We start from the raw sequence: 56,562 nt of genomic DNA, 5'->3' as shown, positions 1-56,562 counted from the left end.
AGGTTATTGGTTTTATGTAAAGATCTCTGTGACCCATGATAGTTGACATTTCGATTTGCTACAAATCTATAAGTCAGAAACATCTTATTATAACTTTATGAATTAAATGGGGTTTAAAGTGCTTTCGCGAAGGGCGTAATTTTTAGGACAATGCCTATATTGGCAAGCTTGAATCATATAAGCGGTATTCAGAGAGAGGTTTTATGGCAAAAACGTCGCGTTCGATAATGATAGCGAAAGGGCTGCAGCGAGTGCTGAACGTGGGCCTTCTGCTGTTGGCGGCAATTCTGGTGGTGTTTCTGGTCAAGGAAACCATCCATCTGGCGAAGGTGTTATTTATCAACAGCGAAGAGTCGTCTTCTTACCTGTTGATTGAAGGCATCGTGATTTATTTTCTGTACTTTGAATTTATCGCCTTGATCGTCAAGTATTTTGAGTCGGGTTATCATTTCCCGCTGCGCTATTTTATTTATATCGGCATTACCGCGATTATTCGTTTGATTATCGTGGATCACAAAAATCCCATCGACACCCTGATCTACGCGGCGGCGATATTGGTGCTGGTGGTGACGCTCTATCTGGCCAACACCGATCGCCTGAAACGGGAGTAGCGATAAAAATGGCGGCCAAAGGCCGCCAAAGACACAGGATATCATTACCCGTCGTCTTTCAAGCGACAGCGTTGTTGACTGCACTCGCTAACCCCAGTTACTTACTGAAGTAAGCGCCTGGGCTTAGCGAGCTGGTCGCCTGGCTGTAACTTGAAATCCATAGGGTAAAAGATAAGGAAAAACATCAAACGCACTGCAGTGGCACAAATTACCCCTTCACGCCGCCGGCCGTCAGGCCGCCCACCAACCAGCGCTGCGCCAGCAGGAACACGGCGGTAATCGGTATCGCCGACAGCACCGCGGCGGCGGCGAAATCGCCCCACAGGTAGTTCTGCGGGTTGAGATATTGCTGCATGCCCACCGCCAGCGTGTAGCTGTTTACATCGCGCAGCAGCAGCGACGCCACCGGCACCTCGGTGATGGCGGCGATAAACGACAGAATGAACACCACCGCCAGAATCGGCACCGACAGCGGCAGGAGCACCAGCCGGAACGCCTGCCACGCCGTGGCGCCGTCCAGCGCCGCCGCCTCTTCCACCGAATTGTCGATGGTTTCGAAATAGCCCTTGATGGTCCAGACATGCAGCGCGATGCCGCCCATATAGGCGAAGATCACGCCGCCGTGGGTGTTGAGGCCGATAAACGGAATGTACTGGCCCAGGCGATCGAACAAGGCGTACAGCGCCACCAGCGACAGCACCGCTGGAAACATCTGGAAGATCAGCATGCTTTTCAGCAGCGTGCTCTTGCCGCGAAAACGCATGCGGGCGAAGGCGTAGGCGCAGGTGGTGGACAGCGTCACGATGCCGATGGCGGTGATCGCCGCGATCTTGACTGAGTTCCACAGCCACAGCAGCACCGGGAACGGCGGCGGCGTCACGCTGCCGTCGGCGTGGGTGACGCTGAAGCCGAGCGCCAGCCGCCAGTGATCCCAGGAGAGGGTTTCCGGTATCAGGCTGCCGGTGGCGAAGTTGCCGGCGCGCAGCGAGATGGCCACCACCATTAGCAGCGGGAACATGATCAGGGCGATAAAGCACAGCATCAAAATGTGGGTCATCCACAGGCGCAGGCGCTGGGATTTGGGTTGAACCATGGCCATCGTTATTCTCCCTAATCGAAGTTCATCTTGCTGGCTTTCAAATTCAGGATCGCCAGCGCGCCCACCAACAGGAAGATCAGCGTGGCGATGGCGGCCGCCAGCCCGAAGTCTTGCCCGCCGCCGCCTTCGAAGGCGATGCGGTAGGTGTAGCTGACCAGCAGATCGGTATAGCCGGCCGGCGTGGTGGTGCCGATCATGTCCGGGCCGCCGTTGGTCAGCAGCTGGATCAGCACGAAGTTGTTAAAGTTGAAGGCGAAGCTGGCGATCATCAGCGGCGTCAGCGGCTTGATCAGCAGCGGGAAGGTGATGCGGAAGAAGTTTTGCCACGGGTTGGCGCCGTCCATCGCCGAGGCCTCGTACAGATCGTCCGGGATGGCCTTCAGCAGCCCCATGCACAGGATCATCATGTACGGGTAGCCGAGCCAGGTGTTGACGATCAGGATCATGCTCTTGGCGGTGAGCGGATCGCTGAACCAGGCCGGTTTGATGCCGAACAGGTGGCTGAGCATCATGTTGATCTCGCCGAAGCTCTGGTTGAACAAGCCTTTGAAGATCAGGATCGAGATGAACGACGGTACCGCATAGGGCAGGATCAGCAGCACGCGGTAGATAGCCTTGCCTTTCAGCGCCTCCCACTGCACCACGCAGGCCAGCACCATGCCGACCGCCACGGTGAGGATCACCGTCATCACCGAGAACACGAGGGTCCAGATGAAGATCGACACGAACGGTTTTTTGATGCCCTCGTCCTGCAGCACCCGCAGGAAGTTTTTCCAGCCGGTGGTGACGGTATAGCCTGGGCTCAGGGTTTCCTGCGCCCAGCCGCCGTCGGCGTTGATCGCCTGATAGAAGCCGATGTCGCCGTTCGGCCGGTAGCGCACCTGAGTCTGGTTATTGGTCAGCGTGCTGCCGTCTTGGTCCAGCGCATACAGCGGACGGGTGCCGGAGAACTGGCGCAGGGAGCTCATGCGCAATTCATCGCCGTCCGGCAGCTGCGCCACCAGTTGGCTCAGCGCCTGCCGGTTCTGGGTGATCACCCGCAGCGTGGCGGGTTCGCCCTGCGGCGCGGCGCTCTGGGCCGTCAATTTCAGGGGGTGCGGCGGCGTCGCGTCGAGGCGGAAAGGCTCGGAAATCAGCGGCTGTTCACTGTCCGGCGAGGTCAGCTGCAGGCGCCACTGCTGGTTTTCCGCCGGGTAGAGGCCGAAGGTGAACGTTTTGCCGCTTTGGAACTGACGCTGCATCAATACCGATTGCGCGCGCTCAAACGTCAGCTGGTTGGTGCTGCTGTAGTTGGTAAAGGCGATGGCGATGGTGCAGATCAGCGGGAACAGGACGAACAATCCCATGCCGGCGACGCCGGGATACACATAGCGCCAGGCGTAGGCGCGGCGGTTGGCGAAGACGTAAAGCCCGGCGCTGACCAGGATCAGCGTCAGGATAGCGAACAGGTATTCACCCTGTGCATACATCAACACAATCAGGTAGCAGGTCACCAGGCTGAACAGGCCGACCACCAGCCATTTTAGCGCGTCGCTTTGCCACCACTTCGATTTTTTACGCGCGGGCGTCCCGGCGTGAGCGAATTGCATAGGGCGTTCCTTTCTGTGAAGCAACGGCGGGGCGCCACGGCGCCCCGCACGACGACATTACTTGGTGATACGGGTCTGCACATCGTCCAACGCGGCTTTCACCGTTTGGCGGCCGCTGACGGCGTTGAGCACCGCGCTGCGTTCGGCGTACCAGAAGGCGCTCATCTGCGGGATGTTTGGCATGATTTCCCCGTTTTGCGAGTTCTGCATGGTGGCCGCTATCTTCGGATCTTTGGCCAGCGCTTCCTGATAGGACTTCAGCGCCACCGCGCCCAGCGGTTTGTCTTTGTTGACGTCCGCCAGCCCTTCGTTGGTCAGCAGATAGTTCTCGAGGAACTCGGTCGCCAGTTCTTTATTCGGGCTGGCGGCGTTGATACCTGCGGTCAGCACGCCGACGAACGGTTTGGACGGTTTGCCTTTGAAGGTCGGTAGCAGCGTCACGCCGTAGTTGATTTTGCTCTGCTCGATGTTGTTCCAGGCCCACGGGCCGTTGATGGTCATCGCGGTCTGGCCTTTGTTGAACGCGGCTTCGGCGATCGAGTAATCGGTATCGGCGTTGATGTGTTTGTTTTTCACCAGATCGACGATGAACTGCAGGCCGGCCTGCGAACCGGCGTTGGCGACGCCGACATCCTTGATGTTGTATTTGCCGTTCTCATACTTGAAGGCATAACCGCCGTCGGCGGCGATGATAGGCCAGGTGAAGTAGGGTTCCTGCAGGTTCCACATGATGGCGCTTTTGCCGCTGGCGCGCAGCTGTTTGTCCAGCGCCGGGATCTCTTCCCAGGTCTTCGGCGGCTGTTTGACCAGGTCTTTATTGTAAATCAGCGACAGCGCTTCGACGGCGATCGGGTAGCCGATCAGCTTGCCGTCATAGCGCACGGCGTCCCAGGTGAACGGGAACAGCTTGTCCTGGAAGGCTTTGGACGGGTGGACTTCGGCCAGCAGGCCGGACTGCGCATAGCCGCCGAAGCGATCGTGGGCCCAGAGGATGATGTCCGGGCCGTCGCCGGTGGCGGCCACCTGCGGATATTTCTCTTCCAGCTTGTCGGGATGCTCGACGGTGACTTTGATGCCGGTGTCTTTTTCGAATTTCTTGCCGACTTCGGCCAGGCCGTTATAGCCCTTGTCGCCGTTGATCCAGATAACCAGTTTGCCTTCCTCTATCTTGGCGAAGGCGGAAGAAGAGAGCACCAGAGTAGCCAGTGCCGAGAGCGCCAGCGTACGGGCGAGGGTAATGCTGCGAGTCATAATCCAGTCCTTCTTTTTGTGGGCACATAAATCAAGGAGAGACGTTTCGCGATCATAGTGGGTCACAACGCGACATATTCTCATCCTCCCCCCCTCTACGCCCCTGAGATGAGGAGTGTGATCCAGTTAACGTTGCGCTCTATTCTGTGGCGTCAGGCACAAAATAGGGGGGCGATTTTTGCCGGCTTGATCACAGATTTGCCTTAAGCGCGGAACTTCTCATCGCCGCGGTCGTTCTCTCATCCTCCCGTCTCCTCCCCCATGAAAAATCCTGTTACGGATGATTACCCTTTCCGGCGACTCCCGCACTATCGGCCCATCGATTTTCAACGCCACGCGCAGCAGGGATACCGGATTTATGTCGTCAATGCCTATCGCCACTCAGCCCACCCTGTACCGGATCCATCCGGCCAGTTTCCGTGACGGAAACGGGGACGGCGTGGGCGACGCGCACGGCATGCTGGCGGCGCTGCCGTACCTGAAAGCGCTGTCGATCGACGGCCTGTTGCTGCCGCAGACGCTGGCGCTGGAGGCCGAAACGGCGGTGACGGGCGAAGGGCTGACGCTGTGGTACGCCGACGAAGCCCATCGCGTTCGTCATGCCGCCGACGTGCAGCGGTTCGTCCACGGCGCGCTGGCGCTCGACGTGATGCCGTTCAGCGCGGAAAAGCTGGTGGCGGTGCTGCATGCCCGCCGCGCCACGTTGGCGGACAGCCTGTGGAGCACCGGCGACGCCGATCAGCCTCGGGTGGTCAGCCGCTGGGGGCAGGGCGACCTGCGTTCCGCCGCCGCCTTTTTGACGCTGCTGGCGATGTTGCCGGCGCCGATCTGCCTGTACCAGGGCGAGGAGCTGGGGCTGCCGCACGCCGCCGGCCTGCAGGATCCGCGCGGCGCGCAAACGCCGATGCCGTGGCATGAAGCCCCCGAACAGGTCACCGCCGGGGAGATCAGCTGGTATCAGCAGGTGGCGATCGAACACCGCGCGTTGGCCATCAGTCGCCAACAGCACGACAGCCACTCCACCTTGCGTTACTGCCAGACGCTGCTGGCCCTGCGCCGTTTGCCGCTTTTCCAGCGCGGCGAACTGAGCGCGGTCAGCCAGCGCGATGGCGTGGTGCGCTTACTTATTACCCATCAGGATCAATGCCTTGAAGCGCTGATAAACCTGCAGCCTTATACTCAGGCGGCCGCGCCGTCTGAGGCGACCTTGCCGTTGGCATGGCAGCACGGCGCGCAGCAAGAGGGTCATCAATGGGTTTTGGCGGGCTTTGCCTCCGCCATTTTCACACGACATGTTAACTGCGAAAGCAGGGGAGTAACGCATGGCTAGCGTGACACTGCGCAGCGTTTATAAGGCCTTCGGTGAGGCCGTGATTTCCAAAGACGTCAATCTGACCATCGAAGACGGCGAGTTTGTGGTGTTTGTCGGGCCGTCGGGCTGCGGCAAATCGACGCTGCTGCGCATGATCGCCGGGCTGGAGGACATCACCTCCGGCGACCTGCTGATCGGCGAGAAACGCATGAATGAAGTGCCGCCTTCCGAGCGCGGCATCGGCATGGTGTTCCAGTCTTACGCGCTGTATCCGCACCTGTCGGTGGCGGACAACATGTCGTTCGGCCTGAAGCTGGCCGGCGCCAAGAAAGCGGAAATCAATCAACGGGTGAACCAGGTTTCCGAGGTGCTGCAGTTGGCGCACCTGCTCGATCGGCGGCCGAAGGCGCTGTCCGGCGGGCAGCGTCAGCGCGTGGCGATCGGCCGCACGCTGGTGGCCGAGCCGGACGTGTTCCTACTCGACGAGCCGCTGTCCAACCTCGACGCCGCGCTGCGGGTGCAGATGCGCATTGAGATCTCCCGTCTGCACAAGCGCCTGCAGCGCACCATGATTTACGTCACCCATGATCAGGTCGAAGCGATGACGCTGGCCGACAAGATCGTGGTGCTCGACGCCGGTCGCGTGGCGCAGGTCGGCAAGCCGCTGGAGCTGTATCACTACCCGGCCAACCGCTTCGTCGCCGGGTTTATCGGCTCACCGAAGATGAACTTCCTGCCGGTCAAGGTCACCGCGGCGGAGCCGCGACAGGTGCAGGTCGAACTGCCCAACCGCCAGCTGGTCTGGCTGCCGGTGGAAGGCGCGGGCGTCCAACCCGGCGCCAACCTGTCATTGGGCATTCGCCCTGAACATCTGCTGCCCGGCGAAGCCTCTGAAGTGCGGCTTACCGGCGACGTGCAGGTGGTGGAGCAGCTCGGCAACGAGACGCAAATCCATATCCAAATCCCGGCCATCCGTCAAAACCTGGTGTACCGCCAGAATGACGTGGTGCTGGTAGAAGAAGGTGCCACATTCGCCATCGGCCTGCCGCCTCACCGCTGCCACCTGTTCCGTGAAGACGGTACGGCATGTAAACGGCTGCACCAGGAGCCGGGCGTTTAAAGCATCAAAGTCGGTATAACAGGAGAATAATGATGACTACTCTGCGCAAACTTCCTCTGGCACTGGCTGTCGCCGCCGGTGTTCTCTCTACTCAGGCGCTGGCCGTGGATTTCCACGGTTACGCCCGTTCCGGCATCGGTTGGACCGGCAGCGGCGGTGAGCAACAGTGCTTCAAGGCCACCGGCGCCGCGAGCAAATACCGTCTCGGCAACGAGTGCGAAACCTACGCCGAACTGAAACTGGGGCAGGAAGTGTGGAAAGAGGGCGACAAGAGCTTCTATTTCGACACCAACCTGGCCTACTCGGTCTCGCAGCGTTCTGACTGGGAAGACGTGACCCCGGGCTTCCGCGAAGTGAACGTGCAGGGTAAAAACCTGATCGAGTGGCTGCCGGGCTCCACGCTGTGGGCCGGTAAGCGTTTCTATCAGCGTCATGACGTTCACATGATCGACTTCTACTACTGGGATATCTCCGGCCCGGGCGCCGGTCTGGAAAACATCGATCTGGGCTTCGGCAAGCTGTCCGCCGCCGTGACCCGCAACTCGGAATCCGGCGGCTCTTACGGCTACCTGGATAACGAATGGAAACAGCGTCCGACCGTCAACGATACCTTCGACGTGCGCTTGGCCGGGCTGGAGCTGAACCCGGGCGGCACCCTGGAGCTGGGCGTGGACTACGGCCGAGCCAATGCGCAGGATAACTACCGCCTGGCCGACGGCGCCAGCAAAGACGGCTGGATGTTCACCGCCGAACACACGCAAAGCATCCTGAACGGTTACAACAAGTTCGTGCTGCAGTACGCCACCGACTCGATGACCTCGCAGAACAACGGCCGAAACGAAGGCGCCACCATCGATAACAACGGCAAGATGATCCGCGTGTTGGATCACGGCGCCATCGACTTCAACGATCAGTGGGCGCTGATGTACGTCGCCATGTTCCAGGACATTGACCGCGACAACAACAACGGCACCACCTGGTACACCGTGGGCGTGCGTCCGATGTACAAATGGACGCCGATCATGAGCACCCTGCTGGAAGCCGGCTACGACAACGTCAAATCTCAGCGCACCGGCGATCGCAACGGCCAGTATAAAGTGACCCTGGCGCAGCAATGGCAGGCGGGCAACAGCATTTGGTCGCGTCCGGCCATCCGCCTGTTCGCCACCTACGCCAAGTGGGACGAGAAGTGGGGCTACGCCACCGGCGATGACACCGGGTATAACGCCGGCACCGCTTACAACGACACCAGCATGCATACCTTCAGCCGCGGCAAGGATGACGAAGTCACCTTCGGCGCCCAGATGGAAATTTGGTGGTAACGACAGGACGGGGAGGGCCGCCGGCTCTCCCCCAACCGCATTCGCCGCGGCCCGATCTCTTGCCTGATCCGCCGCGGTGCTGAAAGAGGATATAACGATGAAAAAGAATCTGCTGTCACTCTGCCTGTCGCTGGCGCTGACCGTCGGCGCGCCTTTGGCGGCCAACGCCGATACGCCGGCCAACGTTTCCGTCGCCCCGGCCATCAGCGCCGCCACGCTGCAAAGCCTGCCGTGGCAGCCGCTGCAACCGCCGGTGTCGCAAGAAGTGAAGCTCGACGCCGTTAGCCCGCAGCTCAATCAGGGCGACATTCAGGGCGCGATCGCCGCCTATACGCTGCCGGCCGATCGCGGTTCGCTGGAAGTGACGCTGAGCAGCCTCGCCAAGAACAATTCGCTGTACGCGCCGAGCGTGCTGGTGCTGGACGAGCATCTACGCCCGGCGGCGTATTACCCGAGCAGCTATTTCCCTTACCAGCCGCCGGGGGCGATGTCCTCCGATCGCCTCGAAGGCACGTTGAAACTGACGCCGGCGCTCGGTCAAAAACAGATTTACCTGCTGGTGTACACCACCCGTCAGGATTTGGCGAAAACCACGCAGCTGACTAACCCGGCCAAGGCCTACGCACAGGGCGTGGGCAACGCAGTGCCGGATATCCCGGATCCGATCGCCGGCCACGCGACGACCGGCACGCTGAAGCTCAAGGTGACCGCGGAACAGGGCACCGGCAACGTGATGATCGGCATGCTGCAGCCTGCGCCGACCGTGGCGCCGGTGGTGGTGGGATCAACCGCACCGGCCACCGTGGCGGCGCCTGCACCGACGCCGGAGAAACCGGCGGAGCCGATGCTCAACGATACCGAAAGTTACTTCAATAACGGCATCAAGCAGGCGGTGAAGGCGGGCGATATCGACAAGGCGCTGAAACTGATGAATGAGGCCGAGAAACTGGGCTCGACCACTGCGCGTAAAACGTTTATCAGCAGCGTAAAAGGCAAGGGGTAACACCCGACGCTGCCGATGCTGGCTCGATGATTGGTGCGCCTTGGCGCACCTTTTTTCATCCGCGGGCCAGCGTTGCGCCGATCAATGCCAGCAGACGGGCGTTATCGACCTGCTGCATGATGCGCACCGGCTTGCCCTGCGGCGGCGGCATGCCGACCGTCAGGCGCAGGCTGTCCGGCCGCCAACGGCGTGAGCTGCCGCGCGTCAGCGCCCCTTCCAGCGCCACATCCACATGGAACATTTCGGTCGTGACCAGCTGCGGTGCCAGCAGCCAGGCGATCACCAGCGCATCATGGATCCAGCAGCCCGGCAGGCGCCGCGTATGGCGCGAATAATCGATCCACGGCTGCGTGGTGGCGCGCAAATAGCGGCACAGCGGCGTATCCGGCTGCGTCAACGCGGCCAGATCCGCCTGGGTCAGCATGGTCTGGGTGGTGACGTCCAGCGGCGCCAGCGTGATAGCGGCACCGCTGTTCAGTACCAGCCGCGCGGCTTCCGGATCCAGGCCGAAATTGGTGTCCTTGATGTATCCCTCGACGTTGAACACGCCGCCCATGATCACGATCTCTTTCACCGCCTGCGCCATCTGCGGGTACAGCTGCATGGCGTGCGCAACGTTGGTCAGCGGGCCGATCGCCGCCAGCGTTATCTCGCCGGGATGGCGGCAGATCAGCTCGCCGATGGCGATGGCGGCGTCCGGTGCGGGCGCGTGGGCGAGTGAGGGCGCAGGCAAGTCGCGCCACAGCGCCGCCAGCTTGGGATCGGCGATCGGCCTGTCCAGATGCGCGCGCCATGGCTCCGGCGGCTCGCTCAGGGCGCGCGCCGCGCCGAGGGCGACCGGCACCTGGTAGCCGCTTTGCGCCAGCAGCTCGCTGGCGACGGCGAAGCCCACTTCGCGCGGGGTGTTGCCGGCCACGATGCTGATCAGTTCCAGCTGCAGTTGCGGTTTGGCCGCCAGCGCCAGGGCCAGCGCCAGGCCGTCGTCGACGTTGGCACCGGGAACGCCGTTGCCGGGATCGCAATCAATGATCAAACGCATAGAAGGTGTCCTGAAAAACCGCTAACAGCCGCACGAGCGGCGGATGCGCAGTTGAAAAGCGAATTCATGCAGCTCGGCGGGCGCGGCGCCGGCGGCCAGCATGGCGATGGCCCGCTTGGCCATGGCGTCGATAGGCTGCTCGACCGCGCTGAGCGGCGGCACGCTGAATTCGGATTGCTGCGTGCCGTTAAAACAGATCAGCGCCAGATCGTCCGGCGCGCGCAACCCATGCTCCGCCAGCGCCGACAGGCAGCCGAGCGCCTGCTGCTCGTTGGAGGTGAAAACGGCGCGCGGGCGCGGGCCTTGCACCATGCGCTGGGTGGCCTGGTAGCCGCCCTGGCGGGTGTAAGGCGCCTCGAAAATCCACTCGTCGCGCGGCGCAATGCCCGCCTCCAGCAGCGCATCGCGCCAACCGTTCAGGCGATCCTGCGCGTTGAGCATGGTTAGCGGACCGATAAAAATGCCGATGTCGCGATAGCCGTGCTGCAGCAGATGGCGGGTCGCCTGGCAGGCGGCGTCGCGCTCGTCGACGCGGATGGCGCAGACGCCGGCCTGGCTGTCGATAGTGTCTATCATCACGCAGGGCGTGCCGGAGGCGCGGATCAGCTCGAACCACGGATGGCGATCGACGCTGGTGTACAGCAGGCCGTCGACCTGGCGACGCAGCAGGTTATTGATCAGCTCATACTCGCGCTGCCGGTCATCGCCGGCGTCGCCCAGCAGCAGCACGCGGCCGCGGCTGAAGGCCTCCTGCTGCAGCGCCCGCGCCAGCGTGGCGAAGAACGGGTTGGAAATATCCGGCACCACCAGCCCGTAGGTTTGCGTGCTGCCGGAGGCCAATGCCCGCGCGATGTCGTTCGGCCGGTAGCCGGTCTGCTCGATCGCCGCCAGCACGCGCAGCCGGGGGGCTTCCGCCACCGGGCGCGGGCCGTTGTTGATCACATAGCTGACCACGGCGACGGAGGTGCCCGCTACGCGGGCCACGTCGGCGCGGGTAACGCGTCGCGCGGAGTGATTATCCAAATTGAGGTCCTGTTCGCCTTCTCGCTACGCGGCATCCTGCGGCAGGTTGAGATCGCGGCCGCGGGTTTCGGGAGCAAAGAAGGTGGTGATTAAGCCGATGGCCGCCATTACAACAAAATAGCAGGCGACAGGCCACCAGTGACCGAAACCGGACAGCAGCGCGGTGGCGATCAGCGGCGCGGTGCCGCCCGAGAGGATCGAACCGAGCTCTTTGGCGAACGCCATCTTGGAGTAGCGATTCTTCACGCCGAACAGTTCGACGCCGTAGGCCGCCTGAACGCCGAAGATCCCCAGCGACGCGATGCACATGCCGACCACGATCACCGAGATGACGATAGCCGGTTCACGGCTGTCGAGCAGCCAGAACGCCGGGAAGGCGTACAGCACCAGCAGCAGGCAGAACCAGCGGTAGGTGATGCGGCGGCCGAAGCGATCGGACAGCCAGCCGGCCAGCGGGATCACCAGAAAACCGCACAGCGAGGCGATCAACACCGCCAGCGCCGGCACCGATTTATCGACCATCAGCACCTTGGCGACGTAGCCGACGATAAAGCCCTGGCACAGGTAGGAAGGGCCGTTTTCGCCGATGCGCAGGCCGAGCATCACCCAGAACGCTTTGGTACGTTGCAGGTAGCTGCGCGTATCCGGCGCGGCCTGGGCGGCGTCCAGCATGCGCTGGTGGTTTTGCTGCAGCTCGCGTTCGAACACCGGCGTTTCCCGCACGTGACGGCGCAGGTACAGCGCCACCCCGGCGATCAGAATGCTGGCGAGGAACGGAATGCGCCAGCCCCAGCTCATCAGATCTTCCTTGTCCAGCTGCAGCACCAGCAGCCATACCAGCGACGCCAGCAGGGTGCCGCTGTTGGAGCCGATGGCGATGATCGACGCCACCAGCCCGCGCCGCTTGGCCGGCGCGTATTCCGCCAGCATCACCGCGCCGCCGGACAGCTCCGCACCGGCGCCGAACCCCTGCGCGAAGCGCAGGATCACCAGGCAGGCGGGCGCCCAGACGCCGATTTGCGCATAGGACGGGATCAGGCCGATCAGCGTGGTGGAGAGGCCCATCAGCGCCACGGTGGTGATCAGCACCACGCGGCGGCCTTTGCGGTCGCCGATCCAGCCGAACACCAGCGCGCCGATCGGCCGCGCGACGAAGCCGACGGAGTAGGTGGCGAAACTGGCCAGCAGCGCCACCAGCGGCGTGGCTTCCGGGAAGAACACGTCGCCGAACACCATGCCGGCCGCCAGGCCGTACAGCGCGAAGTCGACGTATTCCATGGCGGTGCCGAGCCAGCAGGAGAAGGTGGCGCGCCAAAATTGGCTGCGCCCCTCTTTGGTCGCCAGGCGTTCATCGGCCGCCAGCGCGGCGTCGGCGGTCTGTGAAGGGGCAAGCGTTGTTTCGCTCATGGCAGTGCTATCCTCTTTTGTTCTGCGCCTGGAGGGGCGCGGTTAAAGATGGTTTCCCTGGTGCCGGCAACAAAGGTGTGCCGACAAATCATGTCGGACGCATGGCGATTCAACGCTGCTGTATCAGGGTATCTACGCGCGTAGATAACACAACGCGAGGAAGCTGAAACTTTGCGGGCGATCACAGAATCGTCAGCGCGCCGGGAAATGAAGATAGAGAATGCGGATGGCAAAAAGATGACAGAACCCCGGTTTTTCCGGCCGATAGGCCTGCCGTTTTCGCCACGAATCAGCCTGCCGCTTTCGCATTTCTGCGCTACAATGGGGGCCTGTTAACAGTTTGTATCGTCTGGCGCGCCGTACCGGCTGCGGTTCAGGCGAGGAGTAAAGCAATGTCTGGCATCAGGGATTCCATCCTGCCGCCGCTGGAGTGGTTATCCGAACAGGATCCTCCGGCGCCCGCCGCCGTCAGCGACTGGCTGATGGAGTTAGGCTCCATGACCCGCCGATTTGAACGCCATTGCGCCCAGGTGCGCGTTGAACCGCAGCGCGAATGCTTCGTCACGCGCGAGGCGCTGGGCGACGAGGCGAACCACCTGCCCGACAGCCCGCGCTACTGGCTGCGCGAAGTGGTGCTGCTGGGCGACGACCAGCCCTGGCTGCTGGGGCGCACGGTGATCCCGGAACATACGCTGACCGGCCCCGATCAGGCGTTGGTGGATCTGGGGACGCTGCCGCTCGGGCGCTATCTGTTCAGCAGCGGCGATCTGACCCGCGACTATATCCATATCGGCCGGCAGGACGCGCTGTGGGCGCGTCGTTCACGGCTGCGGCTGGCGGGCAAGCCGCTGCTGCTGACCGAACTGTTTTTACCGGCTTCGCCGCTGTATTCAGCGGTTCCCGCATAAGAGAGGAGAGCAAGACGTTGGAGGGAAGCGTGACTCAAAGTAAATGGCGGGCTTACAGCCATTTGATGCGCATTGATAAACCGATCGGCACGCTGTTGCTGCTGTGGCCGACGCTGTGGGCGCTGTGGCTGGCCGGGAAAGGCGTGCCGCCGCTGTCGATTCTGGTGGTGTTCGTGCTCGGCGTGTTCCTGATGCGCGCCGCCGGCTGCGTGGTGAATGATTACGCAGATCGCGCGGTGGACGGCTACGTAAAGCGCACCGCCGGGCGGCCGATGCCGAGCGGCCGGGTGAGCGCGAAAGAGGCCAAGGTGCTGTTCGTGGTGCTGGTGCTGATCTCGTTCTGCCTGGTGTTGACGCTGAATGCGATGACCATCTGGCTGTCGCTGGCGGCGCTGGCGCTGGCCTGGGTATATCCTTTTATGAAGCGGGTGACCAACCTGCCGCAGTTCGTGCTGGGCGCCGCGTTCGGCTGGGGCATTCCGATGGGCTATGCGGCGGTCAGCGAATCGCTGCCGCTCAGCTGCTGGCTGCTGCTGCTGGCGAACATCTGCTGGACGGTGGCCTATGACACGCTGTATGCGATGGTCGATCGCGACGATGATCTGAAAATAGGCATCAAGTCCACCGCTATCCTGTTCGGGCGTTATGACAAGCTGATCGTCGGGCTGTTGCAGTTCGCGACGCTGCTGCTGCTGGTGTGGGTCGGTTATCTGGCGCAGCTCGGCGGGGCGTTTTACTGGTCGCTGTTGCTGGCGGGCGCGCTGTTCATTCACCAGCAGAAGCAGATCGCCGGGCGCGAGCGCGAGGCCTGTTTCAAGGCCTTCCTGCAGAACAATTATGTCGGGCTGGTGGTGTTTATCGGCATCGCGCTCAGCTATCTGCCGGCGTAACGGTTTCCTGCAGCAAGAAAAAAGGCACCCCTCGGGGTGCCTTTTGTGTTTCCGCGCCGGGCGAAATCACTCGTCTTTCTCTTCTTGCGCATTGGTTTGCGGCAGAGCGTTGGTCTCTTCCGGCATGTTGACGCTTTCGATGGTCAGCTTGATTTCCGGCGTGATCAGATCGCTCAGCATGTTGTACACCTCGAGGGTGTGCTCGCGGATCGCATCGCCGCTGTCGTTGATGTAGCCTTCTTCGCGCAGCGTCGCCACCAGGGTGGAGAATACCGCCTTGTCGAAGAACTCCGGCGCGTTGATGCCGTGCAGCACCGACAGACGCTGTGCCATGATGCGGCTCTCTTTCTCCAGCGCGCCGCGGTTGATGCTCGGGTTGGCGCTGAGGATCGACATAGTGATGGCGTAGCGTTGCAGGGTTTCGCGCACCCCGGCGGCCAGCAGCTGCAGCGGGCGAATGCGCGCCGGGTTCAGCACCAGCTCGTCGCCTTTGTCGCAGATCAGCTGTTGGCGGATCAGCTCGTCGATCATCGGCCGCAGCACGTCCGGCAGCTGCTCCTTGTCGTTATGCAGGAACAGCTCGGCTTTCAGCATCGGGTAAATCATGCCAATCTGGCGCAGCAGTTCGGCGCGCGATACCCGGCGATGATGCATGACGATGCTGGCGATCAGCGACGGCAACACCAGCAGGTGGTGGATGTTGTTGCGGTAATAGGTCATCAGCACCGCCTGCTCGCGCGGCAGAATGATGATGTCGCCGATGTTGTCCTTTTCCACCTCGAACTTGTTCATGTTCAGCGCGTGATCCAGCAGCTCGTCCGGCGTCTGCGTCGGTACGGTGACGTCATGCGCGTAAGGCGCGTTGCGCATCAGCTGCAGGTAGCACTCGAGCTGCTCGAGCAATTGTTCGCGGGTCAGCGAACGCTGGCGCGAGGCCAGCAGCGCGGTGGAACACAGGTTCATGGCGTTGGCCGCGGCGGCATTGTTGATGCGCACCATGATCTGGCCGGCGAGATCGTTGACCGTCGGCGTCAACCAGCTTGGGCGCTGAGCTTCGATCGGATCGATCGACTCGCGCCACTGCGGCACGTGCTGGTTGAGGTAAGCGGTCAACGGCAGCGGTTCGCCGAAGTTGACGTAACCCTGGCCCAGATTGCGCAGTTTGCGCAGGCCGCGCAGCATCTGCAACAGGCTCTCTTTTTCCTTGGTGGCGCCGCGCAGCTCTTTGGCGTAGGTGCCCACTTCCATCACATGCTCGTAGCCGATGTAGATCGGCACCAGCGTGATCGGACGGGCGCCGCCGCGCAGCATCGCCTGGATGGTCATCGACAGGGTGCCGGTTTTCGGTTCCAGCAGACGCCCGGTGCGGGAGCGGCCGCCTTCCACGAAGTATTCCACCGAGTAACCGCGGGTGAACAGCTCGCCGAGGTATTCGCGGAACACCGTCGAGTAAAGCTTGTTGCCCTTGAAGGTGCGGCGGATGAAGAACGCGCCCAGGCGACGGAAGATCGGGCCGGCCGGCCAGAAGTTGAGGTTGATGCCCGCGGCGATGTGCGGCGGCACCAGTCCCTGGTGATACAGCACGTAGGACAGCAGCAGATAGTCCATGTGGCTGCGGTGGCAGGGCACGTAGACGATCTCGTGGCCGTCCTGCGCCAGCTGGCGCACGCGCTCGGCGTTGGTGACGTTGATGCCCTGATACAACCGGTTCCAGGTCCAGCTCAGCACGCGATCGGACAGACGCACGGTTTCGTAGGAGAAGTCGGCGGCGATCTCTTCCATCAACGCGATGGCGTTCTGCTGGGCCTTCTCGTGCGAGATCTTTTTGCTGCGCGCTTCGTCCTCGACCGCTTTTTCGATCGCTTTGGACGCCAACAGCTTGTTGAACAGATCCTGACGGGCCGGCAGGCTTGGGCCTACTGCGGCCAGGCGCTGACGCGAGAAGTGCATGCGCGCCACGCGCGCCAGTTTCTGCGCGATGGTTTTATCCGTGCCGTGTTCGGTGGCCATGCGGCGCAGCGAAACGGTGTTGGAGAAGCGCACGAAGCTGTCGCGGCCGAGCCACAGCACGGCGAAGAATTTTTGCACGCCGTTCAACAGACGCAGGTGCGGCGTGCCGTGGCCTTCGCGGCCCGGCGAGCGGCCGAACATGACCGAAACCGGCAGCATTTGAATGTCGAGATCCGGATTGCTGCGATGCAGATCCAGGTAGTCGTGGAACAGCTTTACCGACTCTTCTTTCGGGGTGTAGTAGCGGAACACGCGCGGGCCGTCGTGAATGAACACGTAGCTCGGCAGCACGGTGCCGTCGATCTCCAGCGCGTTGAGCGGATCGGGCAGATCCTGCGCCAGGCACTGGGTGCGCAGCGTCAGCAAATCCGCCTTGGAATTGTAAGGTAAAACATACAAAATCGGCCGTGAGGGATCCAACCCTAGCTCGGTAACCGGATCTGAAGGGATGACCTTACTTCTTACCAACAATTTAAGTGGTAAATTCAATATTTTATAATAAATTTTACGCCAACCTGACATAACAACGTGAAGCCTCTTGTTAGCAATGCGCCGCAAGCATACCAGAAACCGGGTAGCAGATCTGTGGTGTTCGAAAACCGAGAGCCGTCAGCGCGGACTGTTCTAGACTCTTTTTATTATGACCGACCTCTGAGAAAGGCACGAAAACATGGCAAACCAAGCAACCGGATTGACCCGCATCATCAAGGCCGCCGGCTATTCTTATAAAGGGCTTTCCGCCGCCTGGCAACACGAGGCGGCGTTCCGCCAGGAACTGGTGGTGACCCTCCTGGCTATCATACTGGCTGTCTGGCTGGACGTGGGTGCGATAGCGCGCATTTTATTGATCGGATCGGTGGCGCTGGTGATGATCGTCGAGATCCTGAACAGCGCGATCGAGGCGGTGGTGGATCGCATCGGCAGCGAACACCATGAGCTGTCCGGGCGGGCCAAGGACATGGGATCGGCGGCGGTGTCGCTGGCGATCGTACTCGCGCTGTTCGTTTGGGGCACGGTCTTGTGGCAGCATTTTGGCTGACGCAAAGCGCCTACTGACTGATTTTTATTTATTCTTCGGTTCCCAATCCGCGCTTACCTGTATATACTCACAGCAAGACTGTATAAACAAACAGGGGGCGGAATGAAAGCACTAACTACCAGACAGCAAGAGGTCTACGATCTGATTCGCGATCATATTTCGCAAACGGGCATGCCGCCGACGCGTGCCGAGATCGCGATGCGTCTGGGGTTCCGTTCGCCTAACGCCGCCGAAGAGCACCTGAAGGCGCTGGCACGCAAAGGCGTGATCGAAATCGTCTCCGGCGCGTCGCGCGGTATCCGCCTGCTGATGGAAGAAGAAGAAGGGCTGCCGCTGATCGGCCGCGTCGCCGCCGGCGAGCCGCTGCTGGCGCAGCAGCACATCGAAGGGCACTACCAGGTGGATCCATCCCTGTTCAAACCGAGCGCCGATTTCCTGTTGCGGGTGAACGGCATGTCGATGCGCGACATCGGCATTCTGGACGGCGATCTGCTGGCGGTGCACAAAACACAAGACGTGCGCAACGGCCAGGTCGTGGTCGCGCGCATCGAAGACGAAGTGACGGTCAAACGCTTGAAAAAGCACGGCAACGTGGTTGAACTGCTGCCGGAGAACAACGAATTCCAACCGATCGTGGTCGATCTGCGCCAGCAGAATTTCACGATCGAAGGGCTGGCGGTCGGCGTGATCCGCAACGGCGACTGGATTTAATCGCCGCGCCATTACCGCCGCTCCCTGTATCAATCGCCCCTGTTTTGGGGCGTTTTTGTTTCTGACTTCGCCCTTCGTCACTCTGTCACAGGAACATCCCATCATGCGCCTGATTTCCGCCTTCACCAGCGACACCGATAAAGCCCTGTGGCGCCTCGCCCTGCCGATGATTTTCTCCAATATCACCGTGCCGCTGCTCGGGCTGGTGGACACCGCGGTGATCGGCCACCTCGACAGCCCGATCTATTTGGGAGGCGTGGCGATCGGCGCGGTGGCGACCAGCTTCCTGTTCATGCTGCTGCTGTTCCTGCGCATGAGCACCACCGGCCTCGCGGCGCAGGCGCTGGGAGCGAAGAACCCGCAGGCGCTGGCGCGCGCCTTTATGCAACCGCTGCTGCTGGCGTTGTTGGCCGGGGGGGCGATCGTCCTGTTGCGCTACCCGCTGATCGAACTGGCGCTGCGGATCGTCGGCGGCGATGGCGAGGTGCTGGAGCAGGCGCGGCGTTTTCTTGAGATCCGCTGGTTGAGTGCGCCAGCGGCGCTGGCCAACCTGGTGCTGCTGGGCTGGCTGCTCGGCGTGCAGTACGTGCGTGCGCCGGTGATCCTGCTGATCGTCGGCAACCTGCTGAACATCGTGCTGGATATTTGGCTGGTAATGGGCCTGGGTTGGAACGTGCGAGGGGCGGCGGCGGCCACCGCCATCGCCGAATATGCCACGCTATTGCTCGGCCTGTGGCTGGCGTGGCGGGTGATGCGTCTGCGTGGTATTACCCTGGCGATGTTGCGTCAGGCCTGGCGTGGCGATCTGCGTCGCCTGCTGGCGCTCAATCGCGACATCATGTTGCGTTCATTGCTGCTGCAGCTGTGCTTTGCGTCGCTGACCATTTTCGGCGCTCGCCTGGGGAGCGATGTGGTGGCGGTTAACGCGGTGTTGATGAACCTGCTGACGTTTACCGCCTATGCGCTCGACGGCTTCGCTTATGCGGTGGAGGCCCATTCCGGCCACGCCTACGGCGCCCGGGACGGCAGCCAACTGCGTAAGGTGTGGCACGCGGCCTGCAGGCAGGCGGGGCTGGTCGCGTTGGCCTTCGGCCTGGCGTATGCCGTTACCGGCCAGCAGATCGTGGCGGCGTTGACCTCTCTACCGGAGCTGCGCGCGTTGGCCGCCCACTATTTACCGTGGCAGGTCATTTTGCCGCTGGTCGGGGTGTGGTGCTATTTGCTGGATGGCATGTTTATCGGCGCCACGCGCGGCGCTGAGATGCGTAACAGCATGGCGGTGGCCGCGGCAGGGTACGGTCTGACGCTGTTCAGTGTGCCGCTGCTTGGCAATCACGGGCTCTGGCTGGCGCTGGCGGTGTTTCTGACGTTGCGTGGCGTGGCATTGGGCTCGATTTGGCACCGTCACCAGGTGCGCGGCAGCTGGTTTACTGCACATTAAACCGGACGTTTTGTTGGGTTAATGGTTAGTTTTTCTTATGATTTTGGTCATGTTTGCTTACATGTTTTCAGCCTTGATCTGTTCGCGTTAGTTCGTTGTTTGTTAGCGTTTTTTGTTTTTATTTTGTTTGTTAATGGTTTTTTATTCTGTGTTTTGGCTTTTTTATTTCCATGTTTAACTAGAATGAATCATGTGGCTGGTAAATGAAGGGGAGCGGTGCTTCTTAAGGTGAAGGAAGCATCGGCCAGAAAAATTTCTGGTTAACCCCGACCGGCAACAGGGATCACTGATTCACCACAGGTTAACGGAGAGACTATGAATAAAGATCAAGCCGACGGTAACTGGAAGCAGCTGAAAGGCAAAGTGAAAGAGAAATGGGGCAAGCTGACCGATGACGATCTGACGGTCATCGAAGGGAAACGCGAACAGCTGGTCGGCAAAATTCAGGAGCGCTACGGTTACCAGAAAGAGGCGGCCGAAAAAGAGGTGAAGGCCTGGGAAGATCACACCAAACACCGCTGGTAACACGCAGGGCCGCCACTGACGGCGGCCGGCAACAGCGCAGGCCGGCGTCGCTCCATCCTCTGGCGCCCCGGCCGCAGGTACAGGGAAGTACCTGACTTCGTCTTACTTCTTCTTGATGGCGATGCTGTGATCGTGTTCGGCGCAGTCATGCTTGCTGTCACAAGCTTCAACTTCAACGCAACCGGCGCACAGACCGTGCGCTTCCACCACGCTGTGCCGCAGTGCAAATCCGGCTTCCTGTGCCAGCTTCTGCAGCGTTTCCTCCACGCCTTCGGTGGTGCGTTCGGTCACCTGGCCGCAGCGGTCGCAGATAAACAGCGCGGACGTATGCATCGGCTGTTCGAAATGGTGGCACAGCACGTAGCTGTTGGCCGATTCCACTCTATGGATAAACCCTTGCTCCAGCAGAAAATCCAGCGCGCGGTATACCGTCGGCGGCTTGGCCTGCGGTTCGGCGACGCGCAGCAGATCGAGCAGGTCATATGCGCTGATTGCACCGGGTTGCTGAGTCATCAGACGCAGCACTTCCAGCCGTTGCGGCGTCAATCGCACATTGCGTTGCTGGCAGAGGCGTTCAGCCTGCGCCAGCAGCTTTTCCTGGGTGGTTGAGTTCATCGCAAATATCCCGGTACGTAAAAAAGCCGATTTTACCATGATTACGGCGAATCGCCGAGAGTTGCCCCCTTTTCCCCTGATGATAGCGCAGGGAAAGGCGCGCCGATCGCGCTAAAAGAGAGATGCGTCACAACTTTTCCCCGCCGTCGGGCGGCAAATCAACGTTGCCGGTTTTAGCGCTGGAGAGCGGGGGGCGAGCGCGGTATAACGCCTTTCACCCGCGTGATGAGCAGGAGCCCTGTGTGATGACGGAAAGAGAGAAGCTGTTAAGCGGCCTGGAGTACAACAGCCGCGATGAAGAACTGATCGGGATGTACCATCGGGCGAGGGCGTTGATCAAAAGCTTGGGGGCGCTGGACTCGCATCAGGCGGACGAGAAAAACCGCCTGCTCGGCGAGCTGTTCGGCGCCTGGGGGGAAGCGAGCTGGATTGAAACGCCATTCTGGTGCGACTACGGGCAGCATGTCCGCATCGGTAAAAACTGTTTTATCAACGTCAACGCGGTGTTCCTCGACTGCAATACCATCACCATCGGCGACAACACGCTGATCGGCCCCAACGTGCAAATCTATACGCCGAGCCACCCGCTGAAGGCCGCAGAGCGCTTCACCGGCGATCCGGATTTCCCTTTCCGCACCTCGGCGCAGCCGGTGTCCATCGGCAACAACGTCTGGATCGGCGGCAACGTAGTGATCCTGCCGGGAGTGACTATCGGCGACGGCACCACCATCGGCGCGGGCAGCATCGTCACCGGCGACATCCCGGCCAACGTGCTGGCGCTGGGGCAGCCATGCCGGGTTATCCGCTCGTTGGAATAGGGCGTTATCGACGAGCAGGAGGCAAGGGGGCGGGATGGCGCTCTTTGCGGTGCGGGCCGGCGTTTGCCAACGGGCGGTCATCGGCCAATGCCAGACGTGCGGTCGCCAAACGGCTCATGACGGTGCCGATCGGCACCGCCAGCACTTTTGCGGCCTCCCGGTAAGACAGCCCTTCGACATACACCAGAAACAGCGCGTTGCGCTGGGCCGTCGGCAGCCGGCTGACGCGCCGCATCACTTCATGGAGCCAGACCGGCTGTTCGCCGTTGTCCGCATCGCCCAGCTCTTCCGCCGCCATGCAGCCTTGCCCCTGGCGAAGATGTTGGGCGCGAACTTCATTGAGCCAAATGGAGTGCAAGATGGAAAACAGCCAGCGATCCAGGTGTGAACCGGGGGTGAATTGCGCGGCGCGCTCCAGCGCACGCAGGCAGGTGGCCTGCACCAGATCGTCGGCGACATCCCGCCGGTGCGAAAGCACCAGCGCATAGCGCCACAGGCGGGAGAGATAGTGGCCGAGTTCATCGCGTATCGCATCGCCGCTGATAGTCACCTCCGCAGGCGCGTCGGATCACGATTCCGGGTGGCGGTCGATGGCCGCCGCCAAATCGCGGTACTCCTCGCACCCGGTGCCGCACAGCGACTGGATCACCTGCAGCTGTTGGCGAGCCAGATCGGGTCGGCCTTTCAGCATATAGGCTTCCCCCAGGTACTCGCGCACTTTGGGGTATTTCGGATCGAGGGCTACTGATTTTAAATAATAGCCGATCCCTTCATCGGTGCGGCCAAGTTTGCGCGTGGCGTAGCCACGATAGTTCAGCGCAACGGCGGTGTTGGGATTTTTCAACGTATTGAGCATATCGAGCGCTTCCTGATAACGGCCGCTTTTCGCCAGTGCATAGGCGTAGTTAGTGCGGTCGGCGTCGTCGACCTTGCCGCTTTTATCTACCATGCAAGTCTGAGTTTTGCTGTCGTAGACCTGGCCTTTCGGACAGGTTGGCGGGGTTTGGCCGCTGCCGTCGCCGCCCATCGCCAGCGCCGCGCCGGACAACAGCAGGCAGCCGGCAATGGCCGATGCCAGCAGGCGTTTAATGAAGCTGTTCATGGTTATGTCCTCAAGGCAGAGGCGCCGTGCGCGCCCGTAATGAGATAACACCTGAACGAGCGGGTTTATTCGCCTTGTCTCCGCTTATTTTTGCCGGCGGCAAGCGGGTTTTCCCAACGGCGCCGATTGTCGTTATAATAGCCGTTTGCGGCCGCGCGCCGTTCGTTGAACCCAGACAGACTCAGGTAGCCAGTAACTCAGCATGACGAAAGACAACCACGCCCCAACCTACGCCGCCAATCGTTTCTCCATCGCGCCGATGCTCGACTGGACCGATCGTCATTGCCGTTACTTCCACCGCCTGCTGACCAAGGAAACGCTGCTGTACACCGAGATGGTGACCACCGGCGCGATCATCCACGGCAAGGGCGACTATCTGGCCTACAGCGAAGAAGAGCATCCGGTGGCGCTGCAGCTGGGCGGTAGCGATCCGGCCGCGCTGGCGCATTGCGCCAAGCTGGCGGAGCAGCGCGGTTACGATGAGATTAACCTCAACGTCGGCTGCCCGTCCGATCGGGTGCAAAACGGCATGTTCGGCGCCTGTCTGATGGGCCAGGCGGCGCTGGTCGCCGATTGCATCAAGGCGATGCGCGACGTGGTGTCGATCCCGGTGACGGTGAAGACCCGCATCGGCATCGACGATCAGGACAGCTACGCCTTCCTGTGTGACTTTATCGAGACCGTCGCCGGGCGCGGCGAGTGCGACATGTTCACCATCCACGCGCGCAAGGCCTGGCTCTCCGGCCTCAGCCCGAAAGAAAACCGCGAAGTGCCGCCGCTGGACTATCCGCGCGTCTATCAGTTGAAGCGGGATTTCCCGGCGTTGACCATCGCCATTAACGGCGGGGTGAAAACGCTGGAAGAGGCGCGGCAGCACCTGCAGCACTTGGACGGCGTGATGATGGGGCGCGAGGCGTATCAGAATCCGGGTATCCTGGCGCGGGTCGACAGCGAACTGTTCGGCGCGCAGACTGCGGTGCCGGACAGCGTGGCGATCGTCGAAGCGCTGTATCCGTATATCGAGCGCGAGCTGTCTAACGGCACCTATCTTGGCCACATTACTCGCCATATTCTCGGTCTGTTCCAGGGCGTGCCGGGCGCGCGCCAGTGGCGTCGCCATCTGAGCGAGAACGCCCACAAGCCGGGCGCCGATGCGTGGGTGGTGGAGCAGGCGCTGGCGCTGGTGCGTCAGCCGCGCGTCGAAATGGCGTAATCCACAAAAAATTTGACCAACAGTTAGTGTTTTTCGCCAGGCGTTCGGTGCGTTACCGGATGCCTGTCCTCTATTTTCAATGGGTTAGCCCATCCGCCGTTCTGGCACGCTTCTTGTAATCCACTCTGCAGATACGTTGTATTGCAAAGGAGCAATCATGTTGGAAATCTTCTTTCTCATTGGCTTTGTGGTGATGCTGATGGTGACCGGCATCTCGCTGCTGGGGATCTTCGCTGCGCTGTTGGTGGCGGCGGCGTTCATGCTGTTGGGCGGGTTGTTCGCGGTGGTCATCAAGCTGCTGCCGTGGCTGATTTTGGCGGTGGTCGGGGTATGGATTTACCGGTCGATGCAGAAACCGCAGGCCAGGCGTTACTGATTTTTTGCTGAATAATCAGTCAGTCGCGATGAAACTTGCACAACTTGCCGCCCCGCTAATGCGGCAGCGATCACAGCTTGGCAGTTTTACCGCGCGATGTGGCACATAAAGCGTGTTTTTTGCCGGACGGGGCTGTTAGGATGTGGGTCGATGCAGTGATGCGACCAATTTCATCACCGTGAGAGACAACCAAAATTCGTGTTGCTGAAGCAACCCCCTGTCTCTGGCGGACTCTGCTCTACCCCTACAAAACGCAGTAACAGAAAGGGCTCCGCAAGGAGCCCTTTTCTTTTGCCGCTATCAGGGGATCAGCAGGCTGGAGCCACTGGTGCTGCGGCTTTCCAGCACCTGGTGCGCCCGCTGGGCGTCGGCCAGCGCGAATTTCTGCTCGTCTCTTACCTCCACCCGAATCGCGCCGCTGCCGATCAGGGAGAACAGCTCGTTGCTGGCGTACTGCAGCTCGGCGCGGTTGGTGATGTAGCCGTTGAGAGAAGGGCGGGTGACGTACAGCGAACCCTTCTGATTCAGCAGCGCCAGATCGACGCCGGTCACCGGGCCGGAGGCGTTGCCGAAGCTGACCATCAGGCCGCGCCGTTTCAGGCTGTTGAGCGAGGCCTGCCAGGTGCTTTGCCCCACCGAATCGTACACCACGCCGACCTTCTCGCCGTGCGTCAGTTCTGCCACCCGCTGGGCGATATCCTCTTTGTGGTAGTTGATGGTGGCCCAGGCGCCGGCCTGTTTCGCCAGCGCGGCTTTCTCGTCGGAGCCGACGCTGCCGATCAGGCGCGCGCCCAGCGCTTTGGCCCATTGGCAGGCGATAAGCCCAACCCCGCCGGCGGCGGCATGGAACAGGAACACTTCACCCGGCTGCACGTCGTGGGTCTGGCGCAGCAGGTAGTGCACCGTCAGCCCTTTCAGGAAAGAAGCGGCGCCTTGCTCAAAGCTCAGGTTGTGCGGCAGCAGCGCCACTTTTTCTTCCGGCACGTTGTGGATCTCGCTGTAGGCGCCGAGCGACGACTGCGCATACACCACCCGGTCGCCCGGTTTGATCGCGCTGACCCCGGCGCCGACCTTGACCACCACGCCGGCCGCTTCGGTGCCGAGGCCGCTCGGCAGGCTAGCCGGCGCGTACAGCCCGCTGCGCACATAGGTGTCGATGTAGTTGATGCCGATCGCCTTGTTCTCGATCTGCACTTCACCGGCAGCCGGATCGAGCGGTGTAAAATCAACGTATTGCAAGACTTCCGGTCCGCCGACGGCGGAGAATTGAATGCGCTTGGCCATAGGGTTACCTCGTTGGAGTGTCTGATTTCACCCTATTCTTTTTATTATCGGAGATCCAGTTCGCCCGTGCGGGGTTCAATACCTTTTTTGCATCGGTTATGACGCAAAAATCACGTATACTCTCGCGTCAGGATCCTTCATTCGCAACCGGATAAAGACTACGTTTCATGGCAGGAAAAAAACCAACCAACAAAACAAACGCGGACGAAACCAGAGAGCGTTCCAGAGATCGTCAGATGGAAGGGCTGAAGATGCCGCCGCACTCGCTGGAGGCCGAACAGTCGGTGTTGGGCGGTTTGATGCTGGATAACGAGCGTTGGGACAACGTGGCGGAACGCGTGGTCGCCAACGACTTCTTCAGCCGCCCGCATCGCCTGATCTTTACCGAGATGCAGCGTCTGCTGGAGATGAGCAAGCCTATCGACCTCATCACCCTGTCCGAATCGCTCGAACAGAAGGGCGAACTGGACTCGGTGGGGGGCTTCGCCTACCTGGCCGAGCTGTCGAAAAACACCCCGAGCGCCGCCAACATCGGCGCCTACGCCGACATCGTACGCGAGCGCGCGGTGGTGCGCGAAATGATCTCGGTGGCTAACGAAATCGCCGACGCCGGCTACGATCCGCAGGGGCGCAGCAGCGAAGACCTGCTCGATCTGGCGGAATCCCGCGTATTCCAAATCGCCGAGAACCGCGCCAGCAAAGACGAGGGCCCGAAGGGCATCGAACGCATCCTGGAAGACACCGTCTCGCGCATCGAACAGCTGTATCAGCAGCCGCATGACGGCGTGACCGGGGTCGATACCGGCTATCAGGACCTCAACAAGAAAACCGCGGGCATGCAAAAGTCCGATCTGATCATCGTCGCCGCCCGTCCATCGATGGGGAAAACCACCTTCGCCATGAACCTGTGCGAAAACGCCGCGATGACCCAGGAGAAACCGGTGCTGATCTTCAGCCTAGAGATGCCCGGCGAGCAGATCATGATGCGTATGCTGGCGTCACTGTCGCGCGTGGATCAGACGCGCATCCGTACCGGCCAGCTCGACGACGAGGACTGGGCGCGCATTTCCAGCACCATGGGCATCCTGCTGGAGAAGCGCAACATGTACATCGACGACTCCTCCGGCCTGACGCCGACCGAGGTGCGCTCGCGCGCGCGGCGCATTTTCCGTGAGCACGACGGGCTTAGCCTGATCATGATCGACTACCTGCAGCTGATGCGCGTGCCGGCCTTGTCCGACAACCGTACGCTGGAGATCGCCGAGATTTCGCGCTCGCTGAAGGCGCTGGCGAAAGAGCTGCAGGTGCCGGTGGTGGCGCTGTCGCAGCTGAACCGAAGCCTGGAGCAGCGCGCCGACAAACGCCCGGTCAACTCCGACCTGCGTGAATCCGGCTCCATCGAGCAGGACGCCGACCTGATTATGTTCATCTATCGTGATGAGGTGTATCACGAGAACAGCGATCTGAAAGGGATCGCGGAAATTATTATCGGTAAGCAGCGTAACGGCCCAATCGGCACCGTGCGCCTTACCTTTAACGGCCAGTGGTCGCGTTTCGATAACTACGCGGGGCCACAATACGATGACGAATAATCAGCTAAGGAACTGAAATGAAAGCGGCAACCGCTGTAATCGACCGCCGCGCTCTGCGACATAATCTGCAACAGGTGCGCCGCCAGGCGCCGCAAAGCCGCCTGATTGCCGTTGTGAAAGCAAACGCTTATGGACATGGCCTGCTGGAAACAGCACACACCCTGCAAGACGCCGACTGCTACGGCGTAGCGCGCATCGGCGAGGCGCTGATGCTGCGCTCCGGCGGCATCGTCAAGCCGATCCTGCTGCTGGAAGGCTTCTTCAGCGCCGAAGACCTGCCGGTGCTGGTGGCGAACAACATCGAAACCGCGGTGCACAGCATCGAACAGCTCGAGGCGCTGGAACAGGCCGAGCTGGCGCGCCCGGTGCCGGTGTGGATGAAGCTCGATACCGGCATGCATCGGCTGGGGGTGCGTCCCGAACAGGCGGAGGCGTTTTATCAGCGTCTGTGCGCCTGCCGCAACGTGGCGCAGCCGGTCAATATCATGAGCCACTTCAGCCGCGCCGACGAGCCGGAGTCCGACGCCACCCTGAAACAGATCGCCTGCTTCGAGCAGTTCGCGCGCGGCAAACCGGGCCAGCGCTCGGTCGCCGCCTCCGGCGGCACGCTGCTGTGGCCGGACGCCCACAACGAGTGGGTGCGCCCCGGCATCATTCTGTACGGCGTGTCGCCGTTGGATAGCGGCAGCGGCGCCGAGCATGGTCTGCAGCCGGCGATGACGCTGAAATCCAGCCTGATCGCGGTGCGCGAGCACAAGGCTGGTGAAGCGGTGGGCTATGGCGGCACCTGGATCAGCCCGCGCGATACTCGCCTTGGCGTGGTGGCGATGGGGTACGGCGACGGCTACCCGCGCAGCGCGCCGACCGGCACGCCGATCCTGATCAACGGCCGCGAAGTGCCGATCGTCGGCCGGGTGTCGATGGACATGATTTCGGTCGATCTCGGGCCGGACGCCGCCGATAAGGTGGGGGATGAAGCGGTGCTGTGGGGGCCGGCGTTGCCGGTCGAGCGCATCGCCGCCTGTACCGGCATCAGCGCTTATGAACTGATCACCAAGCTCACGCAGCGCGTGGCGATGGAATACATCGGCGACTGATACGCCGCAGGGGCCGACGCGCGTCGGCCCCGTTTCTCAGCGGGTTACTTCTTTACCGCCAACCACTTGTCGATAACCTTCTGATACTCGCCGGTCGCCTTGGCCAGGTGCAGCCACTGATCCACATACAGTTTCCAGCTCAGATCGTCGCGCGGCAGCATATAAGCCTTTTCGCCGTACTGCATCGGTTTGGTCGGATTCACCGCGCACAGCTTCGGATAGCGCTTCTGCTGGTACAGCGCCTCGGAGGCGTCGGTGATCATCACGTCCGCCTTGCGATCCACCAACTGCTGGAAAATTCTCATGTTGTCGTGCGTCAGCGTCAGCTTGGCTTTTGGCAGATAGGCGTGCACGAAGGCTTCGTTGGTGCCGCCCGCCGGTTCCAGCAGACGCACCGACGGTTTGTTGATCTGTTCTATCGTGCGGTATTTCTTCACGTCGGTGCAGCGCACCAGCGGAATTTTGCCGTCGGTATCCAGCTTGTCGGCGAAGAACACCTGTTTTTGTCGCTCCAGCGTGACGGAGATGCCGCCCATGGCGATGTCGCACTTGCCGGAGGCGAAGTCCGGCGTCAGGGTTTTCCAGCTGGTTTTCACCCACTTCACCTTGGCACCGAGGCTCTTCGCCAGCGATTCCGCCATGTCGATATCGATGCCTTCATAGCTGCCATCTTCCTTGAGGAAGGTGTAGGGCTTGTAGTCGCCGGTGGTGCAGACCTCCAGGGTCTTTTGCTGCAGCACTTTGTCCAGGTGGGATTGCGCGCCGGCGCTGCCGGCGGCGAGCAGCAGCGCGAGAGGGAGTAACTTTTTCATCTGGCGTCCTTTTTATACATTCGTGGTTTTATGCGTTACTTCGCCGTTAATTGTCGTTTGCCTGCATGAGTTAGCCGTTTTTTATGCCGCTTACCGGCGAAAACGCCGGGCGTTGCTGCTGTACGCGATTTAAGCGCCAGGGTGTGACGTCGGCAACGGTAAAAAAACTGGTAGGCTGTAACGTCAACATTTATTAACACAGTTTACAGGTGGCTATGTACAACATTGACGATTTTGATATGAAAATCCTGACGCTGTTACAGGCCAACGGCCGTTTGACCAATCAGGAGCTGAGCGAACTGGTGGGGCTTTCCGCTTCCCAGTGTTCACGGCGGCGCATCAGCCTGGAGCAGGCGCAGCTGATCCGCGGCTACCACGCGCGGCTGGCGCCGGAGGCGGTCGGCCTGGGGCTGGTGGGGCTGATTGAAGTCAGCCTGATCACGCACGCTCAGGAGCAGATCGACAGCTTTCATCAGATGCTGGAGGACGTGGACGCGATCCTGGACGCTTACAAGACCACCGGCGACGCCGATTACCTGCTGAAAGTGGCGGTGGCGGACCTGCCGGCGCTGAGCGAGTTCATCAGCCAGACGCTGTCGCCGCACAAAAGCGTGGCGCATATCAAAACGGCGGTGGTGCTCAATCGCATCAAGGAAAACGGTTTGTTGCCGGTGACGCGAGAAAGCTGAAACCGAATACGCTTTTCCGTCTATATTAGGAACGTAACGCTGTGCCCAAACCACAATAAATAAACCAGGAGAAAAAAACGTGTTCCAGAACGTTGACGCCTATGCCGGCGATCCCATTCTGTCACTGATGGAAAAATTCAAACAAGACCCCCGCGCGCACAAGGTGAACCTGAGCATTGGCCTGTACTACGATGCGCAGGGCGTCATTCCGCAGATGCGTGCGGTCGCCGCGGCGCAAGCGCAGTTGAACAGCGTCGAGCACGGCGCCTCGGTATACCTGCCGATGGAAGGGCTGCAATCCTACCGCACCGCCATCCAGCATTTGCTGTTCGGCGAGCAGCACCCGATGCTGCAGCAGGGGCGCATCGCCACCATTCAGACCGTCGGCGGTTCCGGCGCGCTGAAAGTGGGCGCCGACTTCCTGAAAAGCTACTTCCCGAATTCGCAGGTGTGGGTCAGCGATCCCACCTGGGAAAACCACGTAGCCATCTTCAGCGGCGCCGGTTTCAAGGTGAATACCTATCCGTATTTTGACGGCGAAAGCCTGGGCGTGAAGTTCGACGCCATGCTGGCTGCGCTGAAACAGCTGCCGAAGCACAGCATCGCGCTGCTGCATCCGTGCTGTCACAACCCGACCGGCTCAGACCTGACCCCCGCCCAGTGGGACGAAGTGATCAAGGTGATCGCCGATCGTGAGATCATTCCGTTCCTCGACATCGCCTATCAGGGCTTCGGCGGCGGTATGGAGCAGGACGTCTACGCTATTCGCGCCATTGCGGCGGCCGGCTTGCCGTGCCTGGTGAGCAACTCGTTCTCGAAGATCTTCTCGCTGTACGGCGAGCGCGTCGGCGGCCTGTCGGTGGTGTGTGAAAGCGAAGAAGCGGCCGGGCGCGTGCTGGGCCAGCTGAAGGCGACCGTGCGCCGCAACTACTCGAGCCCGCCGAACTTCGGCGCGCAGCTGGTAGCTAAAGTGCTGAACGACGCTGAGCTGAAAACCCAGTGGCTCAATGAAGTGGAAAGCATGCGCACCCGCATTCTCGAAATGCGCCACGCGTTGGTGGACACCCTGAAGAGCGCGCTGCCGCAGCGCAACTTCGATTACCTGCTGGCGCAGCGCGGCATGTTCAGCTACACCGGCTTCAGCGCGGCGCAGGTCGATCGCCTGCGCGAAGAGTTCGGCGTCTACCTGATCCACAGCGGCCGCATGTGCGTGGCCGGCCTGAACCACGACAACGTGCGTCAGGTAGCCGAGGCGTTTGCTGCGGTGCAGTAACGCCTGTTAGTCTGAATGGACGTTCATCGGGAGCGATAGCGATATCGCTCCTTTTTTATTGCCGGCGCGCCGCCGAAGTTGCCGCAAACCGGAGAGAGAATATACTGATTGAGGGGCGCTCACTCATGTGGCATCAGCAAACGCTAATCCTCAGCGCAAAAGCGCGTGGCTTTCATCTGGTTACCGACGAGATCACCAACCAGTTAACCCACTTACACCGCCTGCAAACCGGCCTGCTGCATCTGTTGCTGCAGCATACCTCGGCCTCGCTGACGCTCAACGAGAACTGCGATCCCACGGTGCGAGCCGATATGGAGCAGCATTTCCTGCGTCAGGTGCCGGAAAACGCCCCCTATCAACATGACTACGAAGGGCCGGACGACATGCCGGCGCACATCAAATCCTCGCTGCTGGGCGCTTCCTTGACGCTGCCCGTCAGGCACGGGCGGCTGATGTTGGGCACATGGCAGGGCATCTGGCTGGGGGAGCACCGCATCCACGGCGGAGCACGCCGTATTGTGGCCACATTACAGGGGGAATAACCCAATGAATAACAGCGCATTGCTGGAGTACTGCATGGCGAAGCCGGGCGCGGAGCAAAGCGACCAGAACCAGTGGCAGGCCAGCCAGATCAAGGTGGGCGACGTGATGTTCGCCATGGTGTGCGAAGTGGAAGGGCGGCCGGCGCTGGCGGTCAAGTCCAGCCCGGAGCTGGCGGAAAGCCTGCGCGAACACCACCCTGAGATCGTCGCCTGCGACGGCCTGAACAAGGCGCACTGGAATACGGTATTTCTCGACGGCAACCTGCCGAACTCGCAGTTTTATACGTTGATCGACAGCTCCTATCAGCTGGTGGTGGAAGGCCTGCCCGAACACGTGCGCCAGGAACTGCGCGCCTGATTGCCGGGCGGCGGCGCCGCCCGTTTTCTCCTGCTTTCTCGCGTTAAACCGTGATCGCGGTTTTAAATTGGGAACGTTCCCTTTTTATTGCCGGGCTAAAGCGGCTACGCTTGGGCATTCAAGAAACGCGGATGAAGGAGGCCGACATGGCCATGAGCGAAGAAAAGCGCAAGATGATCGCCGGGGAACTGTACGACGCCGGCGATGAACTGCTGCGCAGCGAGCGTCGGCGCGCGCGCCAGATAACGCATCGCTACAACCACTCATCGCCGGAAGAGGGCGAGCTGCGCAAACAGTGGCTGGACGAGCTGCTGGGCGGCTATCAAGGCGGCGCCATCGAGCCGACGTTCCGCTGCGACTACGGCTATAACATCTATCTCGGCAAGAACTTCTACGCCAATTTCGACTGCGTGATCCTCGACGTGTGCGAGGTGCACATCGGCGACAACTGCCTGCTGGCGCCGGGCGTGCATATCTACACCGCCACTCATCCGCTGGACGCCGAGACCCGCGTCGGCGGCGCGGAGTTCGGCAAGCCGGTCAAGATTGGCAACAACGTGTGGATCGGCGGGCGCGCGGTGATCAATCCGGGCGTGACCATCGGCGATAATGCGGTCGTGGCCTCCGGCGCGGTGGTGACCAAAGACGTGCCGGCCAACTGCGTGGTGGGCGGCAACCCGGCGCGCGTGCTGAAAACGCTGTAAGCCCTCGGGCGGATTAAAACATGCTGCCATGGCGCTCGAAGCCGTGCATCTCGATGTCTTTGAGCGCCTTGAAGCGTTTGACCATCACCGCATGGTCTGACAGCAGATTGCTGATGCGAACAAACAGCTCCTTGTTCTCTTCTTCGCACTGCTCCAGCCAGGCCTGCGGATTCACGCCGTGCTGCATCCAGGGGCCGACGGCCAGCAGCCGCACCGTGTTGGCGTAGTTCGGGCACACCGCGAGCGCCACGCGATCGGCGGAATACTCCTGCGCGCGAGTGGTCGCCAGGCCGGGCAGCACCAGCGACTGCGGCACAACGCCGATCGCCAGACGCCACAGCGACACGTGCCGCAGCTTGTGATGGGCCAATTCATGGGCCAGCACGAACTCCACGATCTCCGGCGCGGTGGGCATCAGCATGGCGATTTCAGCATGGATCACCACGTAGCGCTGGCGGCGGTTGCATTCCAGCGCGAAGGCGTTGACCACGCCGTTGCCGTTGGTCAGATAAAGCTTGGGCAGCGTCTTGAGTTCCAGCCGACGGCCGATATCCTGATACAGCGCGAACAGTTCCGGAAATTGCGCCGGCCCGATGCGCAAGGCGTTGGATTTCGCCTGTGCGGCGAGATAGAAACGGTAAATATAGAAAGCGATCGGGATCAGCGGTAATAACGCGAGCAGGCTGAGGGTATCCAATGTTTCCTTGGCGTCGTCTCCCAACCCAAGTGCAGTTCCATCCGTATTTACCACGACGGCGGCGATGCCAAATAAAAAACCGAACAAGGTAATTATCGCCGATAGCCAGATCATGGGCATTTCCCAGCGGTGGCGAAATGCGGTGAAATTACGACATTCCGTCGCATGATGTTGACACATAAAATATCCTTAATAAGGGAAAGCCACGCCTGACATTGTCAGGTAAATAATGAATGTTTAATTATCCATCCGTTTACCTAACACTCAGCTAAACTGTAGTTCGTTTTTTAATCATGGCGTTTATCCCTTCCTGCACAGACTTAGGCAAAAACGTCAAAAACTGTAGCTGGCGCTGGTGAAGGCCATGCCCGAGGTGGTTTTCTCAACGATGGGGCTGTCGGCCGCGTCGCCCAGCAGGCGCGTTACGCCGACGCCGGCCTGGAAGGCCACGTTCGGTCGCCATTGGTAGTTGAGTGCGGCGGTGAGCGTCGCGTCCTTGAAGCCGCTGCCCGGCCGATATGCGCTGAAGGCGCTGTGCTGCGCCTGCTGCGACGTCACGCCGAAATAGCCGCGCTGATAGCCGCTGTTGGCCCAGGTGGTGGAGAGATTGCCGATAAGCGTCAGCTGTTCGCTGAGCGGATATTGCCCGGTCAGTCCGCTTTCCACATAGGCGGTGTGGCCCAGTTCTTCCCCGCCGTAGCTGCGTTTGCGCGTCGCCTGCATCCCTTTGACATAGGCGCGGAAGGGGTCGAGTTGGTAGCTCAGCTCAGCGCCGGCTTCCAGCGCGCCGCCCAGTTTGCCCATTCCTTTGAGTCGAGTGTTGCGCCCGCGCAAGGTTTTGATTTCCTCGTCACGGCCGGCGTCATAGTTGAGCAATAACGCGATGCCGACGGGCCCGGCGATGGGGAATTGCCAGCGCGCCCCTTCGCTGCCCGCGCTGAATTCTCCCCAACTGGCGTTTTGATAGCCGGCATTCACCTGATACAGCGGTTCAATGCTGTAAAAAGACGAGCCTTCATAGGCGGGAGCGACGGCGAGGCCGCCGGCGAGCGTTAAAGACGCTTCGCCGTCCTGCGCCTGACCGGCGAGGGGAAAAAGAAAGAGCAGGGCGGCGGCAGAGGTACCCAGTTTATTATCCACGTTAAACACCTTTATATCATCCCATTGAATAAACGGCCCGCAGGCCCACGTTTAAATGACGGCTTATTGATAAACGCCATGTTTATATTGATTAATCGACAGGCGACGGCGCGCCATTGGCGTTATTTCACCGCAATAGTGAAACGCATGGGGAATAAACAAAAGCCAAACAAATGGCATGATGGGGCGAGTTTATTATTGGCTGGGTCCAAAGCGCCTGTTTTTAAAGGAATGATGCAGAGAAGGGTATTTAATGTTTCTCGCAGAGGGATAGGTTGATTGCTCAACGAGGCGGAATAGGGCGCCTCGTTGAGCGTATCATCCGCCGTTATTTTTCCAACAGCGGTTTCAGGAAGCGCGCGGTGTGCGATTTTTCACACTCGGCCACGGTTTCCGGCGTGCCGGCGACCAGGATTTCGCCGCCGCCGCTGCCGCCTTCCGGCCCCAGATCGACGGTCCAGTCGGCGGTCTTGATCACGTCCAGGTTATGCTCGATGACCACGATGGTGTTGCCCTGATCGCGCAACTGATGCAGCACCGCCAACAGCTGCTGGATATCGGCGAAGTGCAGACCGGTGGTCGGTTCGTCGAGGATATACAGCGTCTGGCCGGTGCCGCGTTTCGACAGCTCGCGCGCCAGCTTGACGCGCTGCGCCTCACCGCCGGAGAGCGTGGTGGCCGACTGGCCGAGGCGGATGTAGGACAGGCCGACATCCATCAGGGTTTGCAGCTTGCGCGCCAGCGCCGGCACCGCGTCGAAGAAATCGCGCGCTTCTTCGATGGTCATCTCCAGCACTTCGTGGATGCTCTTGCCTTTGTACTTCACTTCCAGCGTTTCGCGGTTATAGCGTTTGCCTTTGCACTGGTCGCACGGGACGTAGATGTCCGGCAGGAAGTGCATCTCGACCTTGATCACCCCGTCGCCCTGGCAGGCTTCACAGCGCCCGCCCTTGACGTTGAAGCTGAAGCGGCCCGGCGTATAGCCGCGGCTGCGCGACTCCGGCACGCCGGCGAACAGCTCGCGCACCGGGGTGAAGATGCCGGTGTAAGTGGCCGGGTTGGAGCGCGGCGTGCGGCCGATCGGGCTCTGATCGATATCGATCACCTTGTCGAAATGTTCCAGGCCGGTCACTTCGCGGAACGGCGCAGGCTCGGCGATGGTAGCGCCGTTAAGCTGGCGCTGGGCGATCGGGAACAGCGTATCGTTGATCAGCGTCGACTTGCCGGAGCCGGACACGCCGGTGATGCAGGTAAACAGACCGACCGGCAGCGTTAGCGTCACGTCCTTCAGGTTGTTGCCGCGCGCGCCGCTCAGCTTCAGCACCTTGGTCGGATCGGCCTGCACGCGCTGCGCCGGGATGGCGATCTCGCGTTTGCCGCTGAGGAACTGACCGGTCAGCGATTCCGGCTGCGCCATGATGTCATCGACGGTGCCTTCCGCCACCACCTGGCCGCCGTGCACGCCGGCGCCGGGGCCGATGTCGATCACGTGGTCGGCGGCGCGGATGGCGTCTTCGTCATGCTCCACCACGATCACCGTGTTGCCGAGGTTGCGCAGGTGGATCAGCGTTTCCAGCAGGCGCTCGTTGTCGCGCTGGTGCAGGCCGATCGACGGCTCATCCAGCACGTACATCACGCCCACCAAACCGGCGCCGATCTGGCTGGCCAAGCGGATACGCTGCGCTTCGCCGCCGGAGAGCGTTTCCGCCGACCGGGACAGCGACAGGTAGTTCAGGCCGACGTTCACCAGGAACTTCAGGCGATCGCCGATCTCTTTCAGCACTTTCTCGGCGATCTTGGCGCGCTGGCCGCTGAGCTTCATGTTCTGGAAGAACGTCATCGCATGGCCGATGCTCAGATCGGAGATCTCCGGCAGCGTGGTGTCTTCGACGAACACGTTGCGCGCCTCTTCACGCAGGCGGGTGCCGTGGCACGAGGCGCAAGGGCGGTTGCTGATGAACTTCGCCAGCTCTTCGCGCACCGCGCTGGATTCGGTCTCTTTATAGCGGCGCTCCATGTTGTGCAGCACGCCTTCGAACGGGTGGCGGCGCACGGTGGTGTCACCGCGATCGTTGATGTATTTGAATTCGATCGACTCTTTGCCGGAGCCGCTCAGCACCGCCTTCTGCACGTTGGCGCTCAGGGTGTTGAACGGGGCTTCGACGTCGAACTCATAGTGCTCCGCCAGCGAGCGCAGCATCTGGAAGTAATAGAAGTTGCGGCGATCCCAGCCGCGGATCGCGCCGCCGGCCAGCGACAGCTCGGGGTTTTGCACCACGCGATCCGGATCGAAGAACTGTTGCACGCCCAGGCCGTCGCAGGTCGGGCAGGCGCCGGCCGGGTTGTTGAAGGAAAACAGGCGCGGTTCCAGTTCGCGCATGCTGTAGCCGCAGATCGGGCAGGCGAAGTTGGCGGAGAACAGCAGCTCGTCCGCTTTTTCGTCGTCCATGTCCGCCACCACCGCGGTGCCGCCCGAGAGCTCCAGCGCGGTTTCGAACGATTCGGCCAGGCGCTGCGCCATGTCGTCGCGCACCTTGAAACGGTCGACCACCACTTCGATGGTGTGTTTTTTCTGCAGCTCCAGCTTCGGCGGATCGGACAGATCGCACACTTCACCGTCGATGCGCGCGCGGATATAGCCCTGAGCGGCCAGGTTTTCCAGCGTTTTGGTGTGTTCGCCCTTGCGATCTTTCACCACCGGCGCCAGCAGCATCAGGCGCTTGCCTTCCGGCTGGCTCAGCACGTTGTCGACCATCTGGCTGACGGTTTGCGCCGCCAGCGGCACATGGTGATCCGGGCAGCGCGGCTCGCCGACGCGGGCGAACAGCAGGCGCAGGTAGTCGTGGATCTCGGTGATGGTGCCGACCGTGGATCGCGGGTTGTGCGAGGTGGATTTCTGCTCGATGGAGATCGCCGGCGACAGACCTTCAATATGGTCGACGTCCGGTTTTTCCATCAGCGACAGGAACTGGCGCGCATAGGCGGAGAGTGATTCGACATAGCGCCGCTGCCCTTCGGCATACAGCGTATCGAAAGCCAGCGAAGACTTGCCGGAACCGGACAGGCCGGTGACGACGATCAGTTTGTCACGCGGGATGATCAGGTTGATGTTTTTCAGATTATGGGTTCGAGCACCACGAACTTCGATATTGTCCATTTACACTTCCCGTCTTGATGATACACCGCGCCTGTCGCGATTTTTGCGGGGGATTTTGTGATGGATCTCGCAAAAAACCGGCACAGCCAGGTCGAAACGCATAATTATGACACAAAAAAACCTGAATGGATATCCAGTATGCGAATGCAATAAGGTCGATTGGAAAGACAATTCTGGAATGCAATTCGCACTTATCAACACGGGTGTGGTTTCGTACTCAGCGTGGTAAACTGACGCGTTTATACTGTGTAGAAATCAATCATCGGGAGAAGTGCTCATGGCCAGCAGAGGCGTAAACAAAGTAATTCTGGTCGGGAATCTGGGTCAGGATCCAGAAGTCCGTTACATGCCGAACGGCGGCGCAGTGGCCAACATTACCCTGGCGACCTCCGAAAGCTGGCGTGACAAAGCGACCGGCGAACAGAAAGAGAAGACCGAGTGGCACCGCGTTGTGCTGTTCGGCAAACTGGCTGAAGTGGCGGGCGAATACCTGCGCAAAGGCTCTCAGGTCTATATCGAAGGCTCCCTGCAGACCCGTAAATGGCAGGATCAGAGCGGCCAGGATCGCTACACCACCGAGATCGTGGTTAACGTCGGCGGCACCATGCAGATGTTGGGCGGCCGTCAGGGCGGCGGCGCACCGGCCGGTCAATCTGCCGGCGGCCAGGGCGGTTGGGGCCAGCCTCAACAGCCACAGGGCGGCAACCAGTTCAGCGGCGGCCAGCAGCAGTCTCGTCCGGCGCAGAACAGCGCTCCGGCGACCAGCAACGAACCGCCAATGGATTTCGACGACGATATTCCGTTCTAAGCCTGGCAACAGCGCTAAAAAAACCCCGCTCAGGCGGGGTTTTTTGTGGGCGCTCACTGCCGATTTTCTACGGCGGTGTCGCCAATCAGTAAATTGCTACCGGGTTGATGTTGACCTGGGTTGAGCCGACATACAGCGGTTGCCCCAGTACGAACAGGAATTCCCAGGTTTTCGTGCGCACCAGTGGGCGGCTGTCGATCAGTTCCAGGTTATAGACGCCGCGTTTGGCCAGCAGGTATTGGTTGACCGGGAACTCTTCGTCATTTTTCGGGTTAGGGTATACTTCGGAAGCCCAGGTATCACCGCCAAAGGCCACGATGCCTTGGTCAGCCAACCACTTCGCCGCTTCCATGCCAATACCCGGCTCGACCTCCAGGAATTTTTTATTGTCCTTACCAATCAGCTCCAGCCAACCGGTATTAAATAAAACAACGTCGCCTTTCTTTAAGCTAATGCCCTGCTTCTTAAGCACCGCTTGAATATCCGCAACGGAAAATTCGGTGCCGCCCGGAACGATGTCTTTATGATAATAAGCCGTCATATCGAGTACGACGCCGCGTGTGACCATGGGCGGCACTTTTTCCACGCCCAATTTTTTCACGCCATCTACGGTGACGAAATCCGCCGCCTTATTGCCGTTATAATAAACATTGTCGATGCCGATATGGCCAATGCCATTCAACTGAGTGCCGACGCCGGTCCAGGCATTCACCAATTCATCATTAAAGGTGAATTTATTTGGGCCAAGCGTTTTACCGTCCTGCTGACCAGGCTGAATATTATATAAGCGGAAGCTGCGGTGGCGGAACGCCGGGAAATCTTTATCGACGGGCACCGCCAATGACAATGTCTTGCCTTGTTTTACCAACTGCACGGACTGTAATACGACCTCTGGCGTGAGCAGGTTGGCCGCGCCGATTTCGTCTTTTGCACCGTAAACGGAAGGATACCAGTCTGACGGCTGAGCGGCGGACTCTGCGGCGTGTGCAGGCACTGTGGCAAGCAAAGGCAGCAAGAGGGAGAGGCGATACAATGATTTCATCAGTGACTCATCCTTATAACAACGTATTGCAGGGTGAATGAAAATGAGCCGTCCGGACATGGCGACATCAGGCCGCCGAATAATAACCGGTGGAGAAAGAAGCTCATTTTTGGGTGCGCGGGGTGTATTAGCGTAATGCCTTATAACAAGGCGTGGTGAATAACCACCCGACGATGACTTCCTTATGCGGAAATAAATAACGCCGGGCGAGCGGCGTCATTGATATTATTTTTTCAGCTCCGCACTCATGGTGACGAAATTACCCATATAGGCGCTGGTGATTTTGTAGCCGCTTGCGCCGGCCTCTTGCGCTTTTTTAGCGATGAGGGCTTCGGTGGAATCCAGCGTGCTGCCGGTTGCGGTAACGCTCTCTGCTGCAGCGTTAAACGACAGCGTGGAAAACAGAGCGAGTGAAATAACGGTGGTCATGGTTTTCATATCTTTATCCTGTGTTCGAAGATTCGAAAAATAAGGGTGTCCGGTACGACACGATGGAACGAAGGATAAAGGGGGCAGTGAGGTGAATAAATAACAGAATCGTCAATAAACTATTCCGTTTTTGTACATAAACTGATTCGATTGTTGTCTTTCACGCGGGATTGGCGGCGTAAAGCGTGGGAAGGGGAAACAAGCGTGCATCGACGTCGTCAGGCTTGCATACCGCGGCAAGCCAATAAAAAGCCCCTCGCGGGGCTTGGATGTTACGCCGAGAAGCCGCCGTCGATGCTCAGGCTGGCGCCGGTGATATAACCCGCCTGCGGGCCCGCCAGGTAGGCGACAAAACCGGCGATCTCTTCATCTTTGCCGTAGCGGCCGATCGCCATCAGCTGCTTGAGCTGATCGGCGAACTCGCCGGCGTCCGGGTTCATTTCGGTGTCCACCGGGCCGGGCTGCACGTTGTTGACGGTGATGCCGCGCGGGCCGAGATCGCGCGCCATGCCTTTGGTCAGGCCGACCAGCGCCGATTTGCTCATCGCGTACACCGCCGCGCCGCCGAACGGCACGCGCTCGGCGTTGGTGCTGCCGATGTGGATGATACGGCCGCCGTCGTTCATGTGGCGTGCCGCCTCCTGGCTGGCGACGAATACGCTGCGCACGTTGACCGCCAGCATGCGATCCAGGTCGTCCAGCGCCAGTTCCTCGGTGCCGCCCAGCGTAAATACCCCGGCGTTGTTCACCAGAATATCCAGGTTGCCGAAGTGGCTCACCGCCTGGCGAACCGCCTGCTGCAGCGCCGCAGCATCGGCGCTGTCGGCCTTGATGGCGAGGGCTTTGCCGCCGGCGGCGGTCACGGCGCTCGCCACCGCTTCGGCGCGATCGGCCGAGGCGGCGTAGGTAAAGGCGACGGCGGCGCCTTCGTTCGCCAACCGTTTCACGATGGCGGCGCCGATGCCGCGGGAGCCGCCCTGAACGAATGCGACTTTGCCTTGCAGAGGTTGTGCTGTCGTCATGCTATTTCTCCAAAGTGGGTGAGGGTATTGCGCTGTCATTCAGTATGGGTGAAATGAATGGCGATCACTGTCCACAAAGAGCTCTGGCCGCCTGAAACGAGAAAAGCCCCTTGCGGGGCTTCTTTCTTCCGTCGATTGGCTGTCCGACGATCAGTTGAAGATTTCTGCGGTGCCGTACAGTTTGTTTTGGCCGCCGGCGGCGACGATGCGGTAGGAACTGGCGCCCGACGCGGCGGCTTTGCTGGCCAGTTCGCTTTCCAGCGCGCTCAGGTTGGCGGCGCCGCTCACGGTGACTACGCCGATTTTCTGCGCGTCTGCGGCTGGCTGGCTGGTTGGCAGGTCAGCGGCGAAGGTAGCGAAAGAAGCGGTAGCCAGCAGTGCAGCGGTAGCAAAAATTTTGACGTTTTTCATGATGTGTTCCTCAGAGTATTTATTAGGTGAGAGCGCGTTGTCTCTCGATGTGTTAAATACTAGTGCACCGGGTGTGAATAAAAAATCGGAGAGTTTTGAGTATCTCTGTCAAATAAATTGACGGTTTTTCAGCCGTTGGCGTGCGGCAAAAATTGCCACTACCCTTTACAGACGATCCTTAACCGGAGAAGCGTCATGACGGTAAACGCGTTTATCGGCAGCTGGGCGTTGGTGTCGTCGGCGTTCAAAAACCAGAACGGCGAGCTGAATTACCCGCTGGGCGAGCAGGTGTTGGGGCGCATCCACTATGAGGCCAACGGCACAATGGCGGCGCAGCTATACAGCGCCGTGCGGCCGCGTTTCGTCGCCGACGATTTGGCGCAGGGATCCGAGCGGGAGATCCATGCCGCCTTCATCAATATGATTTGCTATTTCGGCCGTTATCAGGTGGAAGAAAGCGAGCAACGGGTGGTGCATCAGGTTGAAGGCTGTTCGTTCCCCAATTGGATAGGCAGCCGTCAGGTGCGCTTTTACGCCTTTAACGCCGATCGGCTGACGTTGCGCACGGTGCCGCTGCAGCTCGGCAACGGCGTGCAGATCGGCGAACTGGTGTGGCAGCGGACGGGAGCGTCATCATGATCATTGTTCATCATCTCAATCACTCGCGGTCGCAGCGCATTCTGTGGTTTTTGGAAGAGCTGGGCGTGCCCTATCAGGTGCAACGCTACGAGCGCGATCCGCACACTCTGCTGGCGCCGCCGGCGCTGAAAAAGATCCACCCGCTGGGCAAATCGCCGGTGATCGTCGATGGCGATCTGACGCTGGCGGAATCCGGCGCCATTATCGAATACTTGCAGGAGGCCTACGACGCACAGGGCATGTTTATGCCGACGGACTTCCACGCGCGCCAGCAATACCGCTACTGGTTGCACTACGCAGAGGGATCGCTGATGCCGCTGTTGGTGATGAAGCTGGTGTTCAGCCGTCTCGGCCAGCCGCCGATCCCCTGGCTGCTGCGGCCGGTGGCGGGCGCGATCGGCAAGGGCGTACAGCGCGAATACCTCGACAAACAGATCGCGCCGCACTGCGAGTATCTCGAACAGCACCTGAACAAGGGCAGCTGGTTCGTCGGCAACGATTTCAGCGCGGCGGACATACAGATGAGCTTCCCGCTCGAGGCGATGGCGGCGCGCGGCGCGTTGGACAATTGCCCGAAACTGCGCGGCTTCCTGCAGCGCATCCACGCCCGGCCCGCCTACCAGCGGGCGCTGGAACAGGGCGGCCCTTACGACCTGCTGAGTTAAGCGGATGGGCTATACTCGATGGGGTCATTCTTCATCGGAGGTAGCCCATGGCTACGCAAATCTTCGTAAATCTGCCCGTACGCGATCTGCCCGCCTCAATGGCGTTTTTCACCCAGCTCGGCTTCAGCTTCAACCCGCAATTTACCGACGATACCGCCGCCTGCATGGTGGTCAGCGACACGATTTACGTGATGCTGCTGACCCACGACAAATTCAGGATGTTTACCCCGAACCCGATCGGCGACGCCAAACAGGCCACCGAAGTGTTGGTGTGCCTGTCGCAACCCAGCCGGGCGGCGGTGGACGAACTGGTGCGCAAGGCGATCGCCGGCGGCGGCAATACCTATCATCCGCCGCGGGACTATGGCGTGATGTACGGCCACGGATTTCAGGACCTGGACGGCCATATCTGGGAATTGATGTATATGGATCCCGCAGCGGTGCAGGCGCAATAAGATCGCCGTGAAGCAGGTCGGCAGGGGCGCCGGATCGCCCCGTCTTTTCGCGCAGAAGCCCTTCCCGCCGCTTTCTGCATAAATTGCCGCGATCTTTAGTTGATTAGACGCTAGGGAAGGCAGGATAATCGTTTGCCTTGAATAAACCACCATAAATCACCCGTACCGCGCGCTGCGAGTTAAACGTTTGCCTTGGTGCGCATCGCCGTTGGCGGTGCGACGGAAGGGCAAGGAAGCGGAACGTGACGTAAACGATTACGTGGCGATCAGGCGCGGGCGAGATTACAGGCCTGCTGCGACGGGCCGATTCATGAAACACAGGGGAAGTAACCTATGTCGAACTCTCAAGCGAACCACGCCGCAAAACCAACCGGCGGGCTTGATGGCTATTTTAAAATTTCCGCGCGCGGCAGCAGCGTGCGTCAGGAGGTGGTGGCGGGGCTGACCACCTTCCTGGCGATGGTGTACTCGGTGATCGTGGTGCCGAGCATGCTGGGCAAAGCGGGCTTCCCGCCGGCGGCGGTGTTCGTTTCCACCTGTCTGGTGGCCGGTCTGGGCTCGCTGCTGATGGGGCTGTGGGCTAACCTGCCGATGGCCATCGGCTGTGCGATCTCGTTGACCGCCTTTACCGCTTTCAGCCTGGTGCTCGGCCAACATATCAGCATTCCGGTGGCGCTGGGCGCGGTGTTCCTGATGGGCGTGCTGTTCACCGTCATCTCGGTCACCGGCATCCGCGCCTGGATCCTGCGCAACCTGCCGATGGGCGTGGCGCACGGCACCGGCATCGGCATCGGGCTGTTCCTGCTGCTGATCGCCGCCAACGGCGTCGGCCTGGTGGTGAAGAACCCGCTGGATGGCTTGCCGGTGGCGCTCGGCGCGTTCACCTCTTTCCCGGTCGTCATGACGCTGGTCGGCCTGGCGGTGATCTTCGGCCTGGAGAAACTGCGCGTGCCCGGCGGCATTCTGCTGGTGATCATCGCCATTTCCATCATCGGCCTGATCTTCGACCCGGCAGTGAAATATCAGGGGCTGTTCGCCATGCCGAGCCTGGCGGACGCTGACGGCAAATCGTTGATCTTCAGTCTGGATATCATGGGCGCGTTGCAGCCGGTGGTGTTGCCGAGCGTGCTGGCGCTGGTGATGACTGCGGTGTTCGACGCCACCGGCACCATCCGCGCGGTGGCCGGGCAGGCCAACCTGCTGGATAAAGACGGCCAGATCATCAACGGCGGCAAGGCGCTGACCTCGGATTCCCTGAGCAGCATCTTCTCCGGGCTGGTGGGCGCCGCGCCCGCCGCGGTCTACATCGAGTCCGCCGCCGGCACCGCAGCGGGCGGCAAGACCGGCCTGACCGCCACCGTGGTCGGCGTTCTGTTCCTGCTGATCCTGTTCCTGTCGCCGCTGGCCTATCTGGTGCCGGTCTACGCCACCGCGCCGGCGCTGATGTACGTCGGCCTGTTGATGCTGAGCAACGTCACCAAGCTGGACTTCAACGACTTCGTCGACGCGATGGCCGGCCTGCTGTGCGCCGTGTTCATCGTGCTGACCTGCAACATCGTCACCGGCATCATGCTGGGCTTCAGCTCGCTGGTCATCGGCCGCATCTTCTCCGGCGAATGGCGCAAGCTGAACATCGGCACCGTGCTGATCGCCGTGGCGCTGGTGGCGTTCTACGCCGGCGGCTGGGCGATTTAAGCCTCTTGGGTTTCCCTCGCCCATCGGGCGGGGGAGCCTGTGACGGCAATTCCCTTCTTAAGATAAGTCTTCTTCTGCTCTGCACCGCGTTTTGAAAGGCACAACAAGCTTTAACGGCTGTAAAAAAAGTGATCTACTATCGGGACCAACGCAGGCCCTGAGCCGATGTCGTCTGAATCGTAGAGTCTAAGGAAAGCATGGAAATCTTTTTTACAATCCTCATTTTGATCCTGGTGGTCTCCCTGTCCGGGGTGGTGACGCGCATGTTGCCGTTCCAGGTGCCGCTGCCGCTGATGCAAATCGCCATCGGGGCCCTATTGGCCTGGCCGCATTTCGGGCTGCACGTCGATTTTGATCCCGAACTGTTCCTGGTGCTGTTCATCCCGCCGTTGCTGTTCGCCGACGGCTGGAAAACGCCGACGCGCGAGTTCCTGCATCACGGGCGTGAAATTCTCGGCCTGGCGCTGGTGCTGGTGCTGATCACCGTGGTCGGCGTCGGTTATCTGATCTACGCCATGGTGCCGGGCATTCCGCTGGTGGCGGCCTTCGCGCTGGCGGCGGTGCTGTCGCCGACCGATGCCGTGGCGCTGTCCGGCATCGTCGGCAAAGGGCGGATTCCCAAGCCGATCATGGGCGTGCTCGAGGGCGAGGCGCTGATGAATGACGCGTCTGGCCTGGTATCGCTCAAGTTCGCCATCGCGGTGGCGATGGGCACGATGGTGTTCACCGTGGGCGGCGCGACCCTTGAATTCCTCAAAGTGGCGATCGGCGGCCTGTTGGCCGGCGTGGCGGTCACCTGGACTTACAGTAAATCGCTGCGGGTGATGAGCCGCTGGAGCGGCGACGATCCGGCGACCCAGATCGTGTTCCTGCTGCTGCTGCCGTTCGCGTCCTACCTGATCGCCGAACATATCGGCGTTTCCGGCATCCTGGCGGCGGTGGCGGCGGGGATGACCATCAGCCAATCCGGCGTGATCCGCAACGCGCCGCTGGCGATGCGCCTGCGCGCCAACAGCGTGTGGGCGATGCTGGAATTCGTGTTCAACGGCATGGTGTTCATCATGCTGGGCCTGCAACTGCCGGGCATTCTTGAAACCTCCATCCTGCAGGCGGAGCTGGATCCGACCATCCAGACCTGGTATCTGTTCGCCGACGTGGCCACCATCTACGCCGCGCTGCTGGTGCTGCGTTTCACCTGGCTGTGGGTGATGAAGAAGGCCAGCAACCGCTTTATGAAAAAGCGTCCGCTGCAGTTCGGCGATTACAGCACGCGTGAGCTGTGGGTGGCGTCGTTCGCCGGGGTGCGCGGGGCGATTACCCTGGCCGGCGTGCTGTCGATACCGCTGTTGCTGAGCGACGGCACCGCCTTCCCGGCGCGCTATCAGCTGGTGTTTATCGCCGCCGGGGTGATCCTGCTGTCGTTGATTGTCGGCGTGCTGGCGTTGCCGCTGCTGTTGCGCGGCGTGCAGGTGACCGACAAGAGCGCCAGCAAGCAGGAAGAGCGCATGGCGATCGCCATGGCGGCCGAGGTGGCGATCGAGAGCGTGAATAAAATGGAAGAGCGCCTGGTCGCCGATACCGAAGAGAACCTCGATCCGCAGGTGTTGAAAGAGGTCAGCTCGCGGGTGACGGGCATGCTGCGGCGGCGTATCGCGTCGAAAGACGATATCGAGAATGCGCTGGCGATGGAAAACCTCGAGCGGCGTTTCCGCCTGACGGCGCTGCGCGCCGAGCGCGGCGAGCTGTACCACCTGCGCGCCACGCAGAAAATCAGCAACGAGACGCTGCAAAAACTGCTGCACGATCTCGATTTGCTCGAAGCGCTGTTGATCGAGCGCGAGGGGTAAACGCAGAGGGAGGAATAAACGTTTTTCCTCGTTATCCCCATCCTGAAGGGCCGCCTGTGCGGCCCTTGTTTTTTGGCTACTTGAGCGGCGGCCAGTAGTCGCGGCAGCAGGCGATCCAGGCCTGCGCGCTGTGCGACAAATAGCTGCCCTGGCGCCAGATCAGGCCGATTTTCCATTCCATGCGCGGTTCCAGCGGCAGCCAGACCAGGTTTTCCTTATCCAGCCAGCGGCAAACCGGCTCCGGCAGCATGGCGATGCCCACGCCGGCCTGCACCATCGAGGCGAGGAAGTCCCATTGGCCGCTGCGCACCGCGATTTGCGGTTCAAAACCGGCCAGGCGAAACGCCTTCATCAGCATCTTGTAAAGCGCAAAGTCTTCGTTATAAATCAGGATCGGGCTGTCGGCCAATTCGGCGATATTGATGCTGGTGCGGTTGAGCCACTGCGGCGTGCGCGGCGCCACCACGCACATCGGGTGGCCCAGCAGCGGCAGAAAGGTCAGCGGCTGCTCCGAGTCGAAGGGCAACACCGTCATCGCCAGATCCAGTTCGCCGGACATCACCGCCTGTTCGACCGACAGCCCGCCCAGCTCGGAAATCTTCAATTCGATGCCGGGGTAGGTCTGACGAAAGCGGCGGATCAGATCGGCGATCTGCCTGCCGACCATCGGCGGAATGCCCAGCCGCAACACGCCCTTTTTCACCGAGCTGATGTCTTCCAGCTCCGCCTCCAACTGGCGGAATTCGTCGAGGATCGTCAGGCCGCGCTGATACACCGCCTGGCCGCTGTCGGTCAGGCGCAGCTTGCGGCCTTCGCGGATCAGCAGCGTGCATTCCAGCTCCTCCTCCAGATGCCGCAGCATTTTGCTGATGGTGGGCTGGGTGACGAACAGTTTTTCCGCCGCGCGGGTGAAGCTTTGCTGGCGCACCACTTCAACGAAGTAGCGCAGGGTGCGGACATCCACGTTAGGGTTCTCCTTGGGGACGCTACCGGCGGGAAACTATTCCCGGACGGCATGATGTCGATAATTTTAATTCATTTCAGGCGTGGTTTCCCGGCTGCGTATACTGTAGGCCGTCAATTATTGTTTGAGGTCATCTTTCATGTCTCTGGCGTTACGCCGCGTTGCCCCCTCCCTGCTGACCCGTTTGCAGGTGCCGATTCAGGTGGCGTTGTATGCGGCGCTGTTCCTGATCGCCGATCGCCTGGTGCAACAATTCCACCTGCCGCTCCCCGCCAATATCGTCGGCATGCTGATGCTGCTGGCGCTGATCCTGCTGCGCATTCTGCCGCTCAGTTGGGTCAAGGCCGGCTCCCGCTGGCTGCTGGCGGAAATGCTGCTGTTTTTCGTGCCGGCGGTGGTGGCGGTGGTCAACTATGCCCAGCTGCTGATGGTCGAGGGCTGGAAGATCTTTCTGGTGATCGCAGTCAGCACCATGCTGACGCTGGGCGCCACCGGGCTGGTGGTGGACAGGGTATATCGGCTGGAGATTTGGCTGCAGCGGCGGAAGCAGCGCCATGAATGATTTTATCCTTAGCCTGGCCTGTTTTCTGGCGACGCTGGCGCTGTATTTCGCCAACAAGAAACTCTATCGCCGCCGCCGCACGTTGCTGCTGATGCCGCTGGTGCTGACGCCGATGATTCTGGTGCTGCTGCTGGTGGTCACCCATATCTCCTATCAGGACTACATCGGTGAAACCCACTGGCTGCTGTGGCTGCTGGGGCCGGCGACCATCGCCTTCGCGGTGCCGGTGTACGAGAATCTGCATATCATCCGTCGCCACTGGCTGTCGCTGACCGCCGGGGTAACGACCGCGGTGCTGGTGGCGGTGTACAGCTCGGTGTGGCTGGCGCGCCTGTTGACGCTGCCGGAAGAGGTGCAGCGCAGCCTGGCGGTGCGGTCGATCACCACGCCGTTCGCGCTGGAGGCCGCAAAACAGATGGGCGGGCAGCCGGATCTGGTGGCGCTGTTCGTGGTGATCACCGGGGTGTTCGGCATGGCGGTGGGGGATATTTTGTTTTTGCGGCTGGCGGTGCGCAGCCGTCTGGCGAAGGGCGCCGGATTTGGCGCCTCGTCGCACGGCGCCGGCACTGCCCGCGCCTATGAGCTGGGGCCGCAGGAGGGCGTGGTGTCGAGTTTGGTGATGATGCTGGCCGGCATCATCACGGTCGTGGCCGCGCCATTGATCGGCCGGCTGATGTGGTAAGACCTCTTGGGGCGGGCTCTGCCGCCCCATTGACATTGTCTGCGGTTGGGAACGGTGCCGTTGATTTGCACACGAAAAAACGCAAAATTTTTTCAGCATAATTTTTCCCATTGTTATAACAAAAAGCGATAGAGCCGCTGCCGATAAAACCGGGCATAAATTTCGATGACAATGAATTAATTAAATTATTAATTATTGTTTTTCAAACAATAAAGTATAACTTATTGATATGGAGAGGCTCTTATCGTAAGAATTGCTGCATATTAACCTCGATGAATAATACAAAAAAATATTAATTATTCTCTAATCATCTCAGGTTAATACAAGTTCAATACCCTCGTCATCCCTGAGTAATATCGGGGAAATAAAATGGTCATTTATTCCCTTTCGCACGTTTCGCCAAAAAAAATATCCTCTCCTATACTTCACAGCTCAGCAAATTGAGGCGCAGGGGGGACCTCTGGATTAGCCATTCTATCCTTTCTTAGTTGGGGGAGACCCAGCTTTTCTACGGTTTTTTTATTCTGACTTGAACTGTCGGGCGGCCAGTCTTTGCCTAAATCCTGACGGTCTATTTCATTAACGTAATGAAAACGTGCTAGAGAATATTATGAACAAACAAACTGATGTGAAGAGTGGGGAATTCCGTGCAGGGTCTCAGGCCGCAACGGAGAAAGTTGAGCTGCATGAAATAACAACCGCCCAGCGTGAACTCTGGCTGGGGGAAAACATCTCCAAAGATTTGTCGTTCAATATCTGGGGCTACGGACAGGTCGACGGGCCGCTCAACGTTAAACTGCTGCGGCAAGCCATCGACGCCATCGTCGAAGAAACGCCGGCTCTGCAAGCGCATTTTGTGGAAAAAGACGGTGAGCTTTATCAATACCGCGCGCCACGTACACATGAGCCGCTGTTCACGCTCGATCTCAGCAAGGAGCCCGATCCTCTGCAGGCGGCCAGACGTTGGATGGTGGCGGATTCGGCGCTGCCGCGCCGCGCTACGGGAGAAGAACCTTTTAGTTTTTATGTCATTACGCTCGCACCACAGCGCTACATCCTCTATCGCCGTTTCCACCATATGATCACCGACGGCCGCAGCGCTGAGGAAGTGATGCGGCGCATCGCGGCTTACTATAACGCGCTGGCGTCCGGCGGCGTCATCCCTGAATTCGCCAACTGCAATTTCTCTCTGCTGTATGAAAACGACATCAAGTACCGCGACTCTTCGCGCTTTTCTTCCGATCAGGCGTTTTGGCGGGAATACACCGCCGCCGCGCCGCAGAGCTTGTCACGCAGGGCCGTATTGACGCCGGACGCTGCGATGCACCACAACACGCAGCTGCTGGAAAAAGACGCCCTGGATCGGCTGCAGCGGCAGGCCGACAATATCGGCGTACACCGTGCGCATATATTGGCCGCCGCCGTAGCATTATGTTTCTACAGCTTAACCGGCAGCGAATATCTTAATTTCAGCATGCCGGTGACCGGGACAAGGGAACGAAACAGTATTGGTATGACCTCTAACGTTGTCCCTTTGATTATTAAGGTTGAACCTCAACTAAGTCTGGCTGAATTTATCCAGAAAGTAGCGGCTGAAATAGCGAAAGTGGTTCGCCATCAATTATATCGCGGGGAGGATATTCGGCGTGATAATGGCGCGACGGATTCCGCCTGGTTTGGCCCTTCAATTAACATCGTTTCTTTCGACCACGGCGATCCTTTCTGGGGATGCCGCACCCGTTGGTATTACGGTGGCAATATTCCGTCCGGCGATCTACAGATTATGCTGTATGAAGACCAGCAGGCGAATGAACTGGACGTCACTTTTTCTGACGCCGCCTATGCAAATTCATTAGACGATCTGGATGTTTTGCAGCGTCGTTTCCAGTTCATTTTACGCGCGCTGAACGCTTCAACGACGGGAACGATCGAAGCGTTGGATCGGCAAGTGGCGACGTTGGCTGATGCCGGGGCCGGCGGCAGCTTTTACGCCAACCGGCGGCAACCGCCTGCCGGCGGCATCATCCGTTGGGATCGCCCGGCTCAGGCGCTGCAGCGCCTGGTGAGCTCGCTGAGCCATGGCGCGGGATGCGCGGCGAAGATACTGTTGGCGGAGCGCGTGCTGGGCGTGACGACGCTGCTGGCGGTGAGCGATGAACGCCAGGCCGAACCCGGCACCCTGCTGCGCATTGAGACCGACGGCTGGGAGATCGCCGCGCATCCCGGCGTGGTGCGCGTCGGGCCGTTCTTGCGCGCCGACGGCTCGATTCAGCCGGGTGATGCGCTGGCGCAGGCCTGCGGCCTGTCTGTCGGCTCGGTCTTGCCGACGCTTAGCGATGCCGAAGCTTCGCTGTTAGGCGCGGCGTATGGCGCCAGCGCCGACAGCGCCGCTTTCTGGCAACCGCGTCTGACACGCTTTTATCCGGCGCCGTTCCCGCCAGGGCCTGACCGCCGGGCGGCCCTTCCCGCACGCTGGCAGGCCACGGCCTGGCAGCGCCTGGAAAAGATTGCTGGCGAGCAGGTGCTGGCGGCAGCAACCCTCTATCTGGCGCGCATGTGTAATGAAACCGATTTTCAGCTGGGTTGGATTACGTCGAACGATCGGGATTGGGGACGTTGGGCTCACCTGAGCGCGCGCGTGCTGCCGCTGCAGGTCTCAGTTGATCACTCCTACAATTTCCAGCAGGCATTGGCCGCGCTGGAACAAGAATACGGCCGGTTGCGCGCTCATGCTGATTATCATCCCGCGTTGCTGACGGGCGATGCGGATCTGCGGGCGCCCCAAGCTTGGCCGACGGCGGTATCGATCGTCAGCCGGCGTTCAGAGACAGGGTTGCAGCCTGAAGACGAGGGCTTGGCTGCCATCATGGCTTCCGGCTCGCGCGCGGTATTGCAAATCTGCAAGGCTGACGGCGCCTTCCGTTGGGTATACGACGCCGCCTCAGTGGCTGACGAACAGATGTTGCGTGCGACGCAACATCTGCTGATGCTGCTCAACGACGCGGTGAGAGCGGGCTCTCATCGTCGCACCATCGGCGAACTCAATCTGGTTTCCGAGGAAGAACGCACGCAGTTGCTGCAGAGCCTCAATCACACCGTTGCTTCGCACTCGCCGGCGGCGTGTCTGCATCGGCTGTTCGAAGCGCAGGTCAAACGCACGCCAGATGCGACGGCGATGACATACGGCGACGACAGCCTGACTTACGCTGAATTGAATACCTGGGCGAACCGATGGGCCCATCGGCTGGTAGAGCTTGGCGTACAACCGGACAGTCTGGTGGCGCTGTGCGCCGGACGCGGTCTGCCGATGCTGGCCGGGTTGCTGGGGATCCTCAAAGCCGGCGGCGCCTATGTGCCGTTGGATCCCGCCTATAGCGGAGAGCGGCTACAGTACATCCTGGCGGACTCCGCGCCGGTGCTGCTGTTGGCGGATGAACTTGGCAGGCAAGCGCTGGGCGGCTGCGAGGTGCCGGTATTGGCGCTGGAACAGCCGTTGACGGGGAACAGCGACGATCTGCAGGACGTCGAGGTGCGGCCATCACACCTGGCGTATGTGATTTACACCTCCGGTTCGACCGGCAAACCGAAAGGGGTCATGGTGGAGCATCGCCAGGTCGCGCGCTTGTTCAGCGCCACCAACGCCTGGTTTAACTTCAGCGCCGCCGACAAGTGGTGCCTGTTCCACTCATTCGCCTTCGACTTTTCGGTTTGGGAGATCTGGGGCGCCTGGTTGTATGGCGGCCAGCTGTTCATCGTACCGCAGGAGATCGCCCGTTCGGCGCCGGACTTTTATCATTTCGTCTGCCGCAGCGGCATCACGGTACTGAATCAGACGCCGAGCGCCTTCAAAGCCTTTATCCAGGCTCAGGCACACAGCGAAGCGCGCCATCAGCTGCGCGAGATCGTGTTCGGTGGTGAAATGCTGAAGCCTTCCGATCTCGCGCCGTGGTTTGCTCGTCCAGAGAACCGGCAGACGCGATTGGTCAACATGTACGGCATCACCGAAACCACGGTGCACGTGACGTACCGGCCGCTGTCGGCACAGGATACGGCGATCGTCGCCAGCCCGATCGGCTGCCGTATTCCGGATTTGCGGCTGTATCTGCTGGGCGGCGATGGCGAACCGGTGCCGATGGGGGCGATCGGCGAACTGTACGTCGGCGGTGAAGGGGTGGCGCGAGGGTACCTGAACCGGCCCGAATTGACGGCGGAACGTTTTCTCGAAGACCCTTTCAACCGGGCGCCGGGTGCGCGCATGTATCGCACCGGCGATCTGGCGCGCTATCTGCCGGGGGGGGATATCGAATACCTGGGGCGCAACGACCAGCAGGTGAAAATCCGCGGCTTCCGCATCGAGTGCGGTGAGGTGGAAGCGCAGCTGAGCGCCGATCCGCGCGTGCGCAGCGTAGCCGTGGACGCTATCGACGATGGCGACGGGAATAAGCGACTGGTGGCATGGGTGGTTCCGGCGCCGGAGACGGAACGCGCTACGCTGGCGACCGAATTGCGCCGGCATCTGCAGGCGCGGTTGCCGGACTATATGGTGCCGGCGGCTTACGTTTGGCTGGAGGCGTTGCCGCTGACCGGCAACGGCAAATTGGACAAGCGCGCCCTGCCCGTGCCGCAGGTCGACGCCTGTGCGCGCGAGGCCTATGCGCCGCCGCAGGGCGAGGCAGAAAATCTGTTGGCGGCTATCTGGCATGAGCTGTTGGGCGTAGAACGGATTGGCCGTTACGACCACTTCTTCGAACTGGGCGGGCATTCGCTGATGGCGGTGCGCCTGGCGAACCGCGTGCAACAGGCCGGATGGCAGCTGCCGTTGCAGGCGCTGTTCGCCAGTCCGGTGTTGCACGTGTTGGCCCAGGCGCTGCAGGTTGCGCCGACGCAGGAATCGATCCCGATGCTGCCGGTGGCGCGCGATGGGGAATTGCCCCTGTCGTTTGCTCAGCAGCGTCTGTGGTTCCTGACCCAGTTGGAGGGGATGAGCGAAACCTACCATATCCCGCTGGCGTTGCGGCTGCGCGGTCGGTTGGACCGGCAGGCGTTGCAACAGGGGCTGGACGCGCTCTATGCGCGCCACGAATCGCTGCGCAGCCGGTTCATCACCCGGGAAGATCGGCCACAGGTACAGATTTTGCCGGCAAACGGGTTACCGCTTGCGTTCCACGATCTGCGACGTCACCCCGCGCAGGCTGAAACGCTGTGTCGTCAGGCGGCCACTCAATCGTTCGATTTGACGCAGGGGCCGCTGGTGCGCGCCGCGCTGCTCCGCCTGGCGGATGAGGAGCATCTGTTCCTGCTCACCTGCCATCACATCGTCTCCGACGGCTGGTCTACCGGCATACTGCTGCGCGAATTGGGCGCGCTGTACGGCGCTTTCCGTCGAGGCGAGGCCGATCCGCTGCCGCCGCCGATCTTGCAATACCCGGATTACGCAGCCTGGCAGCGTCGCTACCTGACGCCGGAACGGCTGGCGGCGCAGGCGCAATACTGGCGTGAAACGCTGAGCGATGCGCCGGCGCTGCTGACGTTGCCGACCGACCGGCCGCGTCCGACGGTACAGTCTTTCAGCGGCGCAGAAGTGCCGATCGCGATCGACGCCGAGTTGACGCAGGCGCTGCGTCAATTCAGCCGACAGCATGGCGGCACGCTGTTTATGACGGTGCTGGCGGCCTGGAGCCTGGTGCTGGCGCGCATGGCCGGACAGCAGGAGCTGGTGATCGGCACGCCGGAGGCCAACCGCGGCCGGCTGGAAACCGAATCGCTGGTCGGTTTCTTCGTCAGCACGCTGGCGCTGCGCATCGATCTTCGCGACGATCCGGATCTGCCGACGCTGCTCGAACGGGTCCGCCACACGGTGCTGGCGGCGCAGGAAAACCGCGATCTGCCGTTCGAGCAGGTGGTGGAGCTGGTCAACCCGCCGCGCCATCTGGGCTATACCCCGCTGTTCCAGGTGATGCTGGCCTGGCAGGACGGCTCGGTGCGCGATATTCCGCTGCCTGGGCTGCAGGCCGAATTGGCCGGGCTGGAATACAGCGCGGCGAAGTTCGATCTGACGCTCGATCTGGCCGATACCGGCGAAGGCATCAGCGGCACGCTGAATTTCGCCACGGCGTTGTTCGATCGCGCCACCGCCGAGCGTTACGGCGTTTACCTGGTACAGGCGCTGCGGGCGATGACGCTGAATAACCCGCGATCGGTATCCCATATCGATTTGCTGCCGCTCGCCGAACGGGAGCATCTGCTGCATGGCTGGAACCGCACCGAGCGTGATTACCCGCTGGATCAGACGCTGGCGGCGCTGTTCGAGCGGCAGGTGCGCCGCACGCCGGATGCCATCGCGCTGGTGAGCGGCGCGGAAAGCCTGAGCTACGCCCGGTTGAACGCCCGCGCCAACCGGCTGGCGCACGCGCTGATTGCGCGCGGCGTGGGCCCGGACAGCCGGGTGGCGGTGTGCGCCGAACGCGGCCTGAACATGGTGACGGCGCTGTTCGGCATCCTCAAGGCCGGCGGCGCCTATGTGCCGTTGGATCCGGCCTATCCGGGCGAGCGCCTGCAGTACATCCTGCAGGATGCCGACCCGGTGCTGCTGCTGGCGGACGCCGCCGGCCGGGCGGCGCTGGGCGAACCCGCGACGCCGCAGCTGGCGCTGGAGGCCGCGTTGCCGGAGACGCTGAGTGCCGAGAACCCGGCGCCGCGCGCGCAGGCGTCGCACCTGGCGTACGTGATTTACACCTCGGGTTCGACCGGTAAACCGAAGGGCGCGATGAACGAACACCGCGGGGTGGTCAACCGGCTGGTGTGGATGCAGGAGGCCTACGGCCTGACGGCGGCGGACACGGTGCTGCAAAAAACGCCGTTCGGCTTCGACGTCTCGGTGTGGGAGTTCTTCTGGCCGCTGATGGTCGGCGCGCGCCTGGTGATGGCGAAGCCGGAAGGGCACAAGGATCCGGACTACCTGAGCCGCGCTATCGAAGAGTACGGCGTCACCACGCTGCACTTCGTGCCGTCGATGTTGCAAAGCTTCCTGGCAGATGAGCAGGCGGCGACGCGCTGTGGCAACGTGGTGCGGGTGATGTGCAGCGGGGAAGCGCTGCCGGCGGCGCTGGTGGCGGAGTTTTACCGCCGGCTGCCGCAGGCGGAGTTGCATAACCTGTATGGGCCGACGGAGGCGGCGGTGGACGTCACCGCCTGGCACTGTTCGTGGGAGGCGGACCGGGTGTCGGTGCCGATCGGTCGGCCGATCGCCAACACGCGCATCTATCTGCTGGACGAGCACGGGCAGCCGGTGCCGCTGGGGGCGGTGGGCGAGCTGTATATCGGCGGGGTGCAGGTGGCGCGGGGCTACCTGAATCGGCCCGACTTGACGGCGGAGCGTTTCCTGAGCGATCCGTTCGCGCCGGGCGGGCGCATGTACCGCACCGGCGACGTAGCGCGCTATCTGGCGAACGGTGACATCGAGTACCTGGGGCGCAATGACCAGCAGGTGAAAATCCGCGGCTTCCGCATCGAATGCGGCGAGATAGAAGCGACGCTGGCGACGCACCCGGCGGTGCGGGAAGCGGTGGTGGA

50 protein-coding genes are annotated in these 56,562 nt (G+C 61.0%); 30 read left to right on the top strand and 20 right to left on the bottom strand.

Annotated elements, in window-relative coordinates; translation table 11 throughout:
* Positions 1–203: 203 nt before the first annotated feature.
* Positions 204–611, top strand: coding sequence for a phosphate-starvation-inducible protein PsiE (gene psiE / locus ACJ8M3_RS23520; protein ID WP_015379238.1), 408 nt, complete (start codon positions 204–206; stop codon positions 609–611).
* Between the two features lie 208 nt (positions 612–819).
* Here the strand turns inward: psiE and malG are convergent, their stop codons facing one another.
* Genes malG through malE form a run of 3 tightly spaced genes read right to left on the bottom strand, consistent with a single transcriptional unit; the run spans position 820 to position 4,550 of the window.
* Entirely contained in the window at positions 820–1,710 is an 891-nt protein-coding gene (gene malG, locus ACJ8M3_RS23515) for a maltose ABC transporter permease MalG (RefSeq protein ID WP_442514751.1), read from the bottom strand.
* A gap of 11 nt (positions 1,711–1,721) precedes the next feature.
* Positions 1,722–3,299 carry a maltose ABC transporter permease MalF gene (gene malF / locus ACJ8M3_RS23510; RefSeq protein WP_089197506.1) on the bottom strand — a complete coding sequence of 526 codons (1,578 nt, stop codon included), beginning with the start codon at positions 3,297–3,299 and terminating at the stop codon, positions 1,722–1,724.
* A gap of 57 nt (positions 3,300–3,356) precedes the next feature.
* Positions 3,357–4,550, bottom strand: a complete 1,194-nt coding sequence (gene malE, locus ACJ8M3_RS23505; RefSeq protein WP_089197505.1) for a maltose/maltodextrin ABC transporter substrate-binding protein MalE — start codon at positions 4,548–4,550, stop codon at positions 3,357–3,359.
* 358 nt (positions 4,551–4,908) lie between these two features.
* Here malE and ACJ8M3_RS23500 point away from each other — a divergent pair, with 358 nt between their 5' ends.
* The 4 genes from ACJ8M3_RS23500 (at position 4,909) to malM (ending at position 9,307) form a co-directional block, all read left to right on the top strand.
* Positions 4,909–5,880: an alpha-amylase family glycosyl hydrolase gene (locus ACJ8M3_RS23500; RefSeq protein ID WP_089197723.1), complete on the top strand. Its 972-nt coding sequence runs from the start codon at positions 4,909–4,911 to the stop codon at positions 5,878–5,880.
* Entirely contained in the window at positions 5,873–6,982 is a 1,110-nt protein-coding gene (malK, locus tag ACJ8M3_RS23495; RefSeq protein WP_016930284.1) for a maltose/maltodextrin ABC transporter ATP-binding protein MalK, read from the top strand. The genes ACJ8M3_RS23500 and malK overlap by 8 nt, the downstream gene beginning before the upstream one ends.
* Positions 6,983–7,014: 32 nt before the next feature.
* Positions 7,015–8,304: a maltoporin gene (locus ACJ8M3_RS23490; protein WP_025304461.1), complete on the top strand. Its 1,290-nt coding sequence runs from the start codon at positions 7,015–7,017 to the stop codon at positions 8,302–8,304.
* A 97-nt stretch (positions 8,305–8,401) separates the two neighbouring features.
* Positions 8,402–9,307 carry a maltose operon protein MalM gene (malM, locus tag ACJ8M3_RS23485; protein ID WP_033644398.1) on the top strand — a complete coding sequence of 302 codons (906 nt, stop codon included), beginning with the start codon at positions 8,402–8,404 and terminating at the stop codon, positions 9,305–9,307.
* A 55-nt stretch (positions 9,308–9,362) separates the two neighbouring features.
* Here malM and ACJ8M3_RS23480 read toward each other — a convergent pair whose 3' ends face one another.
* The 3 genes from ACJ8M3_RS23480 to ACJ8M3_RS23470 are packed head-to-tail and all read right to left on the bottom strand — an operon-like array spanning position 9,363 to position 12,776.
* Positions 9,363–10,346: a nucleoside hydrolase gene (locus tag ACJ8M3_RS23480; RefSeq protein ID WP_033651212.1), complete on the bottom strand. Its 984-nt coding sequence runs from the start codon at positions 10,344–10,346 to the stop codon at positions 9,363–9,365.
* 21 nt (positions 10,347–10,367) lie between these two features.
* Entirely contained in the window at positions 10,368–11,369 is a 1,002-nt protein-coding gene (locus tag ACJ8M3_RS23475; RefSeq protein WP_442514750.1) for a LacI family DNA-binding transcriptional regulator, read from the bottom strand.
* A gap of 24 nt (positions 11,370–11,393) precedes the next feature.
* The gene (locus ACJ8M3_RS23470) at positions 11,394–12,776 is read right to left on the bottom strand and encodes an MFS transporter (protein ID WP_033651213.1); all 1,383 of its coding nucleotides are present in this window, start codon (positions 12,774–12,776) and stop codon (positions 11,394–11,396) included.
* Positions 12,777–13,168: 392 nt separating this feature from the next.
* On the opposite strand from ACJ8M3_RS23470, the gene ubiC reads away from it, so the two are divergent.
* Positions 13,169–13,684 carry a chorismate lyase gene (gene ubiC / locus ACJ8M3_RS23465; protein WP_033651214.1) on the top strand — a complete coding sequence of 172 codons (516 nt, stop codon included), beginning with the start codon at positions 13,169–13,171 and terminating at the stop codon, positions 13,682–13,684.
* Between the two features lie 17 nt (positions 13,685–13,701).
* Positions 13,702–14,574: a 4-hydroxybenzoate octaprenyltransferase gene (ubiA, locus tag ACJ8M3_RS23460; RefSeq protein WP_025304455.1), complete on the top strand. Its 873-nt coding sequence runs from the start codon at positions 13,702–13,704 to the stop codon at positions 14,572–14,574.
* A 66-nt stretch (positions 14,575–14,640) separates the two neighbouring features.
* On the opposite strand, the gene plsB is transcribed toward ubiA, so the two are convergent.
* A complete protein-coding gene (gene plsB, locus ACJ8M3_RS23455; RefSeq protein ID WP_046687896.1) occupies positions 14,641–17,106 on the bottom strand; it encodes a glycerol-3-phosphate 1-O-acyltransferase PlsB in 2,466 nt (821 codons plus the stop codon).
* A gap of 148 nt (positions 17,107–17,254) precedes the next feature.
* Here plsB and ACJ8M3_RS23450 point away from each other — a divergent pair, with 148 nt between their 5' ends.
* The 4 genes from ACJ8M3_RS23450 to ACJ8M3_RS23435 all read left to right on the top strand — a co-directional run bounded on the left by ACJ8M3_RS23450 (position 17,255) and on the right by ACJ8M3_RS23435 (position 20,300).
* Entirely contained in the window at positions 17,255–17,623 is a 369-nt protein-coding gene (locus tag ACJ8M3_RS23450; RefSeq protein ID WP_015379225.1) for a diacylglycerol kinase, read from the top strand.
* Between the two features lie 102 nt (positions 17,624–17,725).
* The gene (gene lexA, locus ACJ8M3_RS23445) at positions 17,726–18,334 is read left to right on the top strand and encodes a transcriptional repressor LexA (RefSeq protein WP_025160136.1); all 609 of its coding nucleotides are present in this window, start codon (positions 17,726–17,728) and stop codon (positions 18,332–18,334) included.
* A 103-nt stretch (positions 18,335–18,437) separates the two neighbouring features.
* Positions 18,438–19,775: an MATE family efflux transporter DinF gene (dinF, locus tag ACJ8M3_RS23440; protein ID WP_442514749.1), complete on the top strand. Its 1,338-nt coding sequence runs from the start codon at positions 18,438–18,440 to the stop codon at positions 19,773–19,775.
* Between the two features lie 315 nt (positions 19,776–20,090).
* The gene (locus ACJ8M3_RS23435; RefSeq protein ID WP_004936743.1) at positions 20,091–20,300 is read left to right on the top strand and encodes a CsbD family protein; all 210 of its coding nucleotides are present in this window, start codon (positions 20,091–20,093) and stop codon (positions 20,298–20,300) included.
* A gap of 102 nt (positions 20,301–20,402) precedes the next feature.
* Here ACJ8M3_RS23435 and zur read toward each other — a convergent pair whose 3' ends face one another.
* Positions 20,403–20,915 (bottom strand): zinc uptake transcriptional repressor Zur, encoded by a 513-nt coding sequence (gene zur / locus ACJ8M3_RS23430; RefSeq protein ID WP_015379223.1) that lies wholly within the window; start codon positions 20,913–20,915, stop codon positions 20,403–20,405.
* Positions 20,916–21,160: 245 nt separating this feature from the next.
* On the opposite strand from zur, the gene ACJ8M3_RS23425 reads away from it, so the two are divergent.
* A complete protein-coding gene (locus ACJ8M3_RS23425; RefSeq protein WP_042785466.1) occupies positions 21,161–21,733 on the top strand; it encodes a sugar O-acetyltransferase in 573 nt (190 codons plus the stop codon).
* Between the two features lie 4 nt (positions 21,734–21,737).
* Here the strand turns inward: ACJ8M3_RS23425 and ACJ8M3_RS23420 are convergent, their stop codons facing one another.
* Positions 21,738–22,283, bottom strand: coding sequence for an RNA polymerase sigma factor (locus tag ACJ8M3_RS23420; RefSeq protein ID WP_089197504.1), 546 nt, complete (start codon positions 22,281–22,283; stop codon positions 21,738–21,740).
* An 18-nt stretch (positions 22,284–22,301) separates the two neighbouring features.
* Positions 22,302–22,835: a tetratricopeptide repeat protein gene (locus ACJ8M3_RS23415; RefSeq protein WP_042785465.1), complete on the bottom strand. Its 534-nt coding sequence runs from the start codon at positions 22,833–22,835 to the stop codon at positions 22,302–22,304.
* Positions 22,836–23,037: 202 nt separating this feature from the next.
* Here ACJ8M3_RS23415 and dusA point away from each other — a divergent pair, with 202 nt between their 5' ends.
* Positions 23,038–24,048, top strand: coding sequence for a tRNA dihydrouridine(20/20a) synthase DusA (gene dusA, locus ACJ8M3_RS23410; RefSeq protein ID WP_089197503.1), 1,011 nt, complete (start codon positions 23,038–23,040; stop codon positions 24,046–24,048).
* A 157-nt stretch (positions 24,049–24,205) separates the two neighbouring features.
* Positions 24,206–24,424, top strand: coding sequence for an envelope stress response protein PspG (gene pspG / locus ACJ8M3_RS23405; RefSeq protein WP_025304448.1), 219 nt, complete (start codon positions 24,206–24,208; stop codon positions 24,422–24,424).
* A gap of 300 nt (positions 24,425–24,724) precedes the next feature.
* On the opposite strand, the gene ACJ8M3_RS23400 is transcribed toward pspG, so the two are convergent.
* Entirely contained in the window at positions 24,725–25,708 is a 984-nt protein-coding gene (locus ACJ8M3_RS23400) for a quinone oxidoreductase (protein WP_089197502.1), read from the bottom strand.
* 167 nt (positions 25,709–25,875) lie between these two features.
* On the opposite strand from ACJ8M3_RS23400, the gene dnaB reads away from it, so the two are divergent.
* Both dnaB and alr read left to right on the top strand, forming a co-directional pair.
* On the top strand, positions 25,876–27,300 hold the full coding sequence (gene dnaB / locus ACJ8M3_RS23395; protein WP_025160134.1) for a replicative DNA helicase: 1,425 nt from the start codon (positions 25,876–25,878) through the stop codon (positions 27,298–27,300).
* A 17-nt stretch (positions 27,301–27,317) separates the two neighbouring features.
* The gene (gene alr, locus ACJ8M3_RS23390; protein WP_047026579.1) at positions 27,318–28,397 is read left to right on the top strand and encodes an alanine racemase; all 1,080 of its coding nucleotides are present in this window, start codon (positions 27,318–27,320) and stop codon (positions 28,395–28,397) included.
* Positions 28,398–28,441: 44 nt separating this feature from the next.
* On the opposite strand, the gene ACJ8M3_RS23385 is transcribed toward alr, so the two are convergent.
* On the bottom strand, positions 28,442–29,209 hold the full coding sequence (locus ACJ8M3_RS23385; RefSeq protein ID WP_442514748.1) for a transporter substrate-binding domain-containing protein: 768 nt from the start codon (positions 29,207–29,209) through the stop codon (positions 28,442–28,444).
* 215 nt (positions 29,210–29,424) lie between these two features.
* Here ACJ8M3_RS23385 and ACJ8M3_RS23380 point away from each other — a divergent pair, with 215 nt between their 5' ends.
* The 5 genes from ACJ8M3_RS23380 to maa all read left to right on the top strand — a co-directional run bounded on the left by ACJ8M3_RS23380 (position 29,425) and on the right by maa (position 32,775).
* On the top strand, positions 29,425–29,898 hold the full coding sequence (locus ACJ8M3_RS23380; RefSeq protein WP_025304444.1) for an Lrp/AsnC family transcriptional regulator: 474 nt from the start codon (positions 29,425–29,427) through the stop codon (positions 29,896–29,898).
* A 79-nt stretch (positions 29,899–29,977) separates the two neighbouring features.
* Entirely contained in the window at positions 29,978–31,171 is a 1,194-nt protein-coding gene (locus ACJ8M3_RS23375; protein ID WP_033644416.1) for an amino acid aminotransferase, read from the top strand.
* 125 nt (positions 31,172–31,296) lie between these two features.
* Positions 31,297–31,713: a secondary thiamine-phosphate synthase enzyme YjbQ gene (locus tag ACJ8M3_RS23370; protein WP_016930264.1), complete on the top strand. Its 417-nt coding sequence runs from the start codon at positions 31,297–31,299 to the stop codon at positions 31,711–31,713.
* Positions 31,714–31,717: 4 nt separating this feature from the next.
* Positions 31,718–32,071 (top strand): MmcQ/YjbR family DNA-binding protein, encoded by a 354-nt coding sequence (locus tag ACJ8M3_RS23365; RefSeq protein ID WP_019453210.1) that lies wholly within the window; start codon positions 31,718–31,720, stop codon positions 32,069–32,071.
* A 146-nt stretch (positions 32,072–32,217) separates the two neighbouring features.
* Positions 32,218–32,775 carry a maltose O-acetyltransferase gene (maa, locus tag ACJ8M3_RS23360; RefSeq protein WP_033644419.1) on the top strand — a complete coding sequence of 186 codons (558 nt, stop codon included), beginning with the start codon at positions 32,218–32,220 and terminating at the stop codon, positions 32,773–32,775.
* A gap of 13 nt (positions 32,776–32,788) precedes the next feature.
* On the opposite strand, the gene ACJ8M3_RS23355 is transcribed toward maa, so the two are convergent.
* The 3 genes from ACJ8M3_RS23355 to uvrA form a co-directional block, all read right to left on the bottom strand.
* Positions 32,789–33,586 carry a M48 family metallopeptidase gene (locus ACJ8M3_RS23355; RefSeq protein WP_158524121.1) on the bottom strand — a complete coding sequence of 266 codons (798 nt, stop codon included), beginning with the start codon at positions 33,584–33,586 and terminating at the stop codon, positions 32,789–32,791.
* 219 nt (positions 33,587–33,805) lie between these two features.
* Positions 33,806–34,612, bottom strand: a complete 807-nt coding sequence (locus ACJ8M3_RS23350) for a MipA/OmpV family protein (protein ID WP_033651345.1) — start codon at positions 34,610–34,612, stop codon at positions 33,806–33,808.
* A 328-nt stretch (positions 34,613–34,940) separates the two neighbouring features.
* Complete coding sequence (uvrA, locus tag ACJ8M3_RS23345; RefSeq protein WP_089197501.1) at positions 34,941–37,769, bottom strand: excinuclease ABC subunit UvrA; 2,829 nt, start codon at positions 37,767–37,769, stop codon at positions 34,941–34,943.
* 277 nt (positions 37,770–38,046) lie between these two features.
* Here uvrA and ssb1 point away from each other — a divergent pair, with 277 nt between their 5' ends.
* The gene (gene ssb1 / locus ACJ8M3_RS23340) at positions 38,047–38,577 is read left to right on the top strand and encodes a single-stranded DNA-binding protein SSB1 (protein ID WP_004936793.1); all 531 of its coding nucleotides are present in this window, start codon (positions 38,047–38,049) and stop codon (positions 38,575–38,577) included.
* 85 nt (positions 38,578–38,662) lie between these two features.
* On the opposite strand, the gene ACJ8M3_RS23335 is transcribed toward ssb1, so the two are convergent.
* The 4 genes from ACJ8M3_RS23335 to bhsA all read right to left on the bottom strand — a co-directional run bounded on the left by ACJ8M3_RS23335 (position 38,663) and on the right by bhsA (position 41,481).
* On the bottom strand, positions 38,663–39,619 hold the full coding sequence (locus ACJ8M3_RS23335) for a cyclase family protein (RefSeq protein WP_033644424.1): 957 nt from the start codon (positions 39,617–39,619) through the stop codon (positions 38,663–38,665).
* Positions 39,620–39,844: 225 nt separating this feature from the next.
* Positions 39,845–40,057: a DUF1471 domain-containing protein gene (locus ACJ8M3_RS23330; RefSeq protein ID WP_033644427.1), complete on the bottom strand. Its 213-nt coding sequence runs from the start codon at positions 40,055–40,057 to the stop codon at positions 39,845–39,847.
* Between the two features lie 263 nt (positions 40,058–40,320).
* A complete protein-coding gene (locus ACJ8M3_RS23325) occupies positions 40,321–41,070 on the bottom strand; it encodes a 3-oxoacyl-ACP reductase family protein (protein WP_046687892.1) in 750 nt (249 codons plus the stop codon).
* Between the two features lie 150 nt (positions 41,071–41,220).
* Positions 41,221–41,481, bottom strand: coding sequence for a multiple stress resistance protein BhsA (gene bhsA, locus ACJ8M3_RS23320; protein WP_042785456.1), 261 nt, complete (start codon positions 41,479–41,481; stop codon positions 41,221–41,223).
* 195 nt (positions 41,482–41,676) lie between these two features.
* On the opposite strand from bhsA, the gene ACJ8M3_RS23315 reads away from it, so the two are divergent.
* From ACJ8M3_RS23315 to ACJ8M3_RS23295, 5 genes are all read left to right on the top strand, one after another.
* Positions 41,677–42,120 carry a lipocalin-like domain-containing protein gene (locus ACJ8M3_RS23315; protein ID WP_033644432.1) on the top strand — a complete coding sequence of 148 codons (444 nt, stop codon included), beginning with the start codon at positions 41,677–41,679 and terminating at the stop codon, positions 42,118–42,120.
* The gene (locus ACJ8M3_RS23310) at positions 42,117–42,785 is read left to right on the top strand and encodes a glutathione S-transferase family protein (RefSeq protein WP_033644433.1); all 669 of its coding nucleotides are present in this window, start codon (positions 42,117–42,119) and stop codon (positions 42,783–42,785) included. Before ACJ8M3_RS23315 ends, ACJ8M3_RS23310 begins: the two co-directional genes overlap by 4 nt.
* A gap of 47 nt (positions 42,786–42,832) precedes the next feature.
* Entirely contained in the window at positions 42,833–43,240 is a 408-nt protein-coding gene (locus ACJ8M3_RS23305; protein ID WP_015379207.1) for a VOC family protein, read from the top strand.
* Between the two features lie 333 nt (positions 43,241–43,573).
* Entirely contained in the window at positions 43,574–44,935 is a 1,362-nt protein-coding gene (locus ACJ8M3_RS23300; RefSeq protein ID WP_033644434.1) for an NCS2 family permease, read from the top strand.
* Positions 44,936–45,132: 197 nt separating this feature from the next.
* The gene (locus ACJ8M3_RS23295; protein WP_004936822.1) at positions 45,133–46,782 is read left to right on the top strand and encodes a Na+/H+ antiporter; all 1,650 of its coding nucleotides are present in this window, start codon (positions 45,133–45,135) and stop codon (positions 46,780–46,782) included.
* Positions 46,783–46,858: 76 nt separating this feature from the next.
* Here the strand turns inward: ACJ8M3_RS23295 and ACJ8M3_RS23290 are convergent, their stop codons facing one another.
* Positions 46,859–47,746: a LysR family transcriptional regulator gene (locus ACJ8M3_RS23290; RefSeq protein ID WP_033644435.1), complete on the bottom strand. Its 888-nt coding sequence runs from the start codon at positions 47,744–47,746 to the stop codon at positions 46,859–46,861.
* Between the two features lie 139 nt (positions 47,747–47,885).
* On the opposite strand from ACJ8M3_RS23290, the gene ACJ8M3_RS23285 reads away from it, so the two are divergent.
* The 3 genes from ACJ8M3_RS23285 to ACJ8M3_RS23275 all read left to right on the top strand — a co-directional run.
* On the top strand, positions 47,886–48,308 hold the full coding sequence (locus tag ACJ8M3_RS23285) for a CidA/LrgA family protein (protein ID WP_004936830.1): 423 nt from the start codon (positions 47,886–47,888) through the stop codon (positions 48,306–48,308).
* Complete coding sequence (locus ACJ8M3_RS23280; RefSeq protein WP_004936833.1) at positions 48,301–48,990, top strand: LrgB family protein; 690 nt, start codon at positions 48,301–48,303, stop codon at positions 48,988–48,990. The genes ACJ8M3_RS23285 and ACJ8M3_RS23280 overlap by 8 nt, the downstream gene beginning before the upstream one ends.
* Before the next feature lie 610 nt (positions 48,991–49,600).
* On the top strand, positions 49,601–56,562 hold a 6,962-nt coding region (locus ACJ8M3_RS23275), incomplete at its 3' end, for an amino acid adenylation domain-containing protein (RefSeq protein ID WP_442514747.1).

Origin of the sequence: Serratia sp. CY55921 (genome assembly GCF_052167655.1) — a bacterium.
Classification (GTDB): Bacteria; Pseudomonadota; Gammaproteobacteria; order Enterobacterales; family Enterobacteriaceae; genus Serratia; species Serratia ureilytica.
This window is presented reverse-complemented; position numbering and strand designations above follow the sequence as displayed.

What these genes read in the sequence shown, in the direction of transcription:
- ACJ8M3_RS23425 (WP_042785466.1), top strand. Translation starts at nt 21,161, where the DNA reads ATGACGGAAAGAGAGAAGCTGTTAAGCGGCCTGGAGTACAACAGCCGC.
- maa (WP_033644419.1), top strand. Translation starts at nt 32,218, where the DNA reads ATGGCCATGAGCGAAGAAAAGCGCAAGATGATCGCCGGGGAACTGTAC.
- pspG (WP_025304448.1), top strand. Translation starts at nt 24,206, where the DNA reads ATGTTGGAAATCTTCTTTCTCATTGGCTTTGTGGTGATGCTGATGGTG.
- ACJ8M3_RS23480 (WP_033651212.1), bottom strand. Translation starts at nt 10,346, where the DNA reads ATGCGTTTGATCATTGATTGCGATCCCGGCAACGGCGTTCCCGGTGCC.
- ACJ8M3_RS23490 (WP_025304461.1), top strand. Translation starts at nt 7,015, where the DNA reads ATGACTACTCTGCGCAAACTTCCTCTGGCACTGGCTGTCGCCGCCGGT.
- lexA (WP_025160136.1), top strand. Translation starts at nt 17,726, where the DNA reads ATGAAAGCACTAACTACCAGACAGCAAGAGGTCTACGATCTGATTCGC.
- ACJ8M3_RS23315 (WP_033644432.1), top strand. Translation starts at nt 41,677, where the DNA reads ATGACGGTAAACGCGTTTATCGGCAGCTGGGCGTTGGTGTCGTCGGCG.
- ACJ8M3_RS23370 (WP_016930264.1), top strand. Translation starts at nt 31,297, where the DNA reads ATGTGGCATCAGCAAACGCTAATCCTCAGCGCAAAAGCGCGTGGCTTT.
- ACJ8M3_RS23285 (WP_004936830.1), top strand. Translation starts at nt 47,886, where the DNA reads ATGTCTCTGGCGTTACGCCGCGTTGCCCCCTCCCTGCTGACCCGTTTG.
- ACJ8M3_RS23400 (WP_089197502.1), bottom strand. Translation starts at nt 25,708, where the DNA reads ATGGCCAAGCGCATTCAATTCTCCGCCGTCGGCGGACCGGAAGTCTTG.
- alr (WP_047026579.1), top strand. Translation starts at nt 27,318, where the DNA reads ATGAAAGCGGCAACCGCTGTAATCGACCGCCGCGCTCTGCGACATAAT.
- ACJ8M3_RS23365 (WP_019453210.1), top strand. Translation starts at nt 31,718, where the DNA reads ATGAATAACAGCGCATTGCTGGAGTACTGCATGGCGAAGCCGGGCGCG.
- dnaB (WP_025160134.1), top strand. Translation starts at nt 25,876, where the DNA reads ATGGCAGGAAAAAAACCAACCAACAAAACAAACGCGGACGAAACCAGA.
- bhsA (WP_042785456.1), bottom strand. Translation starts at nt 41,481, where the DNA reads ATGAAAAACGTCAAAATTTTTGCTACCGCTGCACTGCTGGCTACCGCT.
- uvrA (WP_089197501.1), bottom strand. Translation starts at nt 37,769, where the DNA reads ATGGACAATATCGAAGTTCGTGGTGCTCGAACCCATAATCTGAAAAAC.
- dinF (WP_442514749.1), top strand. Translation starts at nt 18,438, where the DNA reads ATGCGCCTGATTTCCGCCTTCACCAGCGACACCGATAAAGCCCTGTGG.
- malE (WP_089197505.1), bottom strand. Translation starts at nt 4,550, where the DNA reads ATGACTCGCAGCATTACCCTCGCCCGTACGCTGGCGCTCTCGGCACTG.
- ACJ8M3_RS23385 (WP_442514748.1), bottom strand. Translation starts at nt 29,209, where the DNA reads ATGAAAAAGTTACTCCCTCTCGCGCTGCTGCTCGCCGCCGGCAGCGCC.
- malG (WP_442514751.1), bottom strand. Translation starts at nt 1,710, where the DNA reads ATGGCCATGGTTCAACCCAAATCCCAGCGCCTGCGCCTGTGGATGACC.
- ubiC (WP_033651214.1), top strand. Translation starts at nt 13,169, where the DNA reads ATGTCTGGCATCAGGGATTCCATCCTGCCGCCGCTGGAGTGGTTATCC.
- ACJ8M3_RS23335 (WP_033644424.1), bottom strand. Translation starts at nt 39,619, where the DNA reads ATGAAATCATTGTATCGCCTCTCCCTCTTGCTGCCTTTGCTTGCCACA.
- plsB (WP_046687896.1), bottom strand. Translation starts at nt 17,106, where the DNA reads ATGTCAGGTTGGCGTAAAATTTATTATAAAATATTGAATTTACCACTT.
- ACJ8M3_RS23355 (WP_158524121.1), bottom strand. Translation starts at nt 33,586, where the DNA reads ATGATCTGGCTATCGGCGATAATTACCTTGTTCGGTTTTTTATTTGGC.
- ACJ8M3_RS23280 (WP_004936833.1), top strand. Translation starts at nt 48,301, where the DNA reads ATGAATGATTTTATCCTTAGCCTGGCCTGTTTTCTGGCGACGCTGGCG.
- ACJ8M3_RS23450 (WP_015379225.1), top strand. Translation starts at nt 17,255, where the DNA reads ATGGCAAACCAAGCAACCGGATTGACCCGCATCATCAAGGCCGCCGGC.
- psiE (WP_015379238.1), top strand. Translation starts at nt 204, where the DNA reads ATGGCAAAAACGTCGCGTTCGATAATGATAGCGAAAGGGCTGCAGCGA.
- ACJ8M3_RS23300 (WP_033644434.1), top strand. Translation starts at nt 43,574, where the DNA reads ATGTCGAACTCTCAAGCGAACCACGCCGCAAAACCAACCGGCGGGCTT.
- malK (WP_016930284.1), top strand. Translation starts at nt 5,873, where the DNA reads ATGGCTAGCGTGACACTGCGCAGCGTTTATAAGGCCTTCGGTGAGGCC.
- ACJ8M3_RS23325 (WP_046687892.1), bottom strand. Translation starts at nt 41,070, where the DNA reads ATGACGACAGCACAACCTCTGCAAGGCAAAGTCGCATTCGTTCAGGGC.
- ACJ8M3_RS23310 (WP_033644433.1), top strand. Translation starts at nt 42,117, where the DNA reads ATGATCATTGTTCATCATCTCAATCACTCGCGGTCGCAGCGCATTCTG.
- malF (WP_089197506.1), bottom strand. Translation starts at nt 3,299, where the DNA reads ATGCAATTCGCTCACGCCGGGACGCCCGCGCGTAAAAAATCGAAGTGG.
- ssb1 (WP_004936793.1), top strand. Translation starts at nt 38,047, where the DNA reads ATGGCCAGCAGAGGCGTAAACAAAGTAATTCTGGTCGGGAATCTGGGT.
- ACJ8M3_RS23380 (WP_025304444.1), top strand. Translation starts at nt 29,425, where the DNA reads ATGTACAACATTGACGATTTTGATATGAAAATCCTGACGCTGTTACAG.
- zur (WP_015379223.1), bottom strand. Translation starts at nt 20,915, where the DNA reads ATGAACTCAACCACCCAGGAAAAGCTGCTGGCGCAGGCTGAACGCCTC.
- ACJ8M3_RS23500 (WP_089197723.1), top strand. Translation starts at nt 4,909, where the DNA reads ATGTCGTCAATGCCTATCGCCACTCAGCCCACCCTGTACCGGATCCAT.
- dusA (WP_089197503.1), top strand. Translation starts at nt 23,038, where the DNA reads ATGACGAAAGACAACCACGCCCCAACCTACGCCGCCAATCGTTTCTCC.
- ACJ8M3_RS23305 (WP_015379207.1), top strand. Translation starts at nt 42,833, where the DNA reads ATGGCTACGCAAATCTTCGTAAATCTGCCCGTACGCGATCTGCCCGCC.
- ACJ8M3_RS23330 (WP_033644427.1), bottom strand. Translation starts at nt 40,057, where the DNA reads ATGAAAACCATGACCACCGTTATTTCACTCGCTCTGTTTTCCACGCTG.
- ACJ8M3_RS23415 (WP_042785465.1), bottom strand. Translation starts at nt 22,835, where the DNA reads ATGAACAGCTTCATTAAACGCCTGCTGGCATCGGCCATTGCCGGCTGC.
- ACJ8M3_RS23435 (WP_004936743.1), top strand. Translation starts at nt 20,091, where the DNA reads ATGAATAAAGATCAAGCCGACGGTAACTGGAAGCAGCTGAAAGGCAAA.
- malM (WP_033644398.1), top strand. Translation starts at nt 8,402, where the DNA reads ATGAAAAAGAATCTGCTGTCACTCTGCCTGTCGCTGGCGCTGACCGTC.
- ACJ8M3_RS23295 (WP_004936822.1), top strand. Translation starts at nt 45,133, where the DNA reads ATGGAAATCTTTTTTACAATCCTCATTTTGATCCTGGTGGTCTCCCTG.
- ACJ8M3_RS23470 (WP_033651213.1), bottom strand. Translation starts at nt 12,776, where the DNA reads ATGAGCGAAACAACGCTTGCCCCTTCACAGACCGCCGACGCCGCGCTG.